49 protein-coding genes and 2 pseudogenes (1 of these 51 only partly in view) are annotated in these 56,446 nt (G+C 60.4%); 31 read left to right on the top strand and 20 right to left on the bottom strand.

Features of this window, described 5'->3' with window-relative positions; translation table 11 throughout:
- Positions 1–88, top strand: partial view of an acyl carrier protein gene (locus LRO94_RS24945; protein ID WP_032884628.1) — the 3' portion only. It extends 197 nt beyond the left edge of the window; 88 of the gene's 285 nt are visible here — the last part of the coding sequence; its start codon lies off the left edge, out of view; it ends in the stop codon at positions 86–88.
- A gap of 86 nt (positions 89–174) precedes the next feature.
- Here the strand turns inward: LRO94_RS24945 and LRO94_RS24940 are convergent, their stop codons facing one another.
- On the bottom strand, positions 175–636 hold the full coding sequence (locus LRO94_RS24940) for an Lrp/AsnC family transcriptional regulator (RefSeq protein WP_095186224.1): 462 nt from the start codon (positions 634–636) through the stop codon (positions 175–177).
- A 161-nt stretch (positions 637–797) separates the two neighbouring features.
- Here LRO94_RS24940 and yedA point away from each other — a divergent pair, with 161 nt between their 5' ends.
- Both yedA and LRO94_RS24930 read left to right on the top strand, forming a co-directional pair.
- Positions 798–1,694 (top strand): drug/metabolite exporter YedA, encoded by an 897-nt coding sequence (gene yedA, locus LRO94_RS24935; RefSeq protein ID WP_032884630.1) that lies wholly within the window; start codon positions 798–800, stop codon positions 1,692–1,694.
- A gap of 48 nt (positions 1,695–1,742) precedes the next feature.
- The gene (locus LRO94_RS24930) at positions 1,743–3,080 is read left to right on the top strand and encodes a DEAD/DEAH box helicase (protein WP_032884631.1); all 1,338 of its coding nucleotides are present in this window, start codon (positions 1,743–1,745) and stop codon (positions 3,078–3,080) included.
- 119 nt (positions 3,081–3,199) lie between these two features.
- Here LRO94_RS24930 and LRO94_RS24925 read toward each other — a convergent pair whose 3' ends face one another.
- Together LRO94_RS24925 and LRO94_RS24920 are read right to left on the bottom strand one after the other, a co-directional pair.
- On the bottom strand, positions 3,200–4,426 hold the full coding sequence (locus LRO94_RS24925) for a TIGR03862 family flavoprotein (RefSeq protein WP_179179840.1): 1,227 nt from the start codon (positions 4,424–4,426) through the stop codon (positions 3,200–3,202).
- A 170-nt stretch (positions 4,427–4,596) separates the two neighbouring features.
- Positions 4,597–5,517 carry a histone deacetylase family protein gene (locus tag LRO94_RS24920; RefSeq protein ID WP_179179841.1) on the bottom strand — a complete coding sequence of 307 codons (921 nt, stop codon included), beginning with the start codon at positions 5,515–5,517 and terminating at the stop codon, positions 4,597–4,599.
- Positions 5,518–5,593: 76 nt separating this feature from the next.
- Between LRO94_RS24920 and LRO94_RS24915 the strand changes: the two genes are divergently transcribed.
- Genes LRO94_RS24915 through LRO94_RS24905 form a run of 3 tightly spaced genes read left to right on the top strand, consistent with a single transcriptional unit; the run spans position 5,594 to position 7,654 of the window.
- Complete coding sequence (locus LRO94_RS24915; RefSeq protein ID WP_032884634.1) at positions 5,594–6,163, top strand: GNAT family N-acetyltransferase; 570 nt, start codon at positions 5,594–5,596, stop codon at positions 6,161–6,163.
- Positions 6,164–6,200: 37 nt separating this feature from the next.
- Positions 6,201–7,070, top strand: a complete 870-nt coding sequence (gene tesB / locus LRO94_RS24910; RefSeq protein WP_032884635.1) for an acyl-CoA thioesterase II — start codon at positions 6,201–6,203, stop codon at positions 7,068–7,070.
- Positions 7,067–7,654, top strand: a complete 588-nt coding sequence (locus LRO94_RS24905) for an HAD family hydrolase (RefSeq protein ID WP_032884636.1) — start codon at positions 7,067–7,069, stop codon at positions 7,652–7,654. Before tesB ends, LRO94_RS24905 begins: the two co-directional genes overlap by 4 nt.
- 71 nt (positions 7,655–7,725) lie before the next feature.
- Here LRO94_RS24905 and LRO94_RS24900 read toward each other — a convergent pair whose 3' ends face one another.
- Genes LRO94_RS24900 through LRO94_RS24890 form a run of 3 tightly spaced genes read right to left on the bottom strand, consistent with a single transcriptional unit; the run spans position 7,726 to position 10,059 of the window.
- Complete coding sequence (locus LRO94_RS24900; protein WP_179179842.1) at positions 7,726–8,700, bottom strand: alpha/beta hydrolase; 975 nt, start codon at positions 8,698–8,700, stop codon at positions 7,726–7,728.
- The gene (ypfJ, locus tag LRO94_RS24895) at positions 8,701–9,588 is read right to left on the bottom strand and encodes a KPN_02809 family neutral zinc metallopeptidase (protein WP_032884638.1); all 888 of its coding nucleotides are present in this window, start codon (positions 9,586–9,588) and stop codon (positions 8,701–8,703) included.
- Positions 9,589–9,645: 57 nt separating this feature from the next.
- The gene (locus tag LRO94_RS24890) at positions 9,646–10,059 is read right to left on the bottom strand and encodes a membrane lipoprotein lipid attachment site-containing protein (protein WP_095186226.1); all 414 of its coding nucleotides are present in this window, start codon (positions 10,057–10,059) and stop codon (positions 9,646–9,648) included.
- 198 nt (positions 10,060–10,257) lie between these two features.
- Here LRO94_RS24890 and LRO94_RS24885 point away from each other — a divergent pair, with 198 nt between their 5' ends.
- Positions 10,258–11,136, top strand: a complete 879-nt coding sequence (locus LRO94_RS24885; RefSeq protein ID WP_099603256.1) for a DMT family transporter — start codon at positions 10,258–10,260, stop codon at positions 11,134–11,136.
- Between the two features lies 1 nt (position 11,137).
- Here LRO94_RS24885 and LRO94_RS24880 read toward each other — a convergent pair whose 3' ends face one another.
- Entirely contained in the window at positions 11,138–12,472 is a 1,335-nt protein-coding gene (locus LRO94_RS24880) for an MFS transporter (RefSeq protein ID WP_032884641.1), read from the bottom strand.
- A 232-nt stretch (positions 12,473–12,704) separates the two neighbouring features.
- Between LRO94_RS24880 and quiC the strand changes: the two genes are divergently transcribed.
- The gene (gene quiC, locus LRO94_RS24875) at positions 12,705–14,606 is read left to right on the top strand and encodes a 3-dehydroshikimate dehydratase QuiC (RefSeq protein ID WP_099603255.1); all 1,902 of its coding nucleotides are present in this window, start codon (positions 12,705–12,707) and stop codon (positions 14,604–14,606) included.
- An 80-nt stretch (positions 14,607–14,686) separates the two neighbouring features.
- Positions 14,687–15,352 (top strand): TetR/AcrR family transcriptional regulator, encoded by a 666-nt coding sequence (locus tag LRO94_RS24870; RefSeq protein ID WP_032884643.1) that lies wholly within the window; start codon positions 14,687–14,689, stop codon positions 15,350–15,352.
- A 47-nt stretch (positions 15,353–15,399) separates the two neighbouring features.
- Here LRO94_RS24870 and LRO94_RS24865 read toward each other — a convergent pair whose 3' ends face one another.
- Positions 15,400–16,248 carry a shikimate dehydrogenase gene (locus LRO94_RS24865; protein WP_179179843.1) on the bottom strand — a complete coding sequence of 283 codons (849 nt, stop codon included), beginning with the start codon at positions 16,246–16,248 and terminating at the stop codon, positions 15,400–15,402.
- Positions 16,245–16,694, bottom strand: a complete 450-nt coding sequence (aroQ, locus tag LRO94_RS24860) for a type II 3-dehydroquinate dehydratase (RefSeq protein WP_179179844.1) — start codon at positions 16,692–16,694, stop codon at positions 16,245–16,247. The genes LRO94_RS24865 and aroQ overlap by 4 nt, the downstream gene beginning before the upstream one ends.
- Before the next feature lie 207 nt (positions 16,695–16,901).
- On the opposite strand from aroQ, the gene LRO94_RS24855 reads away from it, so the two are divergent.
- The 7 genes from LRO94_RS24855 to LRO94_RS24825 all read left to right on the top strand — a co-directional run bounded on the left by LRO94_RS24855 (position 16,902) and on the right by LRO94_RS24825 (position 26,663).
- The gene (locus tag LRO94_RS24855; protein WP_032884646.1) at positions 16,902–17,423 is read left to right on the top strand and encodes an RNA polymerase sigma factor; all 522 of its coding nucleotides are present in this window, start codon (positions 16,902–16,904) and stop codon (positions 17,421–17,423) included.
- Between the two features lie 64 nt (positions 17,424–17,487).
- Positions 17,488–18,486, top strand: coding sequence for a FecR family protein (locus LRO94_RS24850; RefSeq protein WP_122752973.1), 999 nt, complete (start codon positions 17,488–17,490; stop codon positions 18,484–18,486).
- Positions 18,487–18,637: 151 nt separating this feature from the next.
- Complete coding sequence (locus LRO94_RS24845; protein ID WP_179179845.1) at positions 18,638–21,388, top strand: TonB-dependent receptor; 2,751 nt, start codon at positions 18,638–18,640, stop codon at positions 21,386–21,388.
- A 103-nt stretch (positions 21,389–21,491) separates the two neighbouring features.
- Entirely contained in the window at positions 21,492–22,115 is a 624-nt protein-coding gene (locus tag LRO94_RS24840; RefSeq protein WP_032884649.1) for a heme acquisition protein HasA, read from the top strand.
- A gap of 176 nt (positions 22,116–22,291) precedes the next feature.
- A complete protein-coding gene (locus LRO94_RS24835) occupies positions 22,292–24,028 on the top strand; it encodes a type I secretion system permease/ATPase (RefSeq protein ID WP_179179846.1) in 1,737 nt (578 codons plus the stop codon).
- Positions 24,025–25,350, top strand: coding sequence for an HlyD family type I secretion periplasmic adaptor subunit (locus LRO94_RS24830; RefSeq protein ID WP_407692691.1), 1,326 nt, complete (start codon positions 24,025–24,027; stop codon positions 25,348–25,350). Before LRO94_RS24835 ends, LRO94_RS24830 begins: the two co-directional genes overlap by 4 nt.
- On the top strand, positions 25,347–26,663 hold the full coding sequence (locus LRO94_RS24825) for a TolC family outer membrane protein (RefSeq protein WP_179179847.1): 1,317 nt from the start codon (positions 25,347–25,349) through the stop codon (positions 26,661–26,663). Before LRO94_RS24830 ends, LRO94_RS24825 begins: the two co-directional genes overlap by 4 nt.
- Before the next feature lie 143 nt (positions 26,664–26,806).
- Here LRO94_RS24825 and trmA read toward each other — a convergent pair whose 3' ends face one another.
- Positions 26,807–27,886, bottom strand: a complete 1,080-nt coding sequence (trmA, locus tag LRO94_RS24820; RefSeq protein ID WP_095186234.1) for a tRNA (uridine(54)-C5)-methyltransferase TrmA — start codon at positions 27,884–27,886, stop codon at positions 26,807–26,809.
- Positions 27,883–29,178, bottom strand: a complete 1,296-nt coding sequence (locus LRO94_RS24815) for an NCS2 family permease (protein ID WP_032884654.1) — start codon at positions 29,176–29,178, stop codon at positions 27,883–27,885. The genes trmA and LRO94_RS24815 overlap by 4 nt, the downstream gene beginning before the upstream one ends.
- 188 nt (positions 29,179–29,366) lie before the next feature.
- Between LRO94_RS24815 and LRO94_RS24810 the strand changes: the two genes are divergently transcribed.
- The 4 genes from LRO94_RS24810 to LRO94_RS24795 all read left to right on the top strand — a co-directional run bounded on the left by LRO94_RS24810 (position 29,367) and on the right by LRO94_RS24795 (position 33,582).
- Positions 29,367–29,813 (top strand): DUF4879 domain-containing protein, encoded by a 447-nt coding sequence (locus LRO94_RS24810; protein WP_122753017.1) that lies wholly within the window; start codon positions 29,367–29,369, stop codon positions 29,811–29,813.
- A 96-nt stretch (positions 29,814–29,909) separates the two neighbouring features.
- Complete coding sequence (locus LRO94_RS24805; protein WP_032884655.1) at positions 29,910–30,416, top strand: (2Fe-2S)-binding protein; 507 nt, start codon at positions 29,910–29,912, stop codon at positions 30,414–30,416.
- Positions 30,413–31,402: an FAD binding domain-containing protein gene (locus LRO94_RS24800; RefSeq protein ID WP_032884656.1), complete on the top strand. Its 990-nt coding sequence runs from the start codon at positions 30,413–30,415 to the stop codon at positions 31,400–31,402. The genes LRO94_RS24805 and LRO94_RS24800 overlap by 4 nt, the downstream gene beginning before the upstream one ends.
- Positions 31,399–33,582, top strand: coding sequence for a xanthine dehydrogenase family protein molybdopterin-binding subunit (locus LRO94_RS24795; RefSeq protein WP_179179848.1), 2,184 nt, complete (start codon positions 31,399–31,401; stop codon positions 33,580–33,582). The genes LRO94_RS24800 and LRO94_RS24795 overlap by 4 nt, the downstream gene beginning before the upstream one ends.
- 141 nt (positions 33,583–33,723) lie before the next feature.
- On the opposite strand, the pseudogene LRO94_RS24790 reads toward LRO94_RS24795, so the two are convergent.
- From LRO94_RS24790 to LRO94_RS24780, 3 genes and pseudogenes are all read right to left on the bottom strand, one after another.
- A pseudogene (locus tag LRO94_RS24790) lies at positions 33,724–33,912 on the bottom strand (MFS transporter); the annotation flags it as partial.
- Positions 33,913–34,095: 183 nt separating this feature from the next.
- Positions 34,096–34,284 (bottom strand): annotated as a pseudogene (locus LRO94_RS24785) (MFS transporter); the annotation flags it as partial.
- Between the two features lie 183 nt (positions 34,285–34,467).
- Positions 34,468–35,715: an MFS transporter gene (locus tag LRO94_RS24780; protein WP_032884658.1), complete on the bottom strand. Its 1,248-nt coding sequence runs from the start codon at positions 35,713–35,715 to the stop codon at positions 34,468–34,470.
- Between the two features lie 317 nt (positions 35,716–36,032).
- On the opposite strand from LRO94_RS24780, the gene LRO94_RS24775 reads away from it, so the two are divergent.
- The 3 genes from LRO94_RS24775 to LRO94_RS24765 are packed head-to-tail and all read left to right on the top strand — an operon-like array spanning position 36,033 to position 38,661.
- On the top strand, positions 36,033–37,472 hold the full coding sequence (locus LRO94_RS24775) for a cytochrome ubiquinol oxidase subunit I (RefSeq protein ID WP_032884659.1): 1,440 nt from the start codon (positions 36,033–36,035) through the stop codon (positions 37,470–37,472).
- 1 nt (position 37,473) lies between these two features.
- On the top strand, positions 37,474–38,481 hold the full coding sequence (gene cydB / locus LRO94_RS24770) for a cytochrome d ubiquinol oxidase subunit II (protein WP_032884660.1): 1,008 nt from the start codon (positions 37,474–37,476) through the stop codon (positions 38,479–38,481).
- Positions 38,482–38,493: 12 nt separating this feature from the next.
- The gene (locus tag LRO94_RS24765; RefSeq protein ID WP_081797589.1) at positions 38,494–38,661 is read left to right on the top strand and encodes a DUF2474 domain-containing protein; all 168 of its coding nucleotides are present in this window, start codon (positions 38,494–38,496) and stop codon (positions 38,659–38,661) included.
- 69 nt (positions 38,662–38,730) lie between these two features.
- On the opposite strand, the gene LRO94_RS24760 is transcribed toward LRO94_RS24765, so the two are convergent.
- Positions 38,731–39,855 (bottom strand): methyltransferase, encoded by a 1,125-nt coding sequence (locus LRO94_RS24760; RefSeq protein WP_122752968.1) that lies wholly within the window; start codon positions 39,853–39,855, stop codon positions 38,731–38,733.
- A gap of 156 nt (positions 39,856–40,011) precedes the next feature.
- On the bottom strand, positions 40,012–40,722 hold the full coding sequence (locus LRO94_RS24755) for a helix-turn-helix transcriptional regulator (protein ID WP_032884662.1): 711 nt from the start codon (positions 40,720–40,722) through the stop codon (positions 40,012–40,014).
- A 371-nt stretch (positions 40,723–41,093) separates the two neighbouring features.
- Between LRO94_RS24755 and LRO94_RS24750 the strand changes: the two genes are divergently transcribed.
- Complete coding sequence (locus LRO94_RS24750) at positions 41,094–41,870, top strand: ferredoxin--NADP reductase (RefSeq protein ID WP_179179849.1); 777 nt, start codon at positions 41,094–41,096, stop codon at positions 41,868–41,870.
- Between the two features lie 46 nt (positions 41,871–41,916).
- On the opposite strand, the gene mscL is transcribed toward LRO94_RS24750, so the two are convergent.
- Positions 41,917–42,333: a large-conductance mechanosensitive channel protein MscL gene (gene mscL / locus LRO94_RS24745; protein ID WP_032884664.1), complete on the bottom strand. Its 417-nt coding sequence runs from the start codon at positions 42,331–42,333 to the stop codon at positions 41,917–41,919.
- A 287-nt stretch (positions 42,334–42,620) separates the two neighbouring features.
- On the opposite strand from mscL, the gene katB reads away from it, so the two are divergent.
- The 4 genes from katB to LRO94_RS24725 are packed head-to-tail and all read left to right on the top strand — an operon-like array spanning position 42,621 to position 46,902.
- Positions 42,621–44,162 carry a catalase KatB gene (gene katB / locus LRO94_RS24740; RefSeq protein ID WP_032884665.1) on the top strand — a complete coding sequence of 514 codons (1,542 nt, stop codon included), beginning with the start codon at positions 42,621–42,623 and terminating at the stop codon, positions 44,160–44,162.
- A gap of 55 nt (positions 44,163–44,217) precedes the next feature.
- The gene (locus LRO94_RS24735) at positions 44,218–44,757 is read left to right on the top strand and encodes an ankyrin repeat domain-containing protein (protein ID WP_032884667.1); all 540 of its coding nucleotides are present in this window, start codon (positions 44,218–44,220) and stop codon (positions 44,755–44,757) included.
- A gap of 35 nt (positions 44,758–44,792) precedes the next feature.
- Positions 44,793–46,160, top strand: coding sequence for a DNA repair protein RadA (gene radA / locus LRO94_RS24730; RefSeq protein ID WP_032884669.1), 1,368 nt, complete (start codon positions 44,793–44,795; stop codon positions 46,158–46,160).
- 16 nt (positions 46,161–46,176) lie between these two features.
- Positions 46,177–46,902: a hypothetical protein gene (locus LRO94_RS24725; RefSeq protein ID WP_179179850.1), complete on the top strand. Its 726-nt coding sequence runs from the start codon at positions 46,177–46,179 to the stop codon at positions 46,900–46,902.
- A gap of 4 nt (positions 46,903–46,906) precedes the next feature.
- On the opposite strand, the gene LRO94_RS24720 is transcribed toward LRO94_RS24725, so the two are convergent.
- A complete protein-coding gene (locus LRO94_RS24720) occupies positions 46,907–47,275 on the bottom strand; it encodes a PilZ domain-containing protein (RefSeq protein WP_032884671.1) in 369 nt (122 codons plus the stop codon).
- 174 nt (positions 47,276–47,449) lie between these two features.
- On the opposite strand from LRO94_RS24720, the gene LRO94_RS24715 reads away from it, so the two are divergent.
- The 3 genes from LRO94_RS24715 to yjiA all read left to right on the top strand — a co-directional run bounded on the left by LRO94_RS24715 (position 47,450) and on the right by yjiA (position 50,837).
- Positions 47,450–49,516: a carbon starvation CstA family protein gene (locus LRO94_RS24715; RefSeq protein WP_032884672.1), complete on the top strand. Its 2,067-nt coding sequence runs from the start codon at positions 47,450–47,452 to the stop codon at positions 49,514–49,516.
- 15 nt (positions 49,517–49,531) lie between these two features.
- A complete protein-coding gene (locus tag LRO94_RS24710) occupies positions 49,532–49,729 on the top strand; it encodes a YbdD/YjiX family protein (protein ID WP_003176208.1) in 198 nt (65 codons plus the stop codon).
- Positions 49,730–49,877: 148 nt separating this feature from the next.
- The gene (gene yjiA, locus LRO94_RS24705) at positions 49,878–50,837 is read left to right on the top strand and encodes a GTPase (RefSeq protein WP_179179851.1); all 960 of its coding nucleotides are present in this window, start codon (positions 49,878–49,880) and stop codon (positions 50,835–50,837) included.
- Between the two features lie 185 nt (positions 50,838–51,022).
- On the opposite strand, the gene glyA is transcribed toward yjiA, so the two are convergent.
- Both glyA and LRO94_RS24695 read right to left on the bottom strand, forming a co-directional pair.
- The gene (gene glyA / locus LRO94_RS24700; RefSeq protein ID WP_179179852.1) at positions 51,023–52,276 is read right to left on the bottom strand and encodes a serine hydroxymethyltransferase; all 1,254 of its coding nucleotides are present in this window, start codon (positions 52,274–52,276) and stop codon (positions 51,023–51,025) included.
- A gap of 221 nt (positions 52,277–52,497) precedes the next feature.
- Complete coding sequence (locus tag LRO94_RS24695) at positions 52,498–56,349, bottom strand: sensor domain-containing protein (protein WP_032884675.1); 3,852 nt, start codon at positions 56,347–56,349, stop codon at positions 52,498–52,500.
- Between the last annotated feature and the right edge of the window lie 97 nt (positions 56,350–56,446).

The following is a 56,446-nucleotide window of genomic DNA, read 5'->3' as shown; positions in this document are numbered from 1 at the left end:
GACCCAGGAAGATTGGGATCACATCACTACCATCCAGCAGATAGTCGATTTGATTGTTGAACGCTCGAATTTGCAGTGCGGCCACTGACGCCATCGGGAGCAAGCCCCCTCCCACATTTTGAATGTATTCACAAATCAAACTGTGGGAGGGGGCTTGCTGCCGATGGCGGGAGATCAGCCACCATTTTTGCCATTGGTTTCCAACTGCCCCAACGGCACCCGCCGCTCTATCGCGCTCGACAAGATGATTGAGGTCTTGCTGAACCCGAACTTCGCCAGCCGATTGATCAAACGCTCCAACTCCGGCATCGACCCTACCGCCGCTTGCATGATCACGCACGGATCCCCTGTCACCCGATGGCATTCGGTCAGTTCGGGGATTTCGGCCAGTGCGTCATAAACCTTCTGGCTGCCATGGTTAGTCAGCCGCAGTTCGATCACGCACTGAATCGGCAAGCCCACCTTCGAAAAATCCACCTTGGCCTGGTATCCGGTGATCACCCCGCTGGCCTCCAGCTTGGCCACGCGCTCGGCTACGGCGGGGGCGGAAAGGTTTACCTTGCGGGCCAGTTGCGCGTAGGAGGCGCGGCCGTCTTCGAGCAGGGCGCTGAGGAGCATGCGGTCGTATTTGTCCATGATAAGGCTCCAATTGCACGTGGCTTTCGAAAGCACGGGTTATAGCCTTCATAACCATGATTTGAAAAGTGTATGGGCGGTTTAAACAGGTTTTGTAACTTATGTTTAACGACCTGCTTTTTTAGAATAAGCCTCTCTTATATCTGCCTTCGAGCCGCCCAATGCCTGGCACACGTCGCTTTCCCTTACCGTTGATCGCCGCCTTTTTTGCTTTGTATGTGATTTGGGGGTCTACCTACTTGGTGATCCGCATCGGCGTGGACTACTGGCCGCCGTTGTTGCTGGCGGGGATTCGATTCTGCACGGCGGGTGCGCTGATGTATGGCTACCTCAGATGGCGCGGCGTGCCAGCGCCGACGTGGCCACAATGGAAGGCCGCCGGGATGATCGGCATTTTGCTGCTCACCTTCGGTAATGGCGGCGTCACGTTGGCCGAACATGCGGGCGTGTCGTCTGGCGTCGCTGCCCTGGCGGTAGCGACCGTGCCGCTGTTCACCTTGCTGTGCGGGTATTTCTGGGGCGCGCGCAATACGCGGCTGGAATGGGCCGGGGTGATCCTGGGGATTGTCGGCATCGCCATGCTCAACATGGGCAGCACGCTGCAATCGAGCCCGGTGGGCGCCGCCTTGTTGTTGTTCGCGGCGGCATCTTGGGCATTCGGGTCCGTGTGGAGTCGGCAGTTGTCGCTGCCCCAGGGCGCCATGGCCAGCGCTGCGGAGATGCTGGTGGCGGGCGTGGCATTGTTGATCGGCAGCGCGCTTTCCGGTGAGCACCTGCAGGCCATGCCGCCGCTGGAGGGTTGGCTGGCGTTGGCCTACCTGACGGTGTTCGGCTCAATCATCGCCTTCAACGCCTATATGTACCTGCTCAAGCACGTACGCCCGGCGGCGGCCACCAGCTATGCCTATGTGAACCCGGCGGTGGCGGTGTTGCTGGGGATTGTGTTCGTGGGTGAATCCATCGGCCTGGAAGAGGGCTTGGCCATGCTGGTGATTATCAGCGCCGTGCTGTTGATCAGTCTGCCCCAGTGGCGAAAGCCCAAGCCGGAAATAAGGTAAACTGCCGCGCAATTGCGACCTTGCGCTGAATTTTCCTACGGTAACTACATGACTTTCGCCACACTTGGCCTGATCGAACCCTTGCTGCGCGCCCTTGAGACGCTTGGCTACCAGACCCCGACGCCGGTGCAGGCGCAAGCCATTCCGGCGGTGCTGGCCGGTCGTGACCTCATGGCTGCGGCCCAGACTGGCACTGGCAAGACCGCAGGTTTTGCCTTGCCGTTGCTGCAACTGCTGACCATGGAAGGGCCGAAAGTCGCCGCCAACTCGGCGCGCGCGCTGATTCTGTGCCCGACCCGCGAACTGGCCGAGCAAGTTCATACCAGCGTTGCCGAATATGCCCAAAACCTGCCGCTGACCACCTACGCGGTCTATGGCGGCGTGAGCATCAACCCGCAGATGATGAAGCTGCGCAAGGGCGTCGACATCCTGGTTGCCACCCCTGGCCGCCTGATTGACCTGTTCCGCCAGAACGCGCTGAAGCTTAATCAGCTGCAGACCCTGGTGCTGGACGAAGCCGACCGCATGCTCGACTTGGGCTTCTCCGAGGAGCTGGCTAATATCTATCGTATGCTGCCGAAAAAGCGCCAGACCCTGCTGTTCTCCGCGACCTTCTCCGATGAGATTCGCACGCTGGCCGGGCAGATGCTCAACGACCCGCTGAGCATCGAAGTCAGCCCGCGCAACGTGGCCGCCAACACCGTTAAGCAATGGGTGGTGCCGGTGGACAAGAAGCGCAAGGCGGAGCTGTTTGTGCACCTGATGCGCAAAGGCCGCTGGAAGCAGGTGCTGGTGTTCGCCAAGACCCGTAACGGCGTGGATGCGCTGGTGGATAAGTTGCAGGGCCTGGGCATCAATGCCGACGGCATCCATGGCGACAAACCCCAGGCAACCCGCCAGCGTGCGCTGGATCGCTTCAAGAGCAGCGAAGTGCAGATCCTGGTGGCCACCGACGTGGCGGCCCGTGGCCTGGATATCGAAGACCTGCCGATGGTCGTCAACTTCGACCTGCCGATCGTGGCCGAAGATTACATTCACCGTATCGGCCGTACCGGGCGTGCGGGCAACACCGGTGAGGCGATTTCCCTGGTGTGCGCCGATGAAGTGAACATGCTGTCGGCCATCGAGATGCTGACCCGTCAGACCTTGACCCGCAAAATGGAGCAGGACTTCGAGCCGGAGCACCGCGTGCCGGATACCGATGCAAGTGGGCAAGTGGTGAAAAAACCGAAAAAACCGAAGAAGCCTAAGGCGTCCGGTGGTGGCGGTGGTAAGCGCAACCTGGGTAAGTGGGTGGACAGTGGTGAAGTGGCGCCGTCGGAACCGTCGATTAAGCCGGTGCGTAAGGTGCCGGTGTTTAACACTGGGCCGCGTAAGAAGAAGTGATTTTGCGGGGTCGCTGATTGCCTCATCGGGAGCAAGCCCCCTCCCACATTTGAAGGTGTTCACAATTCAAATGTGGGAGGGGGCTTGCCCCCGACAGCGGACTTGAGCTCACCGCAATCTCAAGCGTTCAACCACTCCAACACCCCCCGCCCAGCCGCTCTGCCACTGGCAAAACACCCCGTCAGCAAATACCCGCCGGTCGGCGCTTCCCAGTCCAGCATCTCCCCCGCACAAAACACCCCAGGCAATTGCTTGAGCATCAAGCGCTCATCCAACGCTTCAAACGGCACGCCGCCTGCCGTACTGATCGCCTCGTCCATTGGCCGCGTCTTCACCAGCGTCAACGGCAGGGCCTTGATATCCACCGCCAGTTGCGCCGGATCATTGAAGTGATCGGCTGGCGCCAACTCACGCAACAACGCCGCCTTGACCCCGTCCAGCCCCAACTGACTGTGCAGATGCTTGCTCATCGAGCGTGAACCGCGCGGTTTGGCCAGCGCAGCTTGCACCTTGTCCAGCGGCTTGCTCGGCAGCAAGTCGATATGCACGGTGGCCGCGCCGTCGCGGTTGATCGCCTCACGAATCGGTGCCGACAGCGCATAGATCAGGCTGCCCTCGATACCGGTGGCGGTGACCACACATTCGCCAAGCCGAGGTTTGTCGTCACCCAAACCGATGGCGACATTTTTCAACGGAGCGCCGGCGAATTTGCTCACCATCAATTCGCTCCAGGCCGACACTTCGAAGCCGCAGTTGCTCGGTTGCAGTGCCACGTAAGGCACGCCTTTGTCCTCCAGCAGCTTGAGCCACGCACCATCTGAGCCCAGCCGTGACCAACTGCCGCCGCCCAGTGCCAGCAGCACGGCATCGCTGCGCACGGCTTTCTCGCCTTCAGGGCTGTGGATAAGTAAATCACCTTCGGCATTCCAGCCGGTCCAACGATGCCGGGTGTGGATAACCACGCCTTGGTCACGCAGGCGCTTGAGCCAGGCGCGCAGCAGCGGGGCGGCTTTCATGTCCGTAGGAAACACTCGGCCGGAGGTGCCGACAAAGGTCTCGATACCCAACCCATGTATCCATTCGCACAACGCTTCGGCACCAAACCCACGCAGCAGCGGCGCCATCTGCGGCGCGCGCTCGGCGTAGCGCGAGAGGAAGGCCGGGTAAGCCTCGGAGTGGGTGATGTTCATGCCGCCCACACCCGCCAGCAGGAATTTTCGCCCCACTGATGGCATGCCGTCATACAGATCTACGCGCACCCCGGCCTGGCTCAAGACTTCGGCGGCCATCAGCCCGGTAGGGCCGCCGCCGATAATAGTGACGTGGTGAGGTGCGGTCTGAGGCATGGGTAGGGCTACGGTGGCGTGAATAGGCCGAGCATTCTACCCGACGTCAGCCTGGCTGCCTGATCAAAAAACGTACACTTTCCTACAGGTCCTATGCCTGCTGGCTTTCAGCCGCTTACGCTCAAGTTATCCACAGGCCGTTCCACAGCCATTGTGGGTAAGCGCACAACTCAATGACAACCTGATGACGTCCACACCCGTTGCGCACTGTGGTGCAGGATGCCGTGGCGACGGGCCAAGGCTGGGCGGTCTTTGCTGTAGCCGCCGCCAATCACGCCCATCACCGGAATGTCGCGGCCCAGACAGTGGCGCATGACGCTCTCATCGCGGGCGGCCACGCCTTCGTCTGTCAGCTTGAGGTACCCGAGGGCGTCGTCTTTATGCACATCCACGCCTGCGTCGTACAGCACCAGGTCGGGTTGGTAGAGCGGCAGCATGTAGTTGAGGGCGTCATCGACCACGCGCAGGTAATCGGCATCGCCCATGCCCATGGGCAGTGGGATGTCCCAATCGCTTTGGGCCTTGCGCGCCGGGAAGTTCTTTTCGCAGTGCAGCGACACGGTGATGGCATCCGGCGTGTCGTGGAGGATGCGCGCGGTGCCATCGCCCTGATGCACGTCGCAGTCGAAGATCAACACGCGGCTGACCCGGCCGCTGGCCAGCAGGTATTGGCTGATCACCGCCAGGTCATTGAAGATGCAAAAGCCCGCCGGGTAATCGTAATGCGCGTGATGCGTGCCGCCCGCCAGGTGACAGGCCAGACCGTGCTCAAGCGCTTGCTCCGCCGCCAGGATCGAGCCGCCGACCGCGCGCACGGTGCGCCGGGCCAGGGCTTCGCTCCAGGGCAGGCCAAGGCGGCGCTGGTCTTCGCGGGACAACTCGCCGCTCATGTAGCGTTCGATATACCCAGGCTCGTGGGCCAGGGCCAGGATGTCGGCAGGGCACAGCTGCGGGCGCAGCAGTTGGCTGTCTTCGGTCAGGCCGGTGGCCACCAAGTGGTCGCGCAACAGGCGGAACTTGTCCATGGGGAACCGGTGGTCCGCCGGGAACTCGGGGCTGTAGTCATCGTGGTAGATCAATGGCAAAGGCATGGGATTTTCTGACGGGAACCTGCGAAGGATCTTACCAGCGCTGTACACTCACGCACATGGCAAGGGGAGGGGACCCGTGGAGTCGATACTCGAATTGGAAAGTGCTCGCCTGGTGCTGCGCCAATGGCGCGACAGCGACCTGACGGCCTTCGCAAGCATGTGCGCCGACCCACACGTGATGCGTTATTTTCCGGCCAAGCTGAGCCACCTGGAAAGCGCCGCACTGATCGGGCGGATACGCGGCCACTTCGCCGAATATGGCTTTGGCCTCTGGGCGCTGCAGCGCAAGGACAGCGGCGAGTTCATCGGCCTGACCGGGTTGCAGCATGTCAGCTTTGACGCGGACTTTACCCCAGCAGTAGAAATTGGCTGGCGCCTGGCCCGCGAGCATTGGGGGCTGGGCTATGCCAGCGAGGCGGCGTGGACTGCATTGCGTTGTGGTTTCGACCGTTTGCAGCTGGATGAAATCGTTGCCTTCACCACCGAAGCCAATCTGCCATCACAAAAAGTCATGCAGGCCATAGGTATGCATTACGATCCCCTGGCAGATTTTGAACACCCCAAGGTCGCAGCCGATGACCCGCTGCGCCCACATGTTTTGTACCGCATCACCCGCGCCCAATGGTTGGACACGCTGCACGGATAGCAGCCCGGAATGCCCCATAGATTGTAGGAGTTGCTCTATGAGCCAAGTATTGGAAGATCTGGTGGACCTGCTGACCCTGGAGCCGATCGAGGAAAACCTCTTTCGCGGCCGCAGCCAGGACCTGGGTTTTCGCCAACTGTTCGGCGGTCAGGTGCTCGGCCAGTCGCTGTCGGCGGCCAGCCAGACCGTTGAAGAGGCGCGCCACGTGCATTCCCTGCACGGTTATTTCCTGCGCCCCGGCGATGCCGCGTTGCCGGTGGTTTATTCGGTTGACCGTGTGCGTGATGGCGGCAGTTTCAGCACGCGCCGCGTGACCGCGATTCAGAAGGGCCACCCGATCTTCACCTGCACCACGTCGTTCCAGTACGACGAAGAAGGCTTCGAGCACCAGACCACCATGCCCGTGGTGGTCGGCCCGGAAAACCTGCCGTCGGAGCTGGAATTGACCCAGCAGCGCGCGCACCTGATCCCCGAGCACATGCGTGACAAGCTGCTGTGCCCGAAGCCGATTGAAGTGCGACCGGTCACCGAAAAAGACCCGTTCAACCCGCAGCCGTCCGACCCGGTCAAGTACGTGTGGTTTCGTGCCGACGGCGCGTTGGCCGACACACCGGCGCTGCATAAATACCTGCTGGCCTACGCTTCGGACTTTGGCCTGCTGACCACCTCGTTGCTGCCCCACGGCAAGACCGTTTGGCAGAAAGACATGCAGGTCGCCAGCCTCGACCACGCGTTGTGGTTCCACGCGGATCTGCGTGCCGATGACTGGTTGCTCTACGCCATGGACAGCCCGTGGGCCGGCAATTCCCGTGGGTTCTCCCGTGGCAGCGTGTACAACCGCGCCGGGCAACTGGTGGCCTCGGTCACCCAGGAAGGCTTGATTCGCCATCGCAAGGATTGGGCATGAGCCTGAGGGAGGTTAAGCACTGGGTGTTCGACATGGACGGCACCCTCACGGTGGCCGTGCATGACTTCGCGGCGATTCGCGTGGCGTTGGACATTCCCCCCGAGGACGACATCCTCACTCACCTCAGCGCATTGCCGGCGGACATCGCGGCGGCCAAGCATGCCTGGTTGTTGGAGCATGAGCGCGAGTTGGCACTCGGTTCTGTTGCGGCTGAAGGCGCGGTGCAATTGGTACGCGAATTGGCCGGGCGCGGTTATCGCCTGGGCATCCTGACTCGCAATGCGCGGGAGCTGGCGCATATCACCCTGGAGGCGATTGGCCTGGCGGACTGCTTTGCCGTGGACGATGTGCTGGGGCGCGACGATGCGCCACCCAAGCCCGATCCGGGTGGGTTATTGAAATTGGCGGCGGCGTGGGATGTATCGCCGAGCGAGATGGTGATGGTCGGCGATTACCGTTTTGACCTGGACTGCGGCCGGGCGGCGGGGGCCAGGACGGTGTTGGTCAACCTGCCGGAGAATCCGTGGCCGGAGCTGGCGGATTGGCATGCTGAAGATTGCGCTGCATTGCGCCGGATGATTTAACCCAAGCAACAGAGATCAAATGTGGGAGGGGGCAAGCCCCCTCCCACATATTGAGACTGTTTCTTCAGGTATTACTGAGTGAACAGCACCTTCTGCCCTTCGGGCGAAGTAAACATTTCATCCCCGTTATGCCCCACCCCTGGCACCTCAACCAGCGTCTGGCTCAACTGCGGATGCCGGTGTTTGAGGTAGTCAAAATAGTTATGCCCACGCATCAGCCGATAGGCGCCCTGTGTCTCTGCCTCACAGCTTCTATCCAACGCAGGATGGTTCGGATCAGTGTCTTGCTGGCCCAGCAGGTAGGTGATGTCCCGTGACACGTAGGCCTGCTCCAACTGCTCGGCGCTTTGCCCTTTGGCGTAGGCCGGCAGGTGTTGCAGGCCGTACTTCCAATCGTTGAAGCCTGGGCAACTGGCGGTATCGAACTGCACCGGTCGCTGTCGGCTGAAGTAGGCATAGGACGACGGGTTGGCCACCACATAGCGCAGGCGGATGCCTTCGTTTTTCAGGGTTGGGTGATCATGGCCGGTGAGGGCGAAGCGCTGCACTACCTGGCCACCGCCGGAATGGCCGGCGACGACGATTTCCTTTAAAGCCGGAAACAGTGTGCGGTTGCCCAGGTGCTTGATGATCTGGTCAAGGGCGCCGTAGGAGCTGATCTGGCCTGGGCCGGTGGAAGGCTCGCCGGCCATCCAGTCGTTGCCGTTCCAGCGCAGTACTTGGCCGTCCAGATGGTTGCGCTTGATGTCGGACGCATTCAGAAACTGCGGCGCGATGACTAGCGTATTCGCGCTAACGCCTGCGTGCTCGGCGGCATCGATACCGCTTTGCAGGTAGGTCTGCGCATTGCGTAGGCGACCATGCACAAGAATCAGGGCGCGGGTGACGTTAGGCAGCGGCTGGCGCCAGTCCTGGCTCACGCCGAGGCTGAGGTCGCCGGCGTCCAGATGAAAACGATCGGGGCTGACGACTTTGACGCCGTGTTCAGCCGCCAGGGTTGAACACGACACTAATAAAGTCAGCAGCAAGCCCCATCGCTTATTCATTTAAAGACTCTTGGCCGTGAAGGTGTCGCATTGGGTGATCTGGCCCTGGGCGAAGCCGGTCTTGAACCAGCGAACCCGCTGTGCCGAGGTGCCGTGGGTAAACGAGTCCGGCACCACGCGCCCTTGACCCTGTTGCTGCAAGCGATCATCGCCGATGGCGTTGGCTGCGTTCAGGGCTTCTTCAATGTCGCCGGCTTCCAGCCAGTTCAGGCGTTTTTGCGCACGGTTGGCCCACACGCCGGCAAAACAGTCGGCTTGCAGCTCCTGGCGTACCAGTAGACCGCCGTCGCCTTGCATCTGCCGACCCTGTTGGCGCGCATTCTGGATCTTCGAGGAAATACCGAGCAACGTCTGCACATGGTGCCCAACTTCGTGGGCGATCACGTAGGCCTGGGCGAAATCGCCGGAGGCCTGGAAGCGTTGGGACATTTCCCGGAAGAAATCCAGGTCCAGGTAGACCTGCTGGTCAGCCGGGCAATAGAACGGACCGCTGGCCGAGGTGGCGCCACCACAGGCGGAATTGACCCGGCCACGGAACAGGATCAGTTTCGGGTTCTTGTACGTCAGGCCGTTTTCCTGAAACACCTGAGCCCAGGTGTCTTCGGTATCGCCGAGCACTGCGCGGACGAAATCGGCGTGTTCATCATTGGCCGGCGGCGCCTGGCGTGACTGCGTGCTGACGGACGGCGCTTGTTCCATTTGGCCGGTCAATTGGCCGAGGATCTGCATCGGGTCCTGGCCGGTCAGCCAGCCAATGCCGACGATCAGCACAATCGCGGTCAGGCTCAAACCCTTGCCACCGCCAAAACGCATGCCGCCACCGCCGCCGCCACTGTCCTCGCGGGCATCCACCACGTTGTCGCTGCGTCGGCCTTTTTTCCATAGCATGGGGGCAATCCTCTTGATGAACGGTCCTACAAAAATGTGGTTTGAGTATGGCCGGTATTAGCGGCAATACCCTTCTCCGGTGGCGACGATCAGGCAGTCTTTTTTATCGGCCAGCCATTTCAGCCCAGTGGCTTCGCCGTCGCCGGCACGCAGCAATTGCGGGCCGTCCGGGCGGGTGAAGGCGATACCGTCTTCAGCTGCTTCGCCCTTGAAGGTGCCGGAATCGTCCGCATCAAGGCCGTATTGCATGGTGAGAACGTAGTGGCCACGGCCGATGGTGTCGTCCTTGGCGATAGTCAGGTTCAGGCCTTCGACGCCGATCCACTTGCCGACCCATTTATCGGTGGGTGGGGTCTCGGGCACCAGGGTGGCCTGCACAGAGGCGGGCGCGGGTTTGGGCGTTTCCTTGGCCTCCTGGTTGCAGGCGCTGAGCAGGGCAAGGGTAGACAGAACAAAGAGGGTTTTTTTCATAGCAGCAGGCCTTGGTTAAAAAGTGTGCAGCACGGGGGCGAACGTGCAGGGTTGGACTCGGTTCCAGTGATTTAGTGCGCTGTTCGCCCGGTGTTTGGTTATGCTCTTTGGGCAGACTTCGGCCCGGCTGCTAGATTACCGGGTTGAGTGCTTCTTCGTTCAGCGCTCAGCGTTCCGCTCGCCACGCAAGAGAATTCAATGACCCTTAGTACCCCGTTGTCCGGCGTCAACCATCCCTTCAAAGGCATTTTGCTGATTGTGGCGGCGACGTTCCTGTTCTCCAGCCACGACGCCTTGTCCAAATACTTGGCCGGTTTTTACCCGATTGTGATGGTGGTATGGGCGCGCTACCTGGTGCACACCTTGTTGATGGCCGGTATTTTCCTGCCGCAATCAGGCTTGCGCGTGCTGCGCAGCAAACGGCCAGGTATGCAGGTGGTGCGGGCGTTGTGCCTGTTGGGCACCAGCCTGTTTTTTACCTCGGCCCTGCATTACATCCCGCTGGCGGAGGCCACGGCGGTGAACTTCCTGGCGCCGATCCTGGTGACCGCGCTGTCGGTGCCGCTGCTGGGTGAGCACGTCACGCGTGGCCAATGGCTGGCGGTGATCTGCGGGTTTGTCGGCGTGCTGGTGATCATCCATCCCGGCGGTGAACTCTTCACCCCGGCGGTGTTGCTGCCGCTGTGCTCGGCGCTGTTCTTCTGCTTCTACCAGTTGCTCACACGCATCCTCAGCCAGTACGACACGCCAACCACCAGCAATTTCTTCGCCGGGTTGTGCAATACCCTGGTGATGAGCGCGATGGTGCCGTTCTTCTGGCAGATCCCCACGCTGTGGCATGGGGTGATGATGCTGGCGCTGGGCACGTGCGGGATGACCGCGCACTTGATGCTGACCCAGGCGTTCCGCTTTGCGGCGCCGGCCTTGCTGGCGCCGTTCGGCTATTGCCAGATTGTGTTCGCGGGGTTGTTGGGTTGGCTGGTGTTCAGCCATACCCCCGATATGACCACGGTGGTGGGTATCGGGGTGATCTGCATGAGCGGGTTGGCCGCTGCCTGGCAGCAGCGGCGTCGGTAAATCAGGCGTCGACGGTAGGAATCTTGCGCGGCGCCATGAAGTACATCCACGTCAGCGCTATGAAGTACATCGCCGGGATCAGGGTGAACAACACGGTGTAGTTGTTGTTGGTCACGGTGAGGATATGGCCGACGATCTGGGTCATGAACATGCCGCCGATGGCTGCGCACATGCCGCCGAAGCCGAACACGGTGCTCATCATGTGCTTGGGCGTGTAGTCCATCACCAGGCTCCAGATGTTGGCAGTCCAGGCCTGATGCGCGCCGATGGCCAGGGAGATGGCAAATACCGCGACCCACAGTTGGCTGGAACCGGCCGCCATGATCACGCCTACGATGCAGCAGGCAAACAGCAGCATCGACAACAGCCGCGCCTTGATCGAGTTCATCCCACGGCCGATCAGGAATGACGACAGGATGCCCCCACCCACGCTGCCGAAGTCGGCGGTCAGGTAGATGATGATCAATGGGATGCCCATCTGGGTCACGTTGATGCCCAGGTTGTATTGCTGGTTCAGGAACGGCGGCAGCCAATACAGGTAAAACCAGAACACCGGCGCGGTCAGTGCGTAGGCAATCGCAAAGGCCCAAGTGCCGCGCATACGCAGGATACGGCTGAACGGCACGCCAGGCTGTTCCGGCTCGACTTCCCGTTGCACGTAATCCAATTCTGATTGTTTAACGTTCGGATGATCTTCCGGGTTGTAGTACTTCAACCCCCAGAACACCAGCCAGATCGCGCCCAGCGATGCCATGCACAGGAAGGCAGCCTGCCAGCCCCACACATGCAGGATCAGCGGCAGCAGCATTGGCGTCATCATCGCGCCAACGTTGGTACCGGCGTTGAAAATCCCGGTTGCCACGGCGCGCTCACCGGCGGGGAACCACAGGCGCGTGGTCTTGACGCAGGCCGGGTAGTTGGCGGCTTCGGTCAGCCCAAGGATAAAGCGACAGACCATAAAGCCGACGGCCGAAGTGGCCAGGCCGTGGGCGCCGGTGGCCAGGCTCCACAGCAGCACCGCGCAGAAGAACACGCGTTTCACGCCGACCTTGTCGATCAATCGGCCTTGCAGCACAAAGCCAATCGCGTAGCCCACCTGGAACCAGAAGTTGATGTTGGCGTAGTCCATCGCCGTCCAGCTCATCTCTTTGGCGAGGATCGGTTGCATCACGCCCAAGGCAGCGCGGTCGATGTAGTTGAGGGTGGTGGCGAAGAACACCAGGGCCAACATGCCCCAGCGAGTTTTACCGACGGCCATGGCGCCGCGGATCTTGTCGCCGATGCCGGCGTGCGGGGTGCCGGGGCGCGAAGCCAGGGCGGAGTTTTGCGAAGGCATGTGGTTGTACCCGTTTTTTGAAATTTTTATGGTGTGTTCTGGGTCTTTTCTAAACGTTGGTGCGGGATCGATGGTGCGCAGCGGCTAAAAAATCGTCAATTCGCCAAAGAGGCTTAGTGTTCGATAATCGCACCAAAAACTAACCGGTTCGTACATTTTAATTGCTGTGAGTAGTTTAGCGGCCAATAATTTGCCGTAAATAAGACGAGCCTTAAATGCCGGGAGTCGCGCTATGCAACGTTCCATTGCCACTGTTTCCTTGAGCGGCACCCTGCCGGAAAAGCTTGAAGCCATCGCCGCCGCCGGGTTTGACGGGGTTGAGATCTTCGAGAACGACCTGTTGTATTACGACGGCAGCCCACGGGAAGTTAGGCAGATGTGCGCCGACCTCGGCATCGCCATTACCTTGTTCCAGCCATTTCGCGACTTTGAAGGCTGCCGACGCGACCGTCTGGCGCGCAACCTGGAACGGGCCGAGCGCAAATTCGACCTGATGCAGGAACTGGGCACGGACCTGGTGCTGGTGTGCAGCAACGCCTCGGCCGATTGCGTCGGCGATGAACGTATTCTCCTCGATGACTTGAGCCTGCTGGCCGAACATGCCGGGCGCCGCGGCTTGCGCATCGGTTATGAAGCGCTGGCCTGGGGCAAGCACGTGAACACCTGGCAACAGGTGTGGAATCTGGTGCGTCAGGTTGATCACCCAAGCCTCGGCGTGCTGCTCGACAGCTTCCATACCCTGTCGCTCAAGGGCGACCCAACTGCCATCGCCGAGATCCCAGGCGACAAGATCTTCTTTGTGCAAATGGCCGACGCGCCGATCCTGGCCATGGATGTGCTGGAGTGGAGCCGCCATTTCCGCTGCTTCCCCGGTCAGGGCGAATTCGATCTGGCGGGCTTTTTGGCGCCGATCATCAAGAGCGGCTACACCGGGCCGTTGTCCCTGGAAATTTTCAACGATGGTTTCCGTGCGGCGCCGACTCGGGCCAATGCCGCCGATGGCCTGCGTTCTCTGCTGTACCTGGAGGAGAAAACCCGCCAGCGCCTGGCCGAGGAGGCGCCTGCCACGCCGGTCGATATCCTGTTTGAAACCCCGGCGGCCAGCGAATACGACGGCATTGAATTCCTTGAGTTTGCGGTCGATGAAAACCTCGGTGCCAAGCTGACGAACTGGCTGGAACGCCTGGGTTTCGTCAAGGCCGGGCAGCACCGCTCCAAGAGCGTGAGCCTGCTGCGCCAGGGCGATATCAACCTGATCCTCAACTGCGAACCCTATTCCTTCGCCCATAACTTTTTCGAAGCCCATGGACCGTCGTTGTGCGCCACGGCGATCCGGGTCAAGGACAGCGCCAAGGCTCTGGAGCGAGCGGTCGCCTATAAAGGCCAACCCTATCGCGGACTGGTCGGGCCTAACGAGCTGGAGTTGGCGGCCGTGCGCGCGCCGGACGGCAGCTTGATTTACCTGGTGGACCAGAGCGAGGGTGGTTTGTACGACACCGATTTCAATCTGCAATCCGCTGCGACCGACGCCGGTGGTTTGCTGCGTATCGACCATATGGCCATGGCCTTGCCGGCCGACAGCCTCGACAGTTGGGTGCTGTTCTATAAGAGCTTGCTGGACTTTGAAGCTGATGACGAAGTGGTGTTGCCCGACCCCTACGGCCTGGTGAAAAGCCGCGCATTGCGCAGCCGTTGCAGCTCGATTCGCCTGCCGCTGAACATCTCCGAAAACCGCAACACTGCCATTTCCCACGCGCTATCGAGCTATCGCGGTTCGGGCGTGCACCACATTGCTTTCGATTGCGCGGACATTTTCGCCGAGGTGCGCCGCGCGAAGGAGGCCGGCGTGCCGCTGTTGGATATCCCGCTCAACTATTACGACGACCTGGCTGCACGCTTTGATTTTGACGATGAGTTCCTCAGCGAGTTGGCGTACTACAACGTGTTGTACGACCGCGACGCCCAGGGCGGTGAGTTGTTTCATGTGTACACCGAACCGTTTGAAGGGCGGTTCTTCTTCGAGATCATCCAGCGCAAGAACGGTTACGCCGGCTACGGCGCGGCCAACGTGGCGGTGCGTCTGGCGGCGATGGCCAAATCCCGCAGCGGTGCAGTGCGTCAGGCACGTTTATAAGAGGGTGTCGGGTGCTTCCTTCGGGGAGCACCGGGCCCCATAATCGCGGCCTGCAAAATAAAAATGGCCGTGAGCGCACCATGACCTCAAGTCCCGAACTCCCCGAGGTGCCAGACGCACCGCGCAAGAGTCGTAAGAACAATCCGGAAAAGACCCGCGAGAACATCCTCCAGGAAGCCATTGTGGAGTTTGTCCAACAGGGCCTGTCCGGCGCTCGCGTGGACGCCATTGCCGAGCGCATCCACACCTCCAAACGCATGATCTATTACTACTTCGGCAGTAAAGAGCAGTTGTACGTTGAGGTTTTGGAAAAGCTCTACGGCGATATCCGCAACACCGAAGCACGCATGAACCTTACGGCGCTGGAGCCGCGTGAGGCGATTCGGCGGCTGGTGGAATTCACCTTTGATCACCACGATCAGAACGTGGATTTTGTGCGGATCGTCAGCATCGAAAATATCCACAATGCCGAGTACGTGAAACGCACCGACACGATCAAGGCGATGAACAGCAAGATCCTTGAAGGGCTGGGCGCGACATTGCGCCGAGGCGCCGAGATGGGGGTGTTCCGTGAAGGGCTGGAGCCGCTGGATGTGCACTTGCTGATCAACTCATTCAGCTTTTACCGCGTGTCCAACCGCCATACGTTCAGTGAGCTTTTTCAGATCGAGCTGTCGGATGAAGTGGTTAAACAGCGGCATCGCGAGATGATCTGCGAGTCGGTGTTGCGTTACCTGCAGGCCTGAATACAGCGCCTAACCCAATGTGGGAGGGGGCTTGCCCCCTCCACATTTCAGGCATTCATACTCTTGAAGTGCGCCAACATCCGCTGCGCATCCGCCACTTGACCACTGAACAACTCAAACGCCTTTACCGCCTGAAACACCGCCATATTGCCGCCATCCAGCGTGCGGCAACCCAAGGCGCGGGCGTTGCGCAGCAGTTCGGTTTCCAGCGGGAAATACACGATTTCCGCGACCCACAATTGCGCCCGCAACAGAGTCGCCGGCACCGGCATACCCGGCAGTTTGGCCATGCCCATTGGCGTGGTGTTGACCAGACCATCGGCCTCGGCCATCGCGTTGTCTAAATCAAGACCCACTTGCGCACGACCGCTGCCGAAGCGCTGGGCGAGGTTATCCACAAGGTCGCGGGCGCGGCTGGCGTCCACGTCGAAAATGCTCAAATGCTCCACACCCTCAGCCAACAGCGCATGGGCCACCGCCGCGCCCGCACCACCGGCGCCCATCTGCACCACGCGCTGACGTGGCACATCATTAAGGTTGCGCCGGAAACCTTCGGCGAACCCCAGGCAGTCGGTGTTGTGGCCGATGCGTTTGCCGTCTTTGAACACCACCGTATTCACCGCGCCGATACCCCGTGCTTCATTCGACAGTTCATCGAGCAGCGGGAGGATGGCCTGTTTGCACGGGTAGGTAATGTTCAGTCCGGTGAAGTGCATCTGCTCGGCTGCACGCAGGAGGTCGGGCAGGGCGTTGGTGTCCAGGTGCAGCGGCTCCAGATCAATCAGGCGATACAGGTAACGCAAACCTTGGGCGTCGCCTTCCTGTTCATGCAGAGCGGGGGTACGGGAAGCCTGGATACCGGCGCCGATCAGGCCGGCGAGGATGCGCTGTTTCATTGAGCCGATCCCTTCAGCAATTGGCTGAAGTGTTCCAGGGCCAGGTGGTAGCCGTGGCTGCCAAAACCGGCGAGCACCGCTTTGGCGATGGGCGACACAAAGGAGTGATGACGAAATGCTTCGCGGGCATGCACGTTGGATAAATGCACTTCGATCACCGGCACTTCACTGGCCACCAGAGCGTCACGAATCGCCACCGAGGTGTGCGTCCAGGCCGCAGGATTGATCACGATACCGGCGCAACGGCCACGGGCGCCGTGGATCCATTCCAGCAGTTCGCCTTCGTGATTGGTCTGGCGAAATTCGATTTTCAGCCCGAGCTTATCGGCACTGCGCCCGCACAGGGCGGCGACGTCGGCCAGGGTTTCATGGCCGTAGGTGGCGGGCTCGCGGGTGCCGAGCAGGTTGAGGTTGGGGCCGTTGAGCACCAGCACGATAGGCGGCATTGGGGGGTATCTCCACAGTTCTTGTTCGTTGTGCAGATAAAATGTACTGGTTAGTTAATTTGGTCAATTGATGGCGGCGGATGTGTTCGATTACCGAACTTTTAATCAGGTGTGCCCCTAGCTGAATCGGATTAGATATCAATTGAAAATCATTCTCGATAACGCTTAATATGCCCGCCTGTTTCCTTTTCATTCCAGGGAGTCGGTTTGTCGGACGTGGATCTCAAGGGCCTGTTTCTCAAGCACGCCGATACCCTGCGCGGGTATCTGGCTCGCAAGGTACGGGACCCGCAGTTGGCGGCCGACCTGGTTCAGGAGAGCTTCCTGCGCCTGGCGGAAAAACCACCCGGCGAGCGCATCGACAATTCCCAGGGCTATCTCTATCGAACGGCGAGCAATCTGCTGATCGACCATATCCGCCAGGAAGCACGGCGCAAGACCGATTCCGTGCCTAATGAGGCGCTGGCCGAGATTGAAGATGAAGTGGCCGGGTTGGAGGCTCAGGCAATGGCGCAGCAACAGCGGCAGGCATTGAAGCAGGCATTGGCGGAGTTGCCGGAACGAACCCAGCAGATCTTCCGTCTGAATCGGATAGAGGGCATGACTTATGCCCAGGTTGCGCGGCACTTGGATATATCAGACAGCTCCGTACAAAAGCACCTGGCCAAGGCGTTGGCGTATGTCATGCAGCGCTTGCAGGACGGTCAGGTGGCGCCATCCGACGAGTGAGTTACGGAAAAACCTCCGCTCAGACGTCACAGCGTTACATAACGAAAAAATTCGAGATTCACACGTGAATAGCCAGGGTCCGCAACAGCACAGCATTACCGAGGCCGCCGCCGATTGGGCGGTGCGCCTGCACGCCGCTGCCCTGACCGACCAGGAGCAGGCCGAGCTGCGCCAATGGATTGCCTGCGACAGCCGCCATGAAGCGGCGCTGCGCTTTGCCGAGCAGACCTGGGCAGCGTTGGGCGAGGTGCATAAGGACGAGCCAGTGCACCGTCAGCGTCCGGCGGCGGCGACGCTGCCGCTGCGCCGAACCCCGCGACGCAGGCCGTGGCAACGTGCGGCGGCGGTGGCGCTGGTGGTGGTGGTCGCCGGCGTGGGTTGGGTGCGCGGGCCGGAGGCCTGGCTGCGCATGCAGGCCGATTACGTGACCCAGAAGGGCGAAGTGCGCACCGTGCACTTGGCCGATGGCAGCACGGTAGAACTGGATTCCGCCAGCGCCATCCGGCTGGACTACGACGGCGTGCAACGGCGCATCAGCCTGATCCAGGGCTCGGCGATTTTTGACGTGGCGCCGATGGTGGGTAAGGAAACCCGTCCATTCGTGGTGCAGAGCGCCGGCGGGCAGACGCGGGCGCTGGGCACGCGGTTTGTGGTGCAGCGTGAGGACGACCGCCAGGGCTGGGTCGGCGTGTTGCAGCACAGCGTCGAAGTCTCCCTGCACGCTACACCGAAAAAAGGCCCGAGCGACCACGTGCTCAAGGAAGGCCAGGCCGCCCGCTACAGCCCCGCGCAGGGCATCGAGCCCTTGGATCAGTTTGATGTAGAGCGTGCCACCAGTTGGCGGCGTGGCGTGTTGATTTTTGATCGTCAGCCCTTGGCCAAAGTGATTGAGCAGCTCAACCGCTACCGTCCCGGTCAGGTGGTGTTGACCCATTCCGACCTGGGTGAACGTGAAGTCAGCGGCGTGTTCCGCCTAGACATGCTCGACACGGCCCTCGGCACCCTGACTCAGGAACTCCAGGTGCAACGCTTGGACTTGGCAGGCCTCAGCCTGATCTATTAATGACCTGGCGGGAGGTCTGCTCCCGCCCGCTTAAAACCCCCCGCACGAAAAACTTTTAAAAAGTCTTACTGACTTCCTGCGCCTCGTACGTCTTGCTAGGTGAGAAGCATTCGCATAAACAAAAATACGATCAGCGCAGGGAAAACCAGAAATGTCAGCACTCACCAAGGGGCGTATCACCGGTAGCCGGTTAGCCTTGGCCATTCACTTGGGCCTGTTCGCCGCAGCGGCTCCCGTGTACGCGGCGCAGCCTCAAGCGGGAGCGGCCCAGCCCGTCGTGCTGACGTTCGATATCCCTGCGCAATCCTTGGGCAGTGCCGTGTTGGCGTTCGCCGACCAAGCCGGTTTGCAAGTGTTGTTTGACAGTCAGCGCCTGCAAGGCTTGAACAGCACCGCGCTCAAAGGCAGCTTCAGCGTGCAGGAAGGCCTGGGCCGTTTGCTCGGCGCTGCGCCGGTGGAGTATCGCTTCACCAGTGAACGCCAAGTGACCCTCAACCGCGTCAGCGATGATCACGCGGGCGCCATGACCGTAGGCACCACCACCATCACCGCCAACACCAATGGCCAGGCCAGTGATTGGGTGTACCAGACCCCAAAGTCCGTGGCGGTGATCAGCCGTGACATGATCGATAAACGCCCGCCCCGTCACGCCGCCGACATGCTCGAAGAAACCGCAGGCGTCTACACCGCCGTCAACCAGCGCGATCCTGGTTTGTCGGTGAACATTCGAGGGGTGCAAGACTACGGCCGCGTGAACATGAACATCGACGGCATGCGCCAGAACTTCAACGTCAACGGCCACCAACAACGCAACGGCACCCTGCTGATCGACCCGGAGTTCATCTCCAGTATCGAGATCGACAAGGGTAGCCAGTCGGGGCAGGGCGGCGCAGCAGTGTTGGGCGGGATTGCCTCGTTCAAGACGTTGGATGCCAGTGAGTTCTTGAAAGACGGCAAGGAATACGGCGGACGCATCCGCGCTGGCCACGGCATTGGTGAGCTGGGCAATGGCACCAATTTTAATGGCAGCGGTGTGTTTGCCTTTGGTGATGAGCGCGGCGATGTGTTGGTGGGGTACAGCGAACGGCATTTCGGCGATTACCGCTCGGGTAACCACAATGACCAGAAATTGGGCACCAACCTGCGCGCCCGCAAGGCCATGCCGGGTGCGTTCGATGATTGGTTGAACAGCGAAGTCGGTGACATGGGCAGCGTGACCCGATCACAGATCGTCAAGCTGGGCCTTAACTTGCCCAATGACCAGCGCGTGCAACTGAGCTACCTGGAAAGTGACAGCGACAGCAACGATGCCTGGGCTTACACCAGCGACGATAACCAGAGTGTGTTTTACCAACGAGTCAGCAAAAACAACCTCAACGCCAAGAATTTTGCGTTGGACTACAGCTATACCCCGGATAACCCACTGATCGATCTGAAGGCCAAGGCGTACTACGTCACCACCCAGCTTGATCGCACCAATGCGCCGAACGGCGCGACGGTAGGCACCGGAAACTACGTGGGGACCTACACTGACCACTTCCAGACGGACACCTGGGGACTACAAGGCGACAACACCTCGCGCTTTGATTTCGGTCAGTTGGGCCATGTGAGCTGGAACTACGGTGGGGAGCTGTACCAGGACGAGTTCAAGCCACGCACCAACAAGGTCGAAGCCACCAACGACCTCGCTTTGCTGCCCTACGCCGAGGGTGGAACGCCGGGCGGCAAACGCACCATCGCGAGCCTGTTTAATAACCTGCAATACGAGTATGGCGATTGGCTGACCCTGGATGGCGGTTTGCGTTACGACCGTTATCGGCTCGAAGGCGAAACAGGCATGACGCTGTACCGCCGTGATCGCTTCTACAGCAGCCTGGTGGGGGCCAAGCGGGTCGTGGAAGTCTACGATGTCGATCGCGAGGAGGGGCAGTTCTCCCCCACCTTCGGCATCGCCGTCAAACCTGGCCTGGACTGGCTGCAGCTTTATACGCGCTGGGGCAAAGGCTGGCGCCCGCCGGCAGTGACCGAAACCTTCATGACCGGCCGCCCCCATGGCGGCGGCTCGGGTGAGCGTCTGTTCCCCAACCCCTATCTCAAGCCCGAGGAGTCGAAGGATTGGGAGGTGGGCGTGAACGTGTTCAAGGAAGGGCTGTTGTTCGGTGATGATCGCTTGGGCATCAAGGTGGCCTACTTTGATACCAAGATCGAAAACTTCTCCTTTCTCAACACCAGCGTCAGCCTTCCGGAAACCACATCGGGTGGTTTTCTCGGGACCATGGCCTACGTCAACAACACCAACCCCACGCGTTTCCGTGGGCTTGAGTACCAGCTCAACTACGACATGGGCCGCGTCTACGCCAACCTGAGCTTCACCCACATGATCGGCAGTAACGAGTTCTGTTCGAAGAACTATTACATGGGCGGCGCGAAGAAAAACGGCCCAAGCACAACGCGTATCGAGCGCTATGTGGATGCAAACGGCGTTTCACGAATCCGCCTCGTGACCCGCTATGAAGTACTCGACGATGACGTTGCCAACAATCGGGAAAGCTGTGGCCGGATCATGGGCAACGCCACCTACATGCCCGCCGACCGTGGCTCCGTGACCCTGGGTGCGCGCTTCCTGGACAAGCGCCTGGATACCGGTGTGCGTGTGCGCTACAGCGCGGGAAATGGGGAAAACCTCAATCAGCAGGGTTACGACCTGATCGACCAGGCGCTCTGGCCTCAATACACCCTGTATGACCTGTACGGCAGTTACTGGATGACTGACCACCTGAACATTTCGCTGGCATTGGAAAACGCCACCAATGAAGCCTATTTCGTCGCCATGGGCGACGCCAACAACTTGAGCCTGGCGCGCGGCCGGACGTTGAGCGGGATGTTGGAATACAAGTTCTGATCTACGTGCAGCGGCACGTGATCAATGGTTTTACCCAACAGTGGGTAAAAAAGTGCGCCGCTTATGCGTACTCATCAATAGCGTTGTTTAACGAGGTTTAGTGATGACTATTTCTGTTAGCTACGATTCGATCCTGAGTGATGTAACCGTCTCGGAATACCTGAGCGCTTGGGCCCTGGGCTTCAACACAGCCGGTCACGGCAACAGCAACACCGGTGGCTTCAGCAACGGCTCACTCGCCGGTGACCAGTACGCTACCCACGGCGCCAACAGCTCCGACTACGCCTTCATTGCCGACAGCGACACCAGCAATGGCCTGCACTATGTATTCAATCCACTGCTGCCAGCGAGCAGCAACCAAAACCACTTCCTGTGGGGTGAGCTGGATAACGTTCAACTGGGCACTGGTCTGGGCGGCGGTAGCGGCAGCGACTTCAGCCTGACCGACTTCAAGGTCGCCTTCAACGGCCTCGACCTGAGCGCAGCGTCGGATGCCGGTCGCGTCGGTAACGAGGTCCAGAGCGTGATCTACGGCCTGATGCAGGGCAACACGTCCGCGTTGGAAACCGTTCTCGCTGACCTGCTGGGCGCAATCGGCGAAGACCTCAACAGCACCTTCGACGAGATCAGCGCCGCTGTCGCCAGCCATGCCGCATCCTCGGCCACCACCGACGTTGCGCTGGTGGGTGTGCAAGACGTGGCACAGGACTGGGCACTCGCCGCCTAACGCCTTCGCTGCATGAAAAAAGCGAATGGAAGATCGCTCTCCCATTCGCCGCATGACACACCGCCGTCGCCCAAGCCTTCTAACTCTTCCGGCGACGGCGGTGCCAAATTCTGCGCAGCGTCGTATCGCCTGTCAACGCGGCGACGTTGCACGCTTAACCCCACGAGAACCTCCAGATGCGCCACGCCGGCAACGAAACCCTGGCCGCCCTCACGGCCTATAAAAGTGGCTTCTTCAACATCGGCCTGTTCTCGGCGGTGATCAACCTGCTGATGCTGGCCCCGGCGCTTTACATGTTGCAGGTGTACGACCGAGTGCTTGCTTCGGGCAATCAGATGACCCTGTTGATGCTGACGCTGATGATCCTCGGCCTGTTCGGCCTGATGGGCGCATTGGAGTGGGTGCGCAGCCAAGTGGTGATCCGCCTCGGCACGCAGATGGACATGCGCCTGAACCAGCGGGTGTACGACGCCGCGTTCGAGGCGCAACTCAAGGGCGGCACCCAGGCGGCGGGGCAGGCACTGAATGACCTGACGACGCTGCGCCAGTTCGCTACCGGACAGGCGTTGTTCGCGTTCTTTGATGCGCCGTGGTTTCCGGTGTACCTACTGGTGATCTTCCTCTTCCATCCTTGGCTCGGAATGCTGGCGCTGGGCGGCGCGGTGATTTTGATCGCGCTGGCGTGGATCAACCATCATGTGAGCCAGGCGCCGATGGCCCAGGCCAGCCAACTGTCTATCAGCGCGAGCCAGCAAGCCACCGCCAACCTGCGCAATACCGACACCATCGAAGCCATGGGCATGCTTGCCACGTTGCGCGGGCGTTGGTTCAACCAGCACCAGGCGTTTCTCGCGCAGCAGAACCTGGCGAGTGAAAAGACCGCCGCTGTCAGTGCCTGGTCCAAGGGCGTGCGCCTGGCGTTGCAGTCGCTGGTGCTGGGCCTGGGCGCGTTGCTGGCGGTGCAGGGCGACATCACGCCGGGGATGATGATTGCCGGTTCCATTCTGATGGGCCGGGTGCTCACCCCCATCGACCAACTGATCGGCGTGTGGAAGCAATGGGGCTCGGCGCGCCTGGCCTTTGATCGGCTATCGAAGATGTTGGCGGACAACCCCGCGCGCCCGGCGCGCATGAGCCTGCCGGCGCCCAAGGGGCAATTGAGCGTCGAGCAACTCAGCGCCTGCGCCCCCGGCAGCCGTCGGCCGGCGTTGGCTAATCTGGGCTTCAACCTGCCTGCGGGTGACGTGCTGGGGGTGATCGGGCCGTCAGGCTGCGGCAAGTCAACCCTGGCGCGGGTGCTGGTGGGCGCCTGGGCTCCACTGGCCGGCAAGGTGCGCCTGGACGGCGCCGACCTGACCCAATGGGACAAGCAGCAACTCGGCCCACACATCGGCTATCTGCCCCAGGACATCCAACTGTTTGCCGGCAGCATCGCCGACAACATCGCGAGGTTTACCGAGCTGGATGCGGACAAGGTCCTCGCCGCCGCGCAGATGGCCGGTGTACACGACCTGATCCTGCAACTGCCCCAAGGCTATGACACGCAGTTGGGTGAGGGCGGCGCAGGCTTGTCCGGCGGCCAGAAACAACGGGTGGCCCTGGCGCGTGCGCTGTACGGTTTGCCCGCGCTGATCGTGCTGGATGAACCCAACGCCAACCTCGATGAAGTGGGCGAGCAGGCCCTGCTCCAGGCCATCGCCCAGCTCAAGCAGCAGCGTCGCACCGTGATCCTGATTACCCACAAAGCCAATGTGCTGAGCCTCACTGACCAATTGCTGATCCTCAAGGACGGCCAGTTGCAGGCCTTCGGTCCAACGGCGCGGGTGTTGGAGGCGCGGCAGAAACCGGCAGTCAGCAAACCAGTGTCGACCATGAGCATGAGTTACCGCCTCGGCGAAGGAAAACAGGCATGAGCATGAGCAAACCGATGCTGGTCAGCGACGCATCCCATAACGTGCTGGCGCTGGATGACAAAAAATATTCACGCCTGGGCTGGCTGCTGGTGCTTGGCGGATTTGTCGGGTTTATCGGCTGGGCTGCGCTGGCCCCCCTGGACAAGGGCGTCGCGGTGTCGGGCAAGGTGATGGTTTCGGGCCATCGAAAAACCGTTCAGCACCCAACCGGCGGCATCGTCGAGCGTATCGAAGTGCGCGACGGTGAGGTGGTCAACGCCGGCCAAGTGTTACTGCGCTTGAAAGAAACCCCGTTGCGCGGGCAGATGCAGTCGCTGCGCAGCCAGTACCTCGCGTCCTTGGCCACCGAGGCGCGGTTGAATGCCGAAAGCGAAGGGTTGCCTGCGATCACCTTCGGCCCTGAACTGCTGAATGAGCCGCAGGCGACCAACACCCTGAATCTGCAACGGCAACTGTTCAACAGCCGCGCCCAGTCGCTGGCCACCGAGCAACAAGGCCTGCGCGAAACCATCGCCGGGGCCGAAGCGCAGTTGCGCGGCACGCGGGATTCCCAAGCGAGCAAACTGCAGCAACGGGCGGCGCTCAATGAGCAACTGCAAGGCCTGCGCGAACTGGCGCGGGACGGTTATATCCCGCGCAATCGCCTGCTCGACAGCGAGCGCCTTTACTCGCAGATCGACGGCACCATCGCCGAGGACTATGGCCGCATCGGCCAGTTGCAGCGTCAGGTTTTGGAGCTGCGCCTGCGTATCCGCCAGCTCGGCGAAGACTTCCAGAAAGACCTGCGCAGCCAGTTGGCCGAAACCCGCACCCGCAGCGACGACCTGCGTAATCGCCTGGCGTCGGCCGAGTTCGAACTGGCCAACAGCCTGGTCCGCGCCCCGGCGTCCGGCGTGGTGGTGGGGTTGGACGTGTACACCGAAGGCGGCGTGATCAAGCCCGGTCAGGCGCTGATGGACATCGTGCCCCAGGGCGAGCCGCTGTTGGTGGAAGCGCGGGTGCCGGTGCAGATGGTCGACAAAGTGCACCCCGGTTTACCGGTGGAACTGCTGTTCTCGGCCTTCAACCAGGCCACCACGCCGCGGGTGGCGGGTGAGGTGACATTGGTATCCGCCGACCGCCAGGTCGATGAACGCACCGACGAGCCTTATTACACGTTGCGTGCCCAAGTCAGCACGGCGGGTATGCAGCAACTCGCCGGCGCACAGATCCGCCCCGGCATGCCGGTGGAAACGTTCATAAAGACCGGTGAGCGGTCGATGCTCAACTACCTGTTCAAACCTTTGCTGGACCGCACCCATATGGCCTTGGTGGAAGAATGAAGGCGCTGCTGTTTACCTTGTGCGTGAGCTTTACACCGGCTGCGCAGGCCCTGGGGTTGTTGAATGCGTACGACCTGGCGCTGCGCAATGACCCGACTTTTCAGGCCGCCATCCAGGCGCGTGAGGCCGGTGAAGAGAATCGCGTGATAGGTCGGGCGGCGTTGCTGCCGAATCTGTCGTGGAGCTACAACAATTCGCGCAACGAGTCGCAGGTGACCGCAGGTGATGTCACCAGCGACCGCGATTACCGCAGCTATGCCTCGACCCTGACCTTGCAGCAACCACTGCTGGACTACGAAGCCTACGCGCGGTTTCGCCAAGGCACGGCCCAGGCGCTGATGGCCGATGAGCGCTTTCGCGGCAAAAGCCAGGAACTTGCGGTGCGGGTACTCAGCGCTTACAGCCAGGCGTTGCTGGCCCAGGAACGCATCGAGTTGAGCCGCGCGCAGAAACGCGCATTTGCCGAACGCCTGCAACTCAATGATCGCCTGCTCAAAGGTGGCGAGGGGACACGTACCGATGTCCTGGAAACCCAAGCGCGCCTGAGCCTCGCCCAGGCTGAAGAAATCGAATCCCTGGATGCCCAGGACAGCGCCCTGCGAGAGTTGGAAGCCATCGTCGGCCAACCGCTGCAGATCGAAGAACTGGCGCCGCTGACCCGTCAATTCGATATCCCGCCCCTGGAGCCGAACCGTTTCGAGACCTGGCGGGAAATGGCCATGGCCAACAATCCGGAGCTTAAATCCCAGCATCACGCGTTGGACGTGGCGTCCTACGAAGTGGAGCGCAAGCGCGCCGGGCACATGCCCAAGGTCAGCCTGTATGCCAGCAGCCGCCAGACCCGTTCCGATTCGGAAAGCAGCTACAACCAGCAGTACGACACCAACAGCGTCGGCATTCAGGTCAGCTTGCCATTGTTTGCCGGCGGTTCGGTGTCGGCTTCTACTCGTCAGGCGGGCAATCAATTGAGCCAGGCTCAGTACGAACTGGACGCGCAAACCTCGGCCACGCTGGTGGAGTTGCGCAAGCAGTTCAACCTCAATACCAGCGGCGCGGCAAAAGTGCGGGCTTATGAAATGGCCGTTAGCTCCGCCACGGCACTGGTCACCGCGACGAAGAAAAGCGTCAGCGGAGGCGAGCGCGTTAACCTCGACGTGCTCGACGCCGAACAGCAACTGTTCACCGCCCGCCGCGACCTGGCGAACGCTCGACATGCGTATTTGCTGGCCAGGATTCAGTTGAAGTACTACGCGGGACTGCTCAGCGTGCAGGACTTGCGGGCGTTGGCGGGGTATTTCCAACCGTCGGCCTGACAACGCTGTTTGCCAATACACCAAGCCAATGTGGGAGGGGGCTTGCCCCCGATAGCAGTGCGTCAATCAGCAAACCTTCAACTGACCCACCGCCATCGGGAGCAAGCCCCCTCCCACATGTTGAACTGCTACCAGCCTTGGAATTACCGACGAGTCAGCAACACCCCCGATTCCATGTGGTGCGTCCACGGGAACTGGTCAAACATCGCGCATTGCGTAATGCGGTGCGTGTCATGCAACTGCGCAATGTTCGCCGCCAACGTCTCCGGGTTGCAGGAGATGTAGAGAATGTTGTCGAAGCGACGGGTCAATTCGCAAGTGTCCGGGTCCATGCCGGCGCGGGGCGGGTCGACGAAGACGCTGCCAAATTCGTAGCTCTTCAGATCGATGCCCTGCAGGCGACGGAACGGGCGCACTTCATTCAGCGCTTGGGTGAGTTCTTCGGCAGAGAGTCGCACCAGCGTGACGTTATCCACCGCGTTTTCATCGAGGTTGCTCAGGGCCGCATTCACCGAGGTCTTGCTGATTTCGGTGGCCAGCACTTTGCGTACGCGGGTGGCGAGCGGCAGGGTGAAGTTGCCGTTGCCGCAGTACAACTCCAGCAAGTCATCCGGGCGATCGCCCAAGGCTTCGTATGCCCAGTTGAGCATCTTCTGGTTCACCGTGCCGTTGGGCTGGGTGAACGCGCCTTCGGGTTGGCGGTAGCTGAAGGTGCGCCCGCCCACGTCGAGTTTTTCCACCACGTAGTCGTGGCCGATCACATCGCGCTTGCCCTTGGAGCGGCCGATGATGCTGACATTCAAATCAGCTGCCAGCTTGTTCGCCGCCGTGTGCCAATGCTCGTCCAGCGGGCGGTGATAACACAGGGTAATCATCGCATCGCCGGCCAGGGTGGTGAGGAACTCCACTTGGAACAGCTTGTGGCTCAGGGCGGCGCTGGCTTGCCAGGCGGCCTTGAGTTGCGGCATCAACTGATTGATGCGTTGGCTGGCAATCGGGAATTCTTCGATCAGGATCGGCGTGCGCTTGTCGTCCTGGGAGAACATGGCGTAGTGGCGATCTCCGCCTTCGCGCCACAGGCGGAACTCCGCCCGCAGGCGGAAGTTCTGCAGCGGTGAGTCGAATACCTGTGGCTCGGGCGCGTCGAACGGCGCCAGCAGGTCACGCAAGCGCGTGACCTTGTCTTGCAGTTGAACGGTGTAGCTTGCGGCGTCAAAAGTCATGCGTTGAACCAGCCCAGCTTGATCACGAACAGAATCGACAGAATCACCAGCGCTGGGTTCAGCTCACGGTAGCGGCCCGAAAGCAGCTTGATGGCGGTCCAGGCGATGAAACCGAAGGCGATGCCGTTGGCAATGGAGTATGTGAAGGGCATCGCCAGGGCGGTGACCACCACCGGCGCTGCAACAGTAATGTCATCCCAGTCGATTTCTGCCAGGCCCTGGGTCATCAGCACCGCCACGAACAGCAGTGCCGGCGCCGTGGCAAACGCCGGTACGCTGGCGGCCAGCGGCGAGAAGAACAGCGCCAGCAGGAATAGGATCGCCACCACGATGGCGGTCAAACCGGTACGGCCACCGGCGCTCACGCCCGCGGCGGATTCGATGTAGCTGGTGGTGGTCGACGTGCCCAGCAGCGAACCGGCCATGGCGGCGGTGCTGTCGGCGATCAGGGCGCGGCCCATTTTCGGCATGTGGCCGTCCTTGCTCATCAGGCCGGCGCGCTTGGCGACGCCGATCAGGGTGCCGGAGTTGTCGAACAGGTCAACGAACAGGAACGCGAAGATCACGCTGACCAGGCCGATGTCCAGTGCGCCTTTGATATCCAGCTGCAGGAAGGTCGGGGCCAGCGAAGGGGGCATCGAGGTCACGCCGCCAAACGGGGTCACGCCCAGGACGATGGAAGCGATAGTGACCGCAAGAATGCCGATCAGCACCGCGCCGCGCACGGCCAGGGCTTCCAGTGCGACGATCAGCACAAAACCGAGGGTGGCGAGGATCGGGGCCGCTTTTGTCAGGTCGCCCAGGCCTACCATGGTGGCCGGGTTGCTCACCACGATTCCGGCGTTGTGCAGGGCGATCAACGCCAGGAACAGGCCGATACCGGCGGCAATCGCCGAACGCAGGGGAAGCGGGATGGCGTTGATGATCCACTCACGGATGCGGAAGATCGACAGCAGGAAGAACAGCACCGCCGAAATAAACACCGCACCCAGCGCCACTTGCCAGGTGTGGCCCATGTGCAGGACCACGGTATAGGTAAAGAAGGCGTTGAGGCCCATGCCCGGCGCGAGTGCGATCGGGTAGTTGGCGATCAGGCCCATCACGGTCGAGCCGATGGCCGCCGCCAGGCAGGTCGCGACAAATACCGCGCCCTTATCCATGCCGGTTTCGCCGAGGATGCTCGGGTTCACGAACAGGATGTAGGCCATGGCCAGGAATGTCGTGATGCCCGCGAGAATCTCGGTGCGCACGTTCGTGTTGTGTGCCTTGAGTTGAAACAGCTTTTCCAGCATGCCTGCTCCCTGTGACGCTATCTTGCGTCGTGATTTGTTGACCTCTAAGTCAAAGCACAAACTGCGCCAAACGCCTGTGGTTTCAGAGAGGATCGGAAAAAGCGGCGCATCATACCAGCAGCCGAGGCTGTATGGCGCATGGCCTTGAGGCATACTGCGCCGACGTTCAATACCGGGTCATCGACAGCATGAAAAAAGCCAACGCGTGGAGTCTAGCCCTGATCCCTTGTCTCGGCCTGTGGCTGGGTGCGGCACCGGTCTGGGGCGCGACTGCACCGGCCTTGAGCGAAGTGCGCGTGTTCAAGGTCGAATCGGCCAACTGCACCGAAACCATTCCAGAGCGCACCAGCACCACGCAGATGTGCACGCACCGAGGGCCGACCAAGGTGTCGGTGATGGAAGTAGGCCTGGGTAACAACCCGGTCGGCCTCTTCAACGGCGCGGTGCTCAACGGCCAGCGCACGCCGGTGTGTCAGGTCGGCAACGTCAGCCAGGCCTGCGCTGGCGGGGGCACCTTGATGGGCTACATCTATGTGTTTGACCTGAATGTGGAAGCCCAAGGCTGGTTCGAATACAGCAACTCATCGATCAATCCCCCGCGAAACACCTTGAAGACCCTGCTCAATATCCGCTGATCAATCATCTTGAACGCTCAAAACCCCGGGAAGTCGTACCCCTGAGACGGCGACTTTCCTGAACGCCGCGGATGTACACCAACCCGTGAGGTGTTTATGAGCGCGACCCCCAATGGCGCGGCGGCCCAACCGTTCGTCGCCCACTCCATACGCTTGACCCTCAATGGCCAGGATCGTCAGTTGGACGTATTGCCCTGGACCACGTTGTTGGACTTGCTACGGGAACAACTCGACCTGGTCGGCAGTAAAAAAGGCTGCGACCACGGCCAATGTGGTGCCTGCACCGTCCTGCGCGATGGCAAGCGCATAAACGCCTGCCTGACCCTGGCCGTGATGTGCGATGGCGCCGAGCTGACCACCATCGAAGGCTTGGCAACGGGCGACCAGTTGCACCCCATGCAGCAAGCCTTCATCAAACACGACGCCTTCCAGTGCGGCTACTGCACGCCGGGCCAGATCTGCTCCGCCGTCGGCCTGGCCAATGAAGGCCGTGCCCACGACACTGCACAAATCCAGGAATTGATGAGCGGCAACCTGTGCCGCTGCGGTGCCTATACCAATATCCGCGATGCCATCAAAGACGGCCTGGGAGGTGAGCAATGAACCCCTTCCACTACAGCAAACCTGTCGACGTACAGGAGGCCGTGCACCTGACCAGCGGCGCATCGCGTTTTATTGCCGGTGGTACGAACCTGTTGGACCTGATGAAAGAAAACATCAGCCGTCCCGAACACCTGATCGATATCACCGGCCTGCCACTGCATGGAATTGAAGAAACCGCCGATGGCGGCCTGCGGATCGGTGCGCTGGTGAGCAACGCCGACCTGGCCTGGCACCCGCTGATTGAAGAGCGTTACCCGCTGCTGTCCCAAGCCATCCTCGCAGGTGCTTCGCCGCAACTGCGCAACATGGCCAGTACCGGCGGTAACTTGCTGCAGCGCACCCGTTGCTACTACTTCTACGACGCAACGGTGCCGTGCAATAAACGCGAACCCGGCAGTGGTTGCCCGGCCCGCAGCGGGTTGAACCGTATCCATGCGATTCTTGGCGCCAGCGCGCAGTGCGTGGCCACTCATCCGTCGGACATGTGCGTCGCCTTGGCTGCGCTGGAGGCGCGGGTGCATGTGGAGGGACGTGGCGGCGCACGGGTCATCGAGTTCGCCGACTTCCATCGTCTTCCTGGCGATACGCCGCAGCGCGACAACCTGCTGGCCGACGATGAGCTGATCACTGCAATTGAATTGCCCGCCGACCATCTGGCACGTCACAGCCACTATTTGAAGATTCGCGATCGCGCGTCTTACGCGTTTGCCTTGGTCTCAGTCGCCGCAGCCCTTGAACTGGACGGCGACACTATCGTTGACGCTCGCCTGGCCCTCGGCGGCGTGGCCCACAAACCTTGGCGTGACCGCGCGGTAGAAGCCGCGCTGATCGGTCAGACTGTCAGCCGCGAAACCTTCAGCAACGCCGCCGACGTGCTGCTGCAAGACGCCGAGCCGCTGGAACATAACGGCTTCAAGATCAAGCTCGCGCGCCGCGCAATTATCCGCGCGCTGAGCGACGCCGCCGTTGCAGGAGAACAGCCATGACCGCTATCGGTAAACCCTTGAACCGTGTCGACGGTCTGCTCAAGGTCACAGGCCAGGCGCGTTACGCCGGTGAGTTTCCTGAGGATGGCCTGCTCCATGGCAGCGTGGTGTCCAGCACCATCGCCAAAGGCCGTGTTATCAACATCGACGCGTCCAAAGCGTTAGCGCTACCGGGTGTGGTGGATGTTATCCATCATCTCAACCGCCCGAAAATCGCCAGCTATGACGACGCCTTCGCCGATGACGATGCGGCGGATGGCTCGCCGTTTCGCCCGCTGTACAACGACCGCGTGCTCTACAGCGGTCAGCCCCTGGCATTGGTCATCGCCGATAACCTGGAGTTGGCGCGACACGCCGGCTCGCTGGTGCATATCGACTATGAGTGCGAGGAGTTCGAGACCGATCTGCTCGCCCAGCAGGAACTGGCCTATCCCTCGCCGCAAACCCCGCCCAAGCCGCGCGGTAACTTCCAGGCTGAATGGTCCGGCGCGGCCATCAGCCTCGATCTGCACTACAGCACACCCATTGAACACCACAATCCGATGGAGCCCCACGCCAGCACCGTGCTGTATCAGCCGGATGGCACCCTGCACATCCATGACAAGACTCAGGGCCCGCAGAACTGCCAGGCCTATGTGCAAAAAGTCTTCGGCCTGGATAAAAGTCAGGTGCGCATCTTTGCTGCGTTCGTCGGGGGCGCCTTCGGCTCTGGTCTGCGCCCGCAGTACCAATTGCCTTTGGCGGTGATGGCGTCTCTGGCGCTCAAGCGTTCGGTGCGGGTCACCCTGACGCGCCAGCAGATGTTCACCTTTGGCTACCGCCCGCGCACCCTGCAGCGTTTGCAGATGGGCGCCGCCGCCAACGGCCGTTTGCTGGCGCTGGGGCATACCGCGATTGGCCAGACCTCGCGCTTCGAGGACTTCAGTGAACACGTGGTGGAATGGAGCGGCATGCTCTATCACTGCGACAACGTGCAGCTTACTTATAAGTTGGTGCCGCTGGATGTCTTCACGCCCCTGGACATGCGCGCGCCAGGCGCCGCGTTGGGCGTGATTGGCCTGGAATGCGCCATGGATGAACTGGCCTGCGCCCTGGGCATGGACCCGGTGCAACTGCGGCTGATCAACTACGCCGAACGCAACCAGAACGAAGATAAACCCTGGTCGAGCAAAGCCCTGCGCGAGTGTTACCGCGAAGGCGCCGAGCGTTTCGGCTGGAAGCAGCGCAACCCGGAGCCGCGCAGCATGCGCGACGGCCGCCAGTTGATTGGTTGGGGCATGGCCGGCGGGGTGTGGGAGGCCATGCAAATGAAGGCCAGCGCTAAGGCGCGCATCGATTCGCTGGGCAAATTGACGGTCAGCAGCGCCACCACCGACATCGGCACCGGTACGTACACGGTGATGACCCAGATCGCGGCCCAGGCCAGTGGCGTGGCTGTCGACGATGTCAATTTTCTACTCGGTGACTCGTCTTTACCCACCGCGCCGTTGCAGGGTGGATCGTTTACCGTGTCTTCAGTGGGCACTGCCGTGCAGCAAGCCTGCGAAGCGTTGACGGCCAAACTGCTGAGCATTGCCCGCCAGACTTACCCGGTGTTCAAGGACGCCGAGTCCGTTCGCTTTGAAGACGGCCAACTGCACACCGGTGACGTGAGTGTGTCGCTGGCGCAGTTGGTCAAGGACAGTGGCGAAGACGCATTGGAAGTGCAGGTCGACAGCGAGCCGGACAAAAAACGCGAGGGTTACGCCACCGCCACCCACTCGGCGGTGTTCGTCGAGGTCCAGGTGGACGAAGACCTGGGAACAATCAAAGTGCGGCGTGTGGTCAGCGCGATTGCGGCCGGGCGCGTGGTCAATCCGAAGATGGCCCGCAGCCAGATTCTCGGCGGGGTGGTGTGGGGAATCGGCATGGCATTGCACGAAGAAACCCAGATCGACCATCAACTGGGGCGCTACATGAACCACAGCCTGGCCGAGTACCACATCCCGGTGAATGCCGATATCGGCGAGATTGACGTGGTATTTGTCGAAGAGCACGACGAGATCGTCAATGCACTGGGTTCCAAGGGTGTTGGCGAGATCGGCATTGTCGGGGTAGCGGCGGCGGTAGCCAACGCGATTTACCATGCCACCGGCAAGCGGGTGCGGGAGTTTCCGATCACCCTGGATAAGGTGCTCTGACGCGGTCCAGCAAGCATTGAAGATCCAAACGTGGGAGGGGGCTTGCTCCCGATGGCGGAGTTTCAGTCCAAGCATAAGTTGGCTGATCCACCGCTATCGGGAGCAAGCCCCCTCCCACATTGACCTTATTGCCACATTGAATCACGCAGCGGGCTTGATGCTTTCCTCCACCGGCACATGCATACGATCCCGATTCGCCAGTGTCGGGAACAGTTTTATCCACACTCCGGTTACCACCAGCGTACCGATTCCGCCCATGACCACGGCGGGCACGGTGCCGAACCAGTGCGCGGTGATACCGGATTCGAACTCGCCTAACCACCGGCAAGCGGGGGCGGGAGTTTCCGATCACCCTGGATAAGGTGCTCTGACGCGGTCCAGCAAGCATTGAAGATCCAAACGTGGGAGGGGGGCTTGCTCCCGATGGCGGAGTTTCAGTCCAAGCATAAGTTGGCTGATCCACCGCTATCGGGAGCAAGCCCCCTCCCACATTGACCTTATTGCCACATTGAATCATGCAGCGGGCTTGATGCTTTCCTCCACCGGCACATGCATACGATCCCGATTCGCCGGTGTCGGGAACAGTTTTATCCACACTCCGGTTACCACCAGCGTACCGATTCCGCCCATGACCACGGCGGGCACGGTGCCGAACCAGTGCGCGGTGATACCGGACTCGAACTCGCCTAACCACCGGCAAGCGGGGGCGGGAGTTTCCGATCACCCTGGATAAGGTGCTCTGACGCGGTCCAGCAAACATTGAAGATCCAAACGTGGGAGGGGGGCTTGCTCCCGATGGCGGAGTTTCAGTCCAAGCATAAGTTGGCTGATCCACCGCTATCGGGAGCAAGCCCCCTCCCACATTGACCTTATTGGCACATTGAATCATGCAGCGGGCTTGATGCTTTCCTCCACCGGCACATGCATACGATCCCGATTCGCCAGTGTCGGGAACAGTTTTATCCACACTCCGGTTACCACCAGCGTACCGATTCCGCCCATGACCACGGCGGGCACGGTGCCGAACCAGTGCGCAGTGATACCGGACTCGAACTCGCCTAACTGGTTGGACGCGCCAATAAACAGCCCGTTGACCGCACTGACCCGGCCGCGCATTTCATCCGGCGTCTCCAACTGCACGAAGGAGGCGCGAATGACCATGCTGATCATGTCCGCCGCGCCCAGCACCACCAGCACCGCCAGGGAAAACCAGAACGAGGTGGACAGGCCGAAAGCAATGGTCGCCACGCCGAACACGCCGACAGCGGTGAACATTACCCTGCCAACTTTGCGGTCCACCGAAAAGCGCGCCAGCCACAACGACATCAACAGTGCGCCCACCGCCGGTGCCGAACGCAACAGGCCCAGGCCCCAGGCGCCGGTCAGCAGGATGTCCTTGGCGAACACCGGCAGCAACGCGGTGGCGCCGCCCAGCAGCACGGCGAACAGGTCCAGGGAAATAGCGCCGAGGATGTCCGGGCGGCTGCGGATAAAACGGATGCCGGCCAGCAGCGAGTCCAAGGTGGCCTTGCCTTTGTTCAGTGGGGTCTGGCGGGCGGGCAGGTTGAGGGTCAGCACGCAGGCGATGATGTACAGCACCACCGTGGGGCCATACACCCAGACGCTGCCGAACGCATAAAGCAAACCGCCGAGCGCCGGGGCGACGATGGTGGCCAGTTGCTGGGCCGACTGTGAAGACGCCACCGCACGCGGGAACAGCGCACTGGGCACGATGCTCGGCAGCAGCGCCTGGGTGGTGGGCAATTCAAACGAGCGCGCGGCACCGAGCAGGAAGGCGAGGATAAAAATCATCTCGCGGGTCACGTTGCCGGTCAGGCCGCCGATGGCCAGGGACAGGGCAATCAGCGCCTGTACGGTCTGGCAGATGGCTGCGACTTTGCGCCGCTCGTAGCGGTCGGCCACGTGTCCGGTGTGCAGCATGAACAGCACCCGTGGCACGAACTCCACCAACCCGACCAGACCCAAGTCCAGCACATTGCCGGTCAGTTGGTACAGGTTCCAGCCGATGGCCACGGTGAGCATCTGGAAGCCGCTGGCGGTGAAAATCCGTGCCAGCCAGAACGCGATGAAAGGGCGGTGATGACGCAACAGCAACACGGGTTCACTAGGCATCGGGAATTCGGGTCGAGGCGAGAGGGAGCCGCGAGATTAGCATTAAGTTGTAACAGATAGTTGCTAGAGCTGGGCTGAGGCAGTCTGTCACGCGGCAAAAGACCACATAACTGGACACAGAAAATGGGACTACTCTTTCAGTAATGCTTGATCCAGATCAAAACCTCCGTGGGGATTGATCTGGCGGCCGCAAGGCCAGAATCCCTACGTGGCTGGTAAAAAAAGAAACGAATTGAAATTCGCCACACTCCATATCCGTGGGGGCAGTGGGTGCAGGCTTCCGCCAGCAGCCGGTATTACCTGACAGAGGAAGACTTATGTTCGGTTTGGAGGCGCTAGATCTCGCCCGAATTCAATTCGCGTTCACCATCTCGTTCCACATCCTGTTCCCGGCGATCACCATCGGCCTGGCCAGTTACCTCGCGGTGCTGGAAGGCTTGTGGCTCAAGACCCACAACGACACCTACCGCGACCTCTACCATTTCTGGTCGAAGATCTTTGCGGTCAACTTCGGCATGGGCGTGGTCTCGGGCCTGGTCATGGCGTATCAGTTCGGCACCAACTGGAGTCGCTTCTCGGACTTTGCCGGCGCTGTCACCGGGCCGCTTCTTACCTACGAAGTGCTCACCGCCTTCTTTCTTGAGGCCGGTTTCCTTGGGGTGATGCTGTTCGGCTGGAACAAGGTCGGGCGCAAGCTGCACTTCTTCTCCACCGTGATGGTGGCCGTGGGCACGTTGATCTCGACCTTCTGGATTCTGTCGTCCAACAGCTGGATGCAGACGCCACAAGGCTTTGAAATCATCGATGGCCGGGTGATTCCAACCGACTGGTTCGCCGTTGTCTTCAACCCATCGTTCCCTTACCGCTTGGCGCACATGGCCACAGCGGCCTTTGTTGCCACGGCCTTCTTTGTCGGTTCCTCGGCGGCGTGGCACTTGCTGCGCGGCAAGGACAACCCGGCGATCCGCACAATGCTCTCGATGGCGATGTGGATGGCGCTGATCGTGGCGCCTATCCAGGCGGTGATCGGTGACTTCCATGGCCTCAACACCCTGAAGCATCAGCCGGCAAAAATCGCGGCGATTGAGGGCCACTGGGAAAACAAAGGCAATGAGCCGACCCCGCTGATTCTGTTTGGCTGGCCCGACATGAAGGCCGAAAAAACCAAATACGCGGTGGAAATTCCTTACCTGGGCAGCCTGATCCTGACCCACTCCCTGGACAAACAAGTGCCAGCGCTCAAGGAGTTTCCGCCTGAAGACCGCCCCAATTCGACCATCGTGTTCTGGTCGTTCCGGGTCATGGTCGGCCTGGGTTTCCTGATGATCTTCACCGGTCTGTTCAGCCTGTGGCTGCGTCGCGGCGACAAGATGTACACGTCCAAGCCGTTCCTGTACCTGGCGCTGTGGATGGGCCCGTCCGGCCTGATCGCGATTCTTGCCGGTTGGTTCACCACCGAAATTGGCCGCCAGCCTTGGGTGGTCTACGGGTTGATGCGCACGGCGGATGCTTCATCCGGGCATAGCCTGGCGCAGATGACGATTACCCTGGTGTTGTTCGTGGTGGTGTACTTCGCGCTGTTCGGCGCCGGGTTGGGCTACATGATGCGCCTGGTACGCAAAGGCCCTGTGACCCACGAAAGTACTGAACCGACCCACGGTGGCCCTGGCCAGAAACGCACACCGGCCCGTCCGTTGTCGGCTGCCGATGACGGCAACGATGACGACCACGTCGACATCCAGCACAAGGGGCATTGAGATGGGTATTGATCTTCCGCTGATCTGGGCCGTGATCATCATCTTCGGCATCATGATGTACGTCGTGATGGACGGCTTCGACCTCGGCATTGGCATCCTCTTCCCGTTTATTCCGGGCAAAGTCGACCGCGACGTGATGATGAACACCGTCGCCCCGGTTTGGGACGGTAACGAGACCTGGCTAGTACTCGGTGGCGCAGCGTTGTTTGGCGCCTTCCCGCTAGCCTATTCGGTGGTGTTGTCGGCGCTGTACCTGCCGCTGATCCTGATGCTGATCGGGCTGATCTTCCGTGGCGTGGCCTTCGAGTTCCGTTTCAAGGCCAAGGACCACAAGCGCCACCTGTGGGACAAGGCGTTTATCGGCGGTTCGCTGACGGCCACGTTCTTCCAGGGCGTAGCGTTGGGGGCGTTTATCGACGGGATTCCGGTGGTGGACCGCCAGTTTGCCGGTGGCTCACTGGACTGGCTCACACCGTTCACGATGTTCTGCGGCGTGGCGCTGATCGTGGCCTATGCCTTGCTCGGCTGCACCTGGTTGATCATGAAAACCGAAGGCCCGTTGCAGGAGAAGATGCACAACCTGGCGCGGCCCTTGGCATTCGTTGTGTTGGCGGTAATTGGCATCGTCAGTATCTGGACGCCGCTGGCGCACCCGGAAATCGCGACGCGCTGGTTCACCCTGCCGAACCTGTTCTGGTTCCTGCCGGTACCGATCCTGGTGCTGGTGACCATGTACGGGTTGATCCGCGCGGTGGCGCGTAATGCCCACTACACGCCGTTCCTGTTGACGCTGGTGTTGATTTTCCTCGGCTACAGCGGCCTTGGGATCAGCCTGTGGCCGAACATCATTCCGCCTTCCGTATCGATCTGGGACGCGGCCGCACCGCCGCAAAGCCAGGGTTTCATGCTGGTGGGTACGCTGTTCATCATCCCGTTCATCCTGGGCTACACCTTCTGGAGCTACTACGTGTTCCGCGGCAAGGTCACCCACGAAGACGGCTATCACTAGGAGGGTTGTGGCATGTCCGGCAAACCTACGTTGCACGAAATTGAAGAGGGCGAGAAACAGCCGTTGTGGCGGCGTCTGGGGTGGCTGGCGATGATCTGGACCGGCAGTGTGCTGGCACTGTTCGTCGTGGCCAGCCTGATGCGCATGTTCATGAATGCGGCCGGCCTGACCACCCACTGACATCCCGATCCGGGCTTTGCGGCCCGGTTTTCAAGCCCTGCTTTTTCGTTTGGAGAGGCAGGGCTTTTTTTATTTGCGCGCTTTGAGGATGACGAATTTCGGCGTGGCGGCCACTTGCTCGACACCGCGGAACAGTCGCGCCAATTTGCTGTGATAACCCAGGTGGCGGTTTCCGACTATATAAAGCGCGCCGCCCACCACCAGCGCTTCCCGCGCTTGCTGGAACATGCGCCAGGCGAGGAAGTCGCCGACCACTTGTTGTTGGTGGAACGGTGGGTTGCACAGCACCACATCCAGAGAGTCCGAGGCTTGGCCGGCCAGGCCATCGGCAGCACGCACGCTCACCTCCCGTTCGCCGAGGGCGGCTTGCCAGTTCTCAAGGGCTGATTGCACGGCCATGTACGACTCGTCGAGCAAGGTGTAATGGGCGTCCGGGTTTTGCAGCGCGCTGGCAATCGCCAGCACGCCGTTGCCGCAGCCCAGGTCCGCGACGCGCGCACTGCCCAGGCCTTTGGGCAGGTGCGGCAGGAAGGCGCGGGTGCCGATGTCCAGGCCTTCACGGCAGAACACGTTGGCGTGGTTGAGCAGTTCGATAGCGGGAGTTTCAAGCTGATAGCGCGTTGGGTAGGGCGAGACTGCCGCGGGGCGATCTTCCAGAGTGGCAATCAGCAACCGTGCCTTCTTTACCGCAAGGGAGGCGTGCATCGGCCCGATGTAACGCTCCAGCAACTCACCGGCCGCGCGGGGCAGGTGCTTGACCATCGCCCCGGCGATGACCTCTGCGCCCGGTGCCAGTTGGCCTTGCAGGCGGATCAGCTGTTCTTCCAGCAGTGCCAGGGTTTTGGGTACGCGGATCAGAACTCGGTCAAAGGGGCCGGTCGGCACTTGGTGGGCAGGCACGAAAGTCACGCCATCAAACGCCTTGCCATTGCGTACCAGGTTTTTCTCCAGGCCCTGGGCGGCGAGAAACGAGTCGCCGCTGGAGGTGACCTGCATCTGGCCTTCAAGACTGGCCGCCAAGGCACCGAAACTATCATTGAGTACCAGCACGCGTGTCGCTGCACTCGGCTGTTGTCCGGCCAGGTGGCTGAGCAGGTATTCGTCGGCCGCATCGAAGGCTTGCAGCGGATCGTTATGTTGCTCTGGCTGGCGGATCAGATCGAGCTGGGCGAAGGGGCTGTCGAGCAGGGGCATGGCGGGGGAGGCTCTGGGTAATCGATGGGCGGCGGCAGTGACCTGCGCAACCGTCTGAGTGAACTACAGGCGGGCCCCCAAGGGGCCCTGCACTCAGAATTGGGCGTAAATGTTACTTTTTTTCTACGGGGATTACATGCGGTGTTTCAAGGGCGGTTAAAACAGCCCTGCTTTCGAGGCACAGAGCACGGCGGCGATCTTGTTGTTGACCCCAAGCTTTTTGAAGCAACTGCAAATGTGAAAGCCCACGGTACGTTCGGAAAGGCACAGGATGGTGGCAATGTCTGCGGCAGTTTTGCCCATGGCTGACCATTTGAGGATTTCGGTCTCGCGCGAGGTCAATTTTTTCGCAGGGTTGATACTGGGGCTGGCCGCGTAAGTCTGCGCCACGGCCGCATGCATCGCATGGCAAAGCCACAGGACCTGGCCAGCTTTTTCGTAGAGCTCTTCCGGAGTCACGGCACCTTTACTGCGACCCAGGGTAAGCATGCTGAACACACCCTGGAAATCATGCACTGCCTGGGTCCAACCCAGATGCACACCATACGACTGAGCCAAAGACCACAAGTTGGGTGAGTCTTTAAAGGTTTTTTCCTCCCAGACGATGGGTAACACAGAGCTTTTGCAATGTTTCACCACGGGATCAACGTCAAAAAAGTGCGCCTGGTTGTAAAGGTTGTTCCACTCATCTGGATAGTTATTGAAGCGAACGGGCTTCGTTCGATTGTTGGGTAGGTGTGAACTCATCGTAAAGGAACAGTATTGGAAGCCGAGTGCGAAGGTGTGGTTGAGGGCTATCTCGAAAAGAGTGGTGGCCTCGCTTTCGCCTTCCAGTTTGGGAAGACGTGTATTACGCCAGTTAACCATTAGTAACTCTCCATGTGGGGTCTACATGACATGGGATACCTCCTGAACTCCCAAATGCACGGAAAGGAGTGTAGGACATTACTTACGGTGCAAGAGGAAAATTTCGCTCTTGAACGCAGGGGGTTTAAGAAGATTTTTTAAGGACGGCAAAAGGGGTATAACGGCGCTTAGTTGGTTTTTTTCGATTTTTTAGTGAGTTGAATGATCAACTTAGAGTGGGCGTGTAGCTAGGGCAGAGGGACTAATAGCCAATGGGTTGGACCGCCACTAAATTGCCACTACTTAGGGGCTGCGCGATGCCACTACAAACCACCGGTGTTTCCGTGCGCGACTTTGAGGGACACTAGGGCACCTGTAGAACGGAGCCCCCCATGACGGCCAGTGCTGAGAAATTTACCCGCCAGACCTTGCTCGATGTGCAATCGCTGACCCCCAGCCTGTTTACGCTGCGAACCACTCGCGACCCTGGGTTCCGTTTTACTGCGGGTCAGTTCGTGCGTCTGGGCGTGACCAAGGCGGACGGCACTACGGTGTGGCGCGCTTACTCGATAGTTTCCTCGCCGTTTGATGAGCACTTGGACTTCTTCTCGATTGTGGTCCCTGGAGGCGAGTTCACCAGCGAGCTGAACCGCCTGCGCGTGGGCGATACCTTGATGGTGGAACGCCAGGCTACGGGGTTCCTGACCTTGAACCGGTTCGTCGATGGCCGTGACTTGTGGATGTTGGCGACAGGGACCGGAGTCGCGCCGTTTTTGTCGATCCTGCAGGACTTCGAAGTGTGGGAGAAATTCGAGCGGATCGTGCTGGTGTACAGCGCGCGGGAAGCCAAGGAACTGGCCTATCAATCGCTGATCAAGGAGCTGGGTGAGCGTGAGTACCTTGCCGAGTACGCGCACAAACTGACCTACATTCCACTCGTTACCCGCGAGCACCATCCAGGCGCATTGAGCGGGCGCATTACTACCTCGATTGAAAACGGTGAGCTGGAGCGCGCAGCGGGTGTAGAGCTGAGCCCGGAGCATTCCCGCGTGCTGATTTGCGGCAACCCGCAGATGGTTGATGACACCCGCCAGTTGCTCAAGCAGCGTGACATGCAACTGAGCCTGAGCCGCAGGCCTGGGCAGGTGGCGGTGGAAAACTACTGGTAATAAAAAAGGCGCCTCAAGCAGGCGCCTTTTTTTAAGCCGATCCGGGTTAAAGCGGCTTGTCGTTCTGTGCCTTGAGCAGATCGCGGATCTCCCCCAGCAGCAGTTCTTCCTTGGTCGGCGTCGGCGGCAGGCTAGGTGCTACGGCCTCTTCGCGCTTGAGGCGGTTGATGGCCTTCACGCCCATGAAGATCGCAAAGGCGACGATGACAAAATCGATCACGCTCTGGATGAACTTGCCGTAGGCCAGCACGACGGCGGGAACATCGCCTTGGGCCGCCTTGAGGGTGACCGCCAGGTCACCAAAGTCCACACCACCGATCAACAGACCAATGGGCGGCATCACCACGTCGCCGACAAACGAGGAAACAATTTTGCCGAAGGCTGCGCCGATGATGATACCGACGGCCATGTCGACCACATTACCTTTGACCGCGAAGGCCTTGAACTCACTGATCACGCTCATAGGTTATTCCTTGTTACAGATGAGAAGGGTGAAGCACAGTGTAAGTCAGTCGTATAGGGCTTGTGCGACACAACTGTTAATACTGTTAATTTTAATCGACACATTAAAACGCAAATAGTTTGCAAAGTGCCACCAATCGCGCGCGAAATACTCGCTGTTTCAGTGGGTTACCACATTAATTTCTTAATCGCCCTGGTGGGGTTTTTCTATTTATCTTCTGACTCCCAGGTCACTAGCCTCTGGCAAGCACAACTGAATGTGCACTAAAAAAACCAGAGGAAACCTCGATGAACAACCCAATGAGCCGCAGTCCAGTGCTGGCGCGACATGCGCTGTTGCTGGCGACTGCCAGTCTGCTTTCTCTTTCGGTGCAAGCCGCTAACCTGACGCGAGATAACGGCGCGGCCGTCGGCGACAACCAGAATTCGCAAACCGCCGGCGCCAATGGCCCGGTGCTGCTGCAAGACGTGCAGCTCATTCAGAAGTTGCAGCGCTTCGACCGCGAACGCATTCCCGAGCGCGTGGTGCACGCCCGGGGCACCGGCGCCCACGGCACTTTTACGGTGACTGATAACCTGAGCGACCTGACCAAGGCCAAAGTTTTCGCCGCTGGCGAAGCCACCCCGGTATTTGTGCGATTCTCGGCCGTCGTTCACGGCAACCACTCCCCGGAAACCCTGCGTGACCCGCGCGGTTTTGCCACCAAGTTCTACACCGCTGACGGTAACTGGGACTTGGTCGGCAATAACTTCCCAACTTTCTTTATTCGTGACGCCATCAAGTTCCCGGACATGGTGCATGCGTTTAAGCCTGACCCGCGCACGAACTTGGATGATGACTCCCGTCGCTTTGACTTCTTCTCACATGTACCCGAGGCCACGCGCACGCTGACCGAGTTGTATTCGGACTCTGGCACGCCCGCCAGTTATCGGGAAATGGACGGTAATGGCGTACATGCCTACAAATTGATTAATACCAAAGGCGAAGTGCATTACGTCAAGTTCCACTGGAAGAGCCTGCAAGGCATTAAGAACCTTGATCCAAAGCAAGTCACCGAAGTGCAAGGTCGTGATTACAGCCATATGACTAATGACTTGGTCACCCATATCAACAAGGGCGATTTCCCCAAGTGGGACTTGTATGTGCAAGTGCTCAAGCCCGAAGACTTGGCCAAGTTTGAGTTCGACCCGTTGGACGCCACCAAGATCTGGCCGAACGTGCCTGAGCGCAAAGTTGGGCAGATGGTGCTGAACCGCAATCCGGCGAACGTGTTCCAGGAAACCGAGCAAGTCGCCATGGCCCCGGCCAACCTTGTGCCCGGCATCGAACCGTCGGAAGACCGCCTGCTGCAAGGCCGGGTGTTTTCCTACGCCGACACCCAAATGTACCGCCTGGGTGCCAATGCACTGCAACTGCCGATCAATGCCCCACGGGTCACCGTCAACAACGGTAACCAGGACGGCGCGATGAACTTCGGCAAGACCACCAGCGGCGTGAACTACCAGCCAAGCCGCCTGGAAAACCGCGAAGAGCCGCAAACCGCGCGCTACAGCCAGACGGCACTGTCTGGTAGCACCCAGCAGGCGAAGATTCAGCGCGAGCAGAACTTCAAGCAGGCCGGTGATCTGTATCGCTCATACACCAAAAAAGAGCAGCAGGACTTGATCGACAACTTCGGCGGCTCACTGGCCACCACGGATGACGAGAGCAAGCACATCATCCTCTCGTTCCTCTACAAAGCGGACCCGGCATACGGCACCGGCGTGGCCAAGGTCGCGAAGGGTGACCTGGCCCGCGTCAAGGCGCTGGCTGAAAAATTGACTGACTGACATTGGTGACGGTCGACGCGCCGGTTGGGGCGTCGACCCATGGCAGGAGAAACCCATGCGTATTTCTATCGGTTTGCTGATGGCCATGCTGGCCTTTGTCGCCCATGCCGAATCCCCCGAACCGGCAGCACTCAAGGCACAGTTGCAGGATTATTACTTCGACGCCGCCCGCCGTGGCGACCTCGATATGCTCAACACCTTTATTGAGTCTGGCTACAGCCTCAACACCCAGGACGAAAAGGGCTACACCGCGTTGATCCTCGCCGCCTATCACGGCCAGGGCCGGTTTGTGGAGCGTTTGCTCAGTGCCGGTGCCGACGCCTGTGTACAGGACAAACGTGGCAACACCGCGCTGATGGGCGCGATCTTCAAAGGCGAGCTGAACATTGCCCAGCGCCTGCTGGCCACCGATTGCAACCCCGACCAACGCAACGGCGCCGGGCAGACGGCCGCGATGTATGCAGGCCTGTTCAAGCGCGTCGAATTGCTTGATGAATTGAAAGCCAAAGGCGCTGACCTCAATGCTGAAGACCCGATCGGCAACAGTGCTTCGCGATTGGCCAGCGGTGAAATCCGGACCCCGGCGCCGCGCTGAGATATCATCGCGGTTTTTCGGTTGGAGGTTCTCAAATGGCAAAGGCCAAGCGCATGTACGGCTGCACGGAGTGCGGCGCGACCTTTCCCAAGTGGGCCGGCCAGTGCGGCGAATGCGGTGCGTGGAACACCCTGACCGAAACCATGATCGAAAGCGGCGGCGCTGCGGCGCCCACGGGCCGCGCCGGCTGGACCGGGCAGCAGGCGCAGATCAAGACCCTGGCCGAAGTCAGCGTCGAAGAAATCCCGCGTTTCTCCACCGCCTCAGGTGAACTGGACCGTGTGCTGGGCGGCGGCCTGGTGGACGGCTCTGTGGTGCTGATCGGCGGCGACCCTGGCATCGGTAAATCGACCATCCTCCTGCAAACCCTGTGCAGCATCGCCAGCCGCATGCCGGCGTTATATGTCACCGGTGAAGAATCCCAGCAACAAGTGGCCATGCGCGCACGCCGTCTTGGCTTGCCTCAGGATCAGTTGCGGGTCATGACCGAGACTTGCATCGAAAGCATCATCGCCACGGCCCGTATCGAAAAGCCAAAGGTGATGGTGATCGACTCGATCCAGACGATTTTCACCGAGCAGTTGCAATCGGCGCCGGGTGGTGTGTCCCAGGTGCGCGAAAGTGCAGCGCTACTGGTGCGGTATGCCAAGCAGAGCGGCACGGCGATCTTCCTGGTCGGCCACGTGACTAAAGAAGGCGCGCTGGCCGGGCCGCGAGTGTTGGAGCATATGGTCGACACCGTTCTGTACTTCGAAGGCGAGTCCGATGGTCGACTGCGCTTGCTGCGGGCGGTGAAAAACCGTTTCGGCGCAGTGAACGAACTGGGTGTATTCGCCATGACTGACCGGGGACTGAAAGAAGTCTCCAACCCTTCGGCGATTTTTCTGACCCGTGCCCAGGAAGAAGTCCCAGGCAGTGTGGTGATGGCGACGTGGGAAGGCACCCGACCGATGTTGGTGGAAGTCCAGGCATTGGTGGATGACAGCCATTTGGCCAACCCGCGCCGGGTCACGCTGGGGCTGGATCAGAACCGCCTGGCGATGTTGCTGGCGGTGTTACACCGTCATGGCGGCATTCCGACCCACGATCAGGATGTGTTCCTCAACGTGGTGGGTGGGGTCAAGGTGCTGGAGACCGCATCCGACCTGGCCTTGATGGCGGCGGTGATGTCCAGCTTGCGTAACCGGCCTCTGCCGCACGACCTCTTGGTATTTGGGGAGGTCGGCCTGTCCGGCGAAGTGCGTCCGGTGCCGAGCGGTCAGGAGCGCTTGAAGGAAGCGGCCAAGCACGGCTTCAAACGCGCGATTGTGCCCAAGGGCAACGCGCCGAAGGAAATGCCGCCAGGATTGCAGGTGATTGGGGTCACGCGCCTGGAACAGGCATTGGATGCACTTTTCGAATAATTCAGGGATGGACGCGATGCAACGATCGAATCACTGGGGTGTAGTCGCCCTGTTTATCGCCTTGGCCAGCTTGCCCGCCATGGCCTGGGCGGAGCTGCCAACGGGCTATCGCCTGGCGCAAACGCTGGTGACGCCAGAGGGCAGTGTACTGCAGGTGCTCGAAGACCAGCGCATCAGCCCCCAACTGCACAAGGACAGTTGGGGCAGTGGGCTGGATGAAGACTCGTTCGACGAGCCCGGCGATTTGGTCGACAACCCGCTGCTCGAAGCCCAGGTGCGGTGGGTATCGGCCTCTGGCGAGGTGATAGCTCACGAAGACCTCGGCTACCCCTTGGCCGAGGTCAAGAAAGCCCCGCTCAAAGGGCTGCCCGAGCCTGTGTATTTTTTGACCATCGATCAGACCGCCCCCATGGGCAGCTACAGCGGGCCTGCCACGCAGTTACTGCTGCCCGGCAAGCAGCAACTCAAGCCGTTGAGTTACCAGGGCGCCGACGGCAAAGTCCAGGCGCTGACCCTGGCTCATACCGGCAAGGCTGCGTGGATGATCGCAACGCAAGCGAATGGCGGCGCGGATGAACTGCTGCAGGTGTCATCATTTATGGACGGCGACGGTGAGGATGACTTTGCTACCCGTTATCAGACCTATCGGTTTGTCGACGGGCAGTGGCACGGCGCCTCAAGTCAGAAGAAGGGTTACTGGGACATGGAAAGTGATTTTCCCGCACGTAGTGCGTTCCCCTGAGCCATCACACTTCCAGCAGCGCGCCCAGCTCTCGCTCCAGTTCCTCCTGATCGCCTAGGTTCAACTCGATCAGCCGCCGCAAGTGGCTGATCGAGTCCAGGTCGATGTCTGTGCACACAAACCCCAGTTGACCCACTGCTTCGTGGGTTAGCCGTACTTGCATCTTTATATGCGCCTTGGGATCCAGGCGTATGTCGACCGCGAACGGCAGCGCCTTATTTCCCTTCCACTCTTCAGGCCTTTGCACCAACAGCCCCTTAAGCGATAAATCCACCAGTTGCACTGGCCATTCGTTGCCGTTTTGCCGAAGTTCGGTCTTGGCATCAAAGGCAATCCGGCGAAAACGGCGACGATCAGACGCTTGCTCGGTCATGGTGAAACCCTCTGTGGATAAAAGGATTGTAGCCCCGCGCCATCATTGGGCCGTTTTTTCTGGTTTTTTCTTCGTTGCAAGGCTCTAGACCAACGTAGGGGGGTGGCCTTTAAGGCCAACAGCGCTAAACTCCGAACGGCTGTCCTTTCTGTCCACCCTGGCTGGAATATAAAAATGAAAAATAATAATAGCCTGCTACGCCATCTACCCTGGCTGGTGCTGGCAATCGTAGGAGCGTGCGCCCTGGGCGTAGTGGCCTTGCGCCGAGGCGAGGCGATCAACGCCTTGTGGATTGTGGTCGCTGCTGTGGCCATCTACCTGGTTGCTTATCGCTACTACAGCCTGTTCATCGCTAACAACGTGATGCAACTCGATCCACGGCGGGCTACCCCCGCAGTGATCAACAACGACGGTCTGGACTATGTGCCGACCAACAAACACATCCTTTTCGGTCACCACTTTGCGGCCATTGCCGGTGCGGGCCCGCTGGTCGGTCCGGTACTGGCGGCGCAAATGGGCTACTTGCCCGGCACGCTCTGGCTGATTGCCGGCGTGGTGCTGGCCGGCGCGGTCCAGGACTTCATGGTTCTGTTCCTGTCGACCCGTCGCAACGGCCGTTCCCTGGGGGACATGGTTCGTGAAGAGATGGGCCGTATTCCGGGGACCATCGCGCTGTTCGGCTGCTTCCTGATCATGATCATCATCCTCGCGGTGCTGGCGCTGATCGTGGTCAAGGCCCTGGCCGAGAGCCCTTGGGGCATCTTCACGGTGATGGCGACCATCCCGATCGCGATGTTCATGGGCATCTACATGCGCTACATCCGCCCGGGCCGCATTGGTGAAATTTCGATCATCGGCGTGTTGTTGCTGCTCGGCTCGATCTGGCTGGGCGGGCAAATTGCCGCTGATCCGGTCTGGGCCAAGGCCTTCACGTTCACTGGGATCCAGATCACCTGGATGCTGATCGGTTACGGTTTTGTCGCGGCGGTACTGCCGGTGTGGCTGATCCTGGCGCCGCGTGACTACCTCTCAACCTTCCTGAAAATCGGCACCATCATCGCCTTGGCAATCGGCATCCTGGTCACCATGCCAGACCTGAAAATGCCGGCCCTGACCCAGTTCATCGACGGCACCGGCCCAGTGTGGAAGGGCGGCCTGTTCCCGTTCCTGTTCATCACCATCGCCTGTGGCGCGGTCTCGGGTTTCCATGCGCTGATCTCCTCGGGCACCACGCCCAAGTTGCTGGCCAATGAAAGCCACGCCCGCTACATCGGTTACGGCGGCATGTTGATGGAGTCGTTCGTCGCCATCATGGCCATGGTTGCCGCTTCGGTGATCGAGCCTGGCGTCTACTTCGCTATGAACAGCCCAGCCGCCGTAGTCGGCAGCGATGTGGTTACCGTGGCACAAACCGTCAGCAGCTGGGGTTTTGCAATTACCCCTGAGGCACTGTCGGCCGTGGCGCATGACATCGGTGAAACCACCATCCTGGCCCGCGCCGGCGGTGCACCGACGTTGGCGGTAGGTATCGCGCAGATCCTGCACAGCGTACTGCCGGGTGAAAACACCATGGCGTTCTGGTACCACTTTGCGATCCTGTTCGAAGCGCTGTTCATCCTGACGGCTGTTGACGCAGGTACCCGAGCTGGTCGCTTCATGCTGCAAGACTTGCTTGGCTCCTTCGTGCCTGCGCTCAAACGCACCGAATCCTGGACCGCCAACCTGATCGCGACCGCCGGTTGCGTGGCGATGTGGGGTTATCTGCTGTACCAAGGTGTGATCGACCCACTGGGCGGTATCAACACCTTGTGGCCGCTGTTCGGTATCTCCAACCAGATGCTGGCCGGTATCGCGCTGATGCTGGCGACGGTTGTGCTGATCAAAATGAAACGCCAACGCTACATCTGGGTGACCATGCTGCCGGCGGTATGGCTGCTGATCTGCACCACCACCGCAGGCTTCATCAAGCTGTTCGACGCCAACCCGGCGATTGGTTTCCTGTCGCTGGCTAAGAAGTACAGTGACGCGCTGGCTAACGGTCAGATCCTGGCACCGGCCAAGAGCATCGACCAGATGCAGCACGTGATCTGGAACGCCTACACCAACGCAACGCTGACGGCGCTGTTCCTGTTCGTGGTGTTCAGCATCCTGTTCTATGCGCTCAAGGTTGGCGTCGCCGCCTGGGGCAACAAAGAGCGTACGGATAAAGAAGCCCCGTTCCAGGCAGTACCTGACGCATAACCGAGGATTGCAAACATGTTCAATGACATCAGTCGCCTCGGTAAATACCTCGGTCAGGCCGCGCGCTTGATGGTCGGCATGCCCGACTACGACACGTACGTCGAGCATATGCAAACCAAGCACCCAGACAAGCCGATGATGGACTACAAGGCGTTCTTCCGGGAACGTCAGGAGGCCCGATACGGCGGCAAGGGTGGGCCCAAGTGCTGCTGACCCGTTAGTTCGGGCTGGTGGTGATCTACTGTGGGAGGGGGCTTGCTCCCGATAGCGGTGTGTCAGTGACAGATAAGTGCCTGACACACTGCTATCGGGGGCAAGCCCCCTCCCACATTTGTTTCAGTGTTCCTTCAAGGAGAATTTTTTGTCCTCTCCCATTCCAGTGACCGTACTCAGCGGCTTTCTCGGCGCCGGCAAGACCACCTTGCTGCGCCATCTGCTCAAGGCCGAACACGGCTTGAAAATCGCCGTGATCGAAAACGAATTCAGCGATGCCGGTATCGACACCCAGTTGTTGGGCGAAGAACCGGTGCAAGTCATGACCCTGTCCAACGGCTGCGTGTGCTGCACCATCCACACCGACCTCACCAAGGCTCTCTATCTGCTGCTTGAGCGCCTGGACAGCGGCGAGATCGCCTTCGATCGCCTGGTGATCGAGTGCACCGGCCTGGCTGATCCGGCGCCGGTGGCCCAAACCTTTTTCATCGATGAAGAACTGCGCGAGCGCTACATCCTCGACGGCATCATCACCCTGGTGGACGCGGCCCACGCCGAGCACCACCTGACCCAGACCATCGCCCAGGCCCAGATCGGTTTTGCCGATCGCCTGCTGGTGAGCAAACGTGATTTGGTGGACGACGCCACCTTCGAGGCGCTCAGTGATCGCCTCACCCGCATCAACCGCCGCGCGCCGATTCGTGTGGTCGAGCACGGCAAGATTGATTTGGCAGAACTGCTCGATGTCCGCGGCTTCAACCTAAACGCCGGCATGAGCCTGCGCCCGGTGAGCAAGGCGCCATCCATCGACCGTATTTCCAGCCTGGTGCTGCGCACCGACCAGCCGCTGGATATCGACCGCCTCAGCGAGTTTATGAATGAGCTGTTGGAAGACCACGGCAAGCAACTGCTGCGCTACAAGGGCGTGCTGAACATTGCCGGCGAAGACCGCCGCATGGTGTTTCAGGGCGTGCTGAAGCTCTACGGGTTCGATTGGGACAGCGAATGGGCCGAGGGGGAAGCGCGGGAGAGTGTGATCGTGTTTATTGCCGATGAATTGCCGGAAGACAAAATCCGCGAAGGCTTTGCCAAAGTCTACCAACCCTGATGTGTAATGCAGTCAACTGTGGGAGGGGGCTTGCTCCCGATGGCGGTGTGTCAGTAAACCTATATGTGACTGATACACTGCTATCGGGGGCAAGCCCCCTCCCACACTTGGGCGCATTTCAAACTGGACAATTGGTATAAAAAAGCCCGGCTTAAGAGCCGGGCTTTTTATTCAAGCAACTGCAATCAAGCGCCGTATACCGGCAGTTTTTTGCAGATGGCCTTGACCTTCTCACGGACCGCGTCGATCACGGCTTCGTTGTTCAGGTCTGCCAGGATGTCGCAGATCCAGCCGGCCAGTTCCTTGCACTCTGCTTCTTTAAAGCCACGAGTGGTCACAGCCGGGGTGCCGAAACGCAGGCCCGAGGTGACGAACGGAGAGCGTGGGTCGTTCGGTACCGAGTTCTTGTTCACGGTGATGAAGGCTTTGCCCAGGGCAGCGTCAGCATCTTTGCCGGAAATGTCCTGCTTGATCAGCGACAGCAGGAACAGGTGGTTTTCAGTACCGCCGGACACTACGTCAAAGCCGCGCTCGATAAACACGCCGGCCATGGTCTGGGCGTTCTTGACCACTTGTTGCTGGTAGGTCTTGAACTCAGGCTGCAGTGCTTCCTTGAAGCAGATCGCTTTGGCGGCGATCACGTGCTCCAGCGGGCCACCCTGGGCGCCTGGGAATACAGCGGAGTTCAGCTTCTTCTCGATCTCGGCGTTGGCGCGAGCCAGGATCAGGCCGCCACGTGGACCGCGCAGGGTCTTGTGGGTGGTGGTGGTTACCACATCAGCGAATGGAACCGGGTTCGGGTAGACGCCCGCGGCGACCAGACCGGCCACGTGAGCCATGTCCACGAACAGGTAGGCGCCAACCTTGTCGGCGATTTCACGGAAGCGTGGGAAGTCCAGGATCTGCGAGTAGGCAGAGAAACCGGCCACGATCATTTTTGGCTTGTGTTCAACCGCCAGGCGCTCAACTTCGTCGTAGTCGATCAGGCCGTTGGCATCGATACCGTATTGAACGGCGTTGTACAGCTTGCCGGAGGAGGAAACGCTGGCGCCGTGGGTCAGGTGACCGCCGTGTGCCAGGCTCATGCCCAGAATGGTGTCGCCGCCTTGCAGCAGGGCCAGGTACACGGCGCTGTTGGCTTGGGAGCCGGCGTGTGGCTGGACGTTGGCGTAATCGGCGCCGAACAGTTCTTTTGCACGGTCGATGGCCAGTTGCTCAACCACGTCGACGTACTCGCAACCGCCGTAGTAGCGCTTGCCTGGGTAGCCTTCGGCGTACTTGTTGGTCAGAACCGAACCTTGAGCCTCCATGACCGCAGGGCTGGTGTAGTTTTCCGAAGCGATCAGCTCGATGTGCTCTTCCTGGCGCACGGCTTCTTGCTCCATGGCGGCGAAGAGATCGGCGTCGTACTTGGCAATGGTCAAATCACGGCTGAACATGGCGGTCCTCAAGGATCGGGGGCAGAAAAGGAGGGCATTCTAACCCAATGGGTTTTAGATGGCATATGAAAGGACATCAAGTCGCGGACAAGTGGGATTCACTTAGGGATGAGCGGTGTCATTGCCGGCCTCATCGGGGGCAAGTCCCCCCACATTTGAAACGCATTCCCCTGTGGGAGGGAGCTTGCCCCCGATGAGGCCAGTGGCTTCACCACAAACCATCAGTCGAACATGAAGAGGGCATCATTGCTGAACTGCGCCTCGAACCGATTCGCCGGCATCGGTCGTCCGAACAGATAACCCTGCACCTCATCGCAGCCATGCTCGCGCAGGAAATCCAACTGCTCATGGGTTTCCACGCCCTCGGCGATTACCGCCAGGTTGAGGCTGTGGGCCATGGCAATAATCGCCCGGGCGATCTGCGCGTCCTGTTCGCCGGACGGCAGGCCATCGACGAAGGTGCGGTCGATTTTCAACACATCGATGGGGAACTGCTTGAGGTAGTTGAGCGATGAATAGCCCGTGCCAAAATCGTCCACCGCAATGCTCAGGCCCAGGTTTTTCAGGCTGTCGAGGATGTGCAGGGCTTCGTTGACTTCGCGCATCAGGATACTTTCGGTCAGCTCCAGCTCCAGGCACGCCGGCGGCAGGCCTGTGTCTTTGAGGATGGTGGCAATGCGGGTGCCCAGTTGGCCGTCGGAGAACTGCCGCGCCGAGATGTTCACCGAGACTTTCGGCACGCGCACCTTGTTTTGATGCCAGGTCTTGAGCTGGCGGCAGGCTTCGCTGATCACCCAGTCGCCCACGTCCACCACCAGGCCCAACTCTTCCAGCACCGGAATAAAGTCCCCGGGCGGCACTAGCCCGCGACGCGGATGGCGCCAGCGCAGCAGGGCTTCGGCGCCGGTCAGGCGTTTGCCATCACCGCTGAACTGCGGCTGGTAATAAAGCACGAATTCGTTCTGCTCCAGGGCGTGGCGCAGGTCGCTTTCCAGCTCCAGGCGTTCCAGGGCGCTGGCGTTCATGTCGGCCTGGTAGAACTGGAAGTTGTTCTTGCCGCGTTCCTTGGCGTGATACATGGCGGTGTCGGCGTTTTTCATCAGTTGGCTCAGCTCGTTGCCGTCCTGAGGGCTGAGGGCGATGCCGATACTGGCGGTCACAAAGAACTCGCGGCCTTCCAGCACAAAGGGTTTCACCAGGCTGGCGAGGATCTGTTCGGCCACGTGAATCGCGCGGTTCAGCGCCATTTCACGGCTGACCCGTGGTTGCAGGAGCAAGGTGAATTCGTCACCGCCCATGCGCGCGACAGTGTCGTCTTCGGCCACGCAGCCGAGCAGGCGAGTGGCCATTTCCTTGAGCATGCGGTCGCCGGCGGCGTGTCCAAGGGAGTCGTTGATCGGCTTGAAGCGGTCAAGGTCGAGGAACATCAGCACCACCCACGACTTCTGCCGCTCGGCAGACTGCAACGCGGTGTGCAGGCGGTCTTGGAACAGTGTGCGGTTGGGCAGGTGGGTCAGGGCGTCGTAATACGCCAGGCGGTGAATACGCTGCTCGCTGGCCTTGCGCTCGCTGATATCACTGAAGAAGCATACGTAACTGGCGAGGTCGCCTTCGTCGTCGAACACGGCGGTAATGCCGACCCACGCTGGGTAGTGCTCGCCGTTGCGGCGCTTGAGCCACACTTCGCCTTCCCAGGTGCTGTGCTGGTGCAATTGCTTGAGTACGTAGCGCAGGTGGGCTTCCTGCTGCTCATCCACGGTCAGCATGTTCGGCAACTGGTCGAGTACGTCCGCCACTTCGTAGCCGCTGACTCGGCTGAATGCCTCGTTGGCCTGCACGATATAGCCCGCCGGGTCAGTGATCAGGATCGCCGAGGTGGAATGCTCAAATACCGTGGCCGCCATGCGCAGGTCTTTCTCGGCGCGGCGTTGTTGGCTGATATCGCGGCCGACGCCCAGAATGCCCTCGAAGGCGCCATGCTCGTCCCACACCAGTACCAGGCGCAGTTCGATCGGCACTTTACGCCCGTCGGCGCGCAGGCAGTCAAACAGGAACAGCTGGGTCTGCACTTCATCGCGCAGCTTATTGAGCGCATCGGTGTCGCCCAGCGCACGACTGACCTGTTCCATCAGGCTGTAAATACCCGCCAATTGCGCTGGGTTGGCGATGATCGACTGCCAGCCATTCTTGAACACCCAGTCCACTTCATACCCCAGCACCGCACTGACCGACGGGCTGATGTAGTTGAGGGCCAGTTTGCTGTCGGTGGAGCAGATCACGTCACTGATGCTTTCGGCGAGCATGCGATAGCGCTGTTCGCTGTCGCGCAGGGATTCGCTGGCTTCGATCTGGTCGGTGATGTCTTTGGCGACGCCAATGATGCGGGTGACTTGGCTCGTTTTATCACGGGCCAGGGCCTGCTCACGAATATCAAAGCGCCGCCATTGGTTATTGCGATGGCGGAAGCGCAACTGGCAGTGCAACTGCGTCGCGTAGCCGGCCTGACGCTGTTGCTGGCGCAAATCGTGGTAATACTCGGCGTCTTCAGGGTGAAGCAGGATTTCCCAGAAGTACTCGCCCATTTGCTGCAGTTCGGCCTTTACGTAGCCGAGGGTTTGCCCCAAATGGTGGTTGCTGAAAATCATGCGCTGGCTGACCACGTCCTGCACATACAGGTGATCAGGCACGGTGCGCACCACGTCCGACCAGAAACTCTCACGCTCCACCAGCGACAGTTCGATCAGCTTGCGGCTGGTGATGTCGCTGATGCTGAGGATCACCGCCTTGAAATCGTCCTGCTGCTCCGGCAGGCGCATCACCAGCCACAGGTATTGCTCGTTGCCGACCACATCATTGAGCTGGATCTCCAGTTCAAGCTGGCTCTGCTGGGTCAGGACCGCTTCGAGTATTTGATGGCCGATCGACGTGCTGTTGCGTGGGCAATCATCGATCAGCCGCTCCCAAGCCTTCTCGCACGAGTCCACGTTGAGCAGGCGCACCGCCACTTGGTTGATCTCGGTGATGCGCAGCTCGGCGAGCAGTTGCCTGCATTCTTCAGGTTTGTTTTGCAGCCAGGCGTGAAGGTGTTCGCGGGTCTGCAAGTGCGTCTTGGCAAAAAACGCATTCAGGCCTGACAGGTCCAGGACGCACAGGGCGACGCCGGTACCTTCGAAAATATCCTGATAACGCCGCCGGCCTTCATGCACCTGGCGCTGGCGGCGACGCATATTCAGCAGCACGATTACGGGGATCAGCGAGAAGGCCAGGCCCAACAGGCATTTGCCGATAAACGCCGGCAGCAGTTGTTCCAGCACGGCTGCGCGGTCGAACATGCCGCGCAACTGCCAGTCGCTTTTGCTCAGGGGGGTGACCAGCACACTTTTATTCAAGTCATCCGGGGTCAGGGCACTGGACCATTGCGCCGGCATGCCACTGTCACGGCTGACGACGCGGTGGTTCAGGCTGTTCTCGATGGCCCACATGGGGCGCTGGCCCTGACTGTCCTGGCGGGTCAGGTTGACCAAGTAGTTAGGTGCCAGGCGCAGCGCCCAGTACATTCTTGAGCCGCCGCTGGGCTGGTGCAGCAGCAGATAGATGATGGTGCCGTCTTCGTTATTGCTCAGGTAATACGGTTGGCCGTGGCTGCGCTGCACCAGTTCTTCCAGCCAGGCGCTGTCCTGGCTGTCGTTGGCGCTGTCACTGATCATCGCGCCGCTGGGCGCGAGCAGGGCGATACTGCGCAGCTCCGGCAGCGAGCGCTGCAGCGTGCGCGTCAGGGCCTGTTGCTGTTCAATGTCGCGCGGCGGCTCGACCATCGGTAGCAGGTTCAAGGCGATTTTTGCGCTCAGGGCCATGTTCAGGCTGATCTGCTCAGCCAGGTCGGCGCTGTAGTCGATGGTGTATTGCTGCTGGTTTTTCTGGTTTTGCTGCAGTTGGTCCAGCAGTTGCCAGAACAATAAGGCGAGCAGCATGAGGACGAGCGTCGCCAATGCGCCTTTGAGGGTGCCGTGCAGGGGCGCTCCCGGCGCTATATGAGCGGCGCGCAAGGGAGTTGGCGGCGTGACTTTGGACAAGCTGTGATCCTGCGGTTTGGCTGGACTGGCGCGCGACGTGCACTATAAGCCGGACGCCCGGAGGGCGGCTAGCATGCCTTGACTTGTGGCAAAGTGC

The sequence above is a fragment of the Pseudomonas sivasensis genome, from assembly GCF_021391435.1.
GTDB classification, from domain to species: Bacteria; Pseudomonadota; Gammaproteobacteria; order Pseudomonadales; family Pseudomonadaceae; genus Aquipseudomonas; species Aquipseudomonas sivasensis.
This window is presented reverse-complemented; position numbering and strand designations above follow the sequence as displayed.

What these genes read in the sequence shown, in the direction of transcription:
- LRO94_RS24925 (WP_179179840.1), bottom strand. Translation starts at nt 4,426, where the DNA reads ATGCCTCAGACCGCACCTCACCACGTCACTATTATCGGCGGCGGCCCT.
- LRO94_RS24940 (WP_095186224.1), bottom strand. Translation starts at nt 636, where the DNA reads ATGGACAAATACGACCGCATGCTCCTCAGCGCCCTGCTCGAAGACGGC.
- LRO94_RS24775 (WP_032884659.1), top strand. Translation starts at nt 36,033, where the DNA reads ATGTTCGGTTTGGAGGCGCTAGATCTCGCCCGAATTCAATTCGCGTTC.
- aroQ (WP_179179844.1), bottom strand. Translation starts at nt 16,694, where the DNA reads ATGCCGCCTATCGTGCTGGTGCTCAACGGCCCCAACCTCAACCTGCTC.
- yedA (WP_032884630.1), top strand. Translation starts at nt 798, where the DNA reads ATGCCTGGCACACGTCGCTTTCCCTTACCGTTGATCGCCGCCTTTTTT.
- LRO94_RS24930 (WP_032884631.1), top strand. Translation starts at nt 1,743, where the DNA reads ATGACTTTCGCCACACTTGGCCTGATCGAACCCTTGCTGCGCGCCCTT.
- LRO94_RS24800 (WP_032884656.1), top strand. Translation starts at nt 30,413, where the DNA reads ATGAACCCCTTCCACTACAGCAAACCTGTCGACGTACAGGAGGCCGTG.
- LRO94_RS24840 (WP_032884649.1), top strand. Translation starts at nt 21,492, where the DNA reads ATGACTATTTCTGTTAGCTACGATTCGATCCTGAGTGATGTAACCGTC.
- LRO94_RS24870 (WP_032884643.1), top strand. Translation starts at nt 14,687, where the DNA reads ATGACCTCAAGTCCCGAACTCCCCGAGGTGCCAGACGCACCGCGCAAG.
- LRO94_RS24905 (WP_032884636.1), top strand. Translation starts at nt 7,067, where the DNA reads ATGAGCCTGAGGGAGGTTAAGCACTGGGTGTTCGACATGGACGGCACC.
- LRO94_RS24815 (WP_032884654.1), bottom strand. Translation starts at nt 29,178, where the DNA reads ATGCTGGAAAAGCTGTTTCAACTCAAGGCACACAACACGAACGTGCGC.
- LRO94_RS24835 (WP_179179846.1), top strand. Translation starts at nt 22,292, where the DNA reads ATGCGCCACGCCGGCAACGAAACCCTGGCCGCCCTCACGGCCTATAAA.
- LRO94_RS24880 (WP_032884641.1), bottom strand. Translation starts at nt 12,472, where the DNA reads ATGCCTTCGCAAAACTCCGCCCTGGCTTCGCGCCCCGGCACCCCGCAC.
- LRO94_RS24725 (WP_179179850.1), top strand. Translation starts at nt 46,177, where the DNA reads ATGCAACGATCGAATCACTGGGGTGTAGTCGCCCTGTTTATCGCCTTG.
- LRO94_RS24765 (WP_081797589.1), top strand. Translation starts at nt 38,494, where the DNA reads ATGTCCGGCAAACCTACGTTGCACGAAATTGAAGAGGGCGAGAAACAG.
- tesB (WP_032884635.1), top strand. Translation starts at nt 6,201, where the DNA reads ATGAGCCAAGTATTGGAAGATCTGGTGGACCTGCTGACCCTGGAGCCG.
- LRO94_RS24710 (WP_003176208.1), top strand. Translation starts at nt 49,532, where the DNA reads ATGTTCAATGACATCAGTCGCCTCGGTAAATACCTCGGTCAGGCCGCG.
- LRO94_RS24720 (WP_032884671.1), bottom strand. Translation starts at nt 47,275, where the DNA reads ATGACCGAGCAAGCGTCTGATCGTCGCCGTTTTCGCCGGATTGCCTTT.
- quiC (WP_099603255.1), top strand. Translation starts at nt 12,705, where the DNA reads ATGCAACGTTCCATTGCCACTGTTTCCTTGAGCGGCACCCTGCCGGAA.
- LRO94_RS24890 (WP_095186226.1), bottom strand. Translation starts at nt 10,059, where the DNA reads ATGAAAAAAACCCTCTTTGTTCTGTCTACCCTTGCCCTGCTCAGCGCC.
- LRO94_RS24830 (WP_407692691.1), top strand. Translation starts at nt 24,025, where the DNA reads ATGAGCATGAGCAAACCGATGCTGGTCAGCGACGCATCCCATAACGTG.
- LRO94_RS24920 (WP_179179841.1), bottom strand. Translation starts at nt 5,517, where the DNA reads ATGCCTTTGCCATTGATCTACCACGATGACTACAGCCCCGAGTTCCCG.
- ypfJ (WP_032884638.1), bottom strand. Translation starts at nt 9,588, where the DNA reads ATGCTATGGAAAAAAGGCCGACGCAGCGACAACGTGGTGGATGCCCGC.
- mscL (WP_032884664.1), bottom strand. Translation starts at nt 42,333, where the DNA reads ATGAGCGTGATCAGTGAGTTCAAGGCCTTCGCGGTCAAAGGTAATGTG.
- radA (WP_032884669.1), top strand. Translation starts at nt 44,793, where the DNA reads ATGGCAAAGGCCAAGCGCATGTACGGCTGCACGGAGTGCGGCGCGACC.
- LRO94_RS24845 (WP_179179845.1), top strand. Translation starts at nt 18,638, where the DNA reads ATGTCAGCACTCACCAAGGGGCGTATCACCGGTAGCCGGTTAGCCTTG.
- LRO94_RS24865 (WP_179179843.1), bottom strand. Translation starts at nt 16,248, where the DNA reads ATGAAACAGCGCATCCTCGCCGGCCTGATCGGCGCCGGTATCCAGGCT.
- LRO94_RS24885 (WP_099603256.1), top strand. Translation starts at nt 10,258, where the DNA reads ATGACCCTTAGTACCCCGTTGTCCGGCGTCAACCATCCCTTCAAAGGC.
- trmA (WP_095186234.1), bottom strand. Translation starts at nt 27,886, where the DNA reads ATGACTTTTGACGCCGCAAGCTACACCGTTCAACTGCAAGACAAGGTC.
- LRO94_RS24755 (WP_032884662.1), bottom strand. Translation starts at nt 40,722, where the DNA reads ATGGTTAACTGGCGTAATACACGTCTTCCCAAACTGGAAGGCGAAAGC.
- LRO94_RS24825 (WP_179179847.1), top strand. Translation starts at nt 25,347, where the DNA reads ATGAAGGCGCTGCTGTTTACCTTGTGCGTGAGCTTTACACCGGCTGCG.
- LRO94_RS24810 (WP_122753017.1), top strand. Translation starts at nt 29,367, where the DNA reads ATGAAAAAAGCCAACGCGTGGAGTCTAGCCCTGATCCCTTGTCTCGGC.
- katB (WP_032884665.1), top strand. Translation starts at nt 42,621, where the DNA reads ATGAACAACCCAATGAGCCGCAGTCCAGTGCTGGCGCGACATGCGCTG.
- LRO94_RS24900 (WP_179179842.1), bottom strand. Translation starts at nt 8,700, where the DNA reads ATGAATAAGCGATGGGGCTTGCTGCTGACTTTATTAGTGTCGTGTTCA.
- glyA (WP_179179852.1), bottom strand. Translation starts at nt 52,276, where the DNA reads ATGTTCAGCCGTGATTTGACCATTGCCAAGTACGACGCCGATCTCTTC.
- LRO94_RS24760 (WP_122752968.1), bottom strand. Translation starts at nt 39,855, where the DNA reads ATGCCCCTGCTCGACAGCCCCTTCGCCCAGCTCGATCTGATCCGCCAG.
- LRO94_RS24750 (WP_179179849.1), top strand. Translation starts at nt 41,094, where the DNA reads ATGACGGCCAGTGCTGAGAAATTTACCCGCCAGACCTTGCTCGATGTG.
- LRO94_RS24735 (WP_032884667.1), top strand. Translation starts at nt 44,218, where the DNA reads ATGCGTATTTCTATCGGTTTGCTGATGGCCATGCTGGCCTTTGTCGCC.
- cydB (WP_032884660.1), top strand. Translation starts at nt 37,474, where the DNA reads ATGGGTATTGATCTTCCGCTGATCTGGGCCGTGATCATCATCTTCGGC.
- LRO94_RS24805 (WP_032884655.1), top strand. Translation starts at nt 29,910, where the DNA reads ATGAGCGCGACCCCCAATGGCGCGGCGGCCCAACCGTTCGTCGCCCAC.
- LRO94_RS24795 (WP_179179848.1), top strand. Translation starts at nt 31,399, where the DNA reads ATGACCGCTATCGGTAAACCCTTGAACCGTGTCGACGGTCTGCTCAAG.
- LRO94_RS24715 (WP_032884672.1), top strand. Translation starts at nt 47,450, where the DNA reads ATGAAAAATAATAATAGCCTGCTACGCCATCTACCCTGGCTGGTGCTG.
- LRO94_RS24780 (WP_032884658.1), bottom strand. Translation starts at nt 35,715, where the DNA reads ATGCCTAGTGAACCCGTGTTGCTGTTGCGTCATCACCGCCCTTTCATC.